Origin of the sequence: Marinobacterium sp. MBR-109 (genome assembly GCF_040547565.1) — a bacterium.
Lineage (GTDB): Bacteria > Pseudomonadota > Gammaproteobacteria > Pseudomonadales > Balneatricaceae > Marinobacterium.
This window is the reverse complement of sequence record NZ_JBEPPZ010000007.1, coordinates 1-57671: the sequence shown is the minus strand read 5'-3', so window position 1 is coordinate 57671 and position 57671 is coordinate 1. Positions and strand designations below refer to the sequence as shown.

Sequence of the window (57671 nt, the reverse complement as noted above, 5' to 3'; positions counted from 1 at the left end):
CGCTGCCTCAAGGTTTCATCCAGCGGATATTACGCGTGGGTATCGCGTCCGCGCTCTGCTCGTGACATATCAAACCAGCGCTTGCTGACGCGTATTCGTGAGATACATACTGATAACGGCGGGATAATTGGCGCTCCGCGTATGCATGAAGATCTGGTTGCTGAGGGGCAACATGTCAGCCTGAACCGTGTTGCTCGCTTGATGGCGGCCCAGGGCATTCAAGGATGGCCACGGAAAAAGCGTCGTGGTGCACGAGCATCATCGATGCGCCCAGTGGGTATTCGGAACCATCTTGAACGGGATTTTTCGGCAGCAGAGCCAAACACCAAGTGGGTGACCGATATTACCGAAATCGCCACACAAGAAGGCAAGCTCTATCTGTGCGTGGTAGTGGACCTGTTCAGCAAGCTGATTGTTGGATGGTCAATGCATCACCGCCAGGATCGCCATATGGTGGTAAGGGCTGTCAAGATGGCTGTGTGGCAACGCCGAGGCTCAGCATCGGTGATATTGCACTCCGATCGCGGTTCTCAGTTTACCAGTGGCGACTTTCAGCGCTGCTTGGTCAAAAATAAGTTGGTAAGCAGCATGAGTGCGGTTGGTCACTGTGGTGATAATGCGGCTTGTGAAGGCTTCTTCGGGGTGCTCAAACGGGAGCGCATTTATCATCGCCAATACCGAACACTGGACGAGGCCCGCAGTGATATTTTCGATTACATCGAGCGGTTTCATAATCCGCGAATGCGGCGTAGAGTCGCCACTCAGGATTTAAAGTTTTCCGCCGTTTTAAAACCGTCCGTGGAAACGGGGTAGAACCCGTGATGGAGAGGATCTGGAAGCGCGCTACAATATGGCGGTTGGATCCGCTATGGCAATGATGAGTGTTAATATGTCAGGTGGATTATATGCACATAGTGTATCATATATCCTCGGTATGCATAAACCGACTCCACATGGGCTAGGATGTGCGCTCGGCTTACCATACTTGATGTATTTCAATATATCTTTCGCGGCGACCAAATTGGCCAAAATTGCCCGAATTATGGGGGAATCTACCACCCAATTAACAGATGAGTCAGCAGCATTGAAAGCTGTCAGTTCAGTAGCTAGGCTCATGCTCGATATAAAAATTCCGCTAACGCTAAAACAATATGGCATTGATGAAAATGATTTAGAAGCCATGGCATTGGATACTATTAAGCTTTTTCCTCGACCTTTCAACCCCCGCACTATGGGAAATGATGAATCAATAGAATACTGGCGGACGATGTATGAGGGATTAGAGATTTTCGAGTAAGACTGTAAAGTATTTTTCGCAGTAACTTAGAGCCTGTAAAAACTTCTTGTTAACTGGAGCCGTCCGGCTAAAAAATATTTTCGCAGCTTAGTGACCGACCAAGAATAAGTGCCCATTTATTATTTTTAAATGGGCACTTATTATGGCAACTGACATAACCCGCAAGCGAGTTAGTCTTCACAGCTGAGAATCCTTGCTCAGCGTTAGATTTTTCCATCGCCATAGCCGCTATAGAATAGCTATGACAACCAGTTTCCCCCTTACCTTAGTCCTGACACTCTGTCTTCATTCTGTCAGAAAATCTGAAGTTTCTAGTCCACGAACATTATCACGAATAAACCCCTTTCCAAGGTGACGCTCTGTCTCCTCATGCAGTATTTTCGCAAAAATACTAACTTTACTCTCAATTCGCGATAATGGTCCTGCCACAGTAATTGCCATAATTCTTCCTTCTACTACCAAGGGTAAAGAAATACCGCCAAGGTCTTGAGTATATCCTGAAGAACTTGAGAACCACCCACGGCGTAACGAATCATTTATAGATTCCTCAACAGTATCTTTGTTATTTGGTGTACCTGTAGCAAAACTCTCAAATTCCACCTTATTTAGAACCGATTTTCTCTTAGCACTAGACAGTTGGCTTAGAATTGCTTGCCCTGTCGCTGTTGCGTAAAGAGGCAAGCACTTTCCGACATCTGCCACGTATCTTATTTCGTATGAAGAGGGGACAACCTCAATTATTACTGCATTCATTCCTGACATGGAACCGACAAAAACAGTTTCAGATGTTCGCTTTGCAACCTCACGAACAATATTAAGGACTCCCTTAGGTAGAGGTGCTGCAGATGATATTATTTCAATCAAACTAAGCCATTTTGATGCCGGATAGAAACTGCCCTTATTTTCCGGCTCAAACAAATAGCCTCTAGATGCCAGTGTTGATATGATATTAAAAGTACTAGACCTAGGCCAATCAAAATGTTTCGAAATCTCTGAAACACTTGCTGGCTTTTGTCTAACAGAAAAGTACTCAAGCAAATCCAAAACGTTTGAAGCTTGTTTTACTATCATCACTAAACCTTCATAAGAGCTTGATATCCGAAACTTATAAAAGATCGGGCAGTATCGTTATTTTCTTATATTTTATAACATCAATCGCTTGTCATGGTATCCGAGGACTGGTCAAATGTCTCAATCAAAATATTTCTCAGCTCACTTGCAGCTGCAGACAGTTGGTAACGACTACGCGTTAGCACCCCTACCGAGCGTGATATGCTGGGTTCACAAAGAGTGACACACCGGGAACCTAGTTCCTCCATCTGTTGGCGGCAAAGAGAGGGTACTGCCCCTACACCAAGGCCTGTTGCAACCATACGCCCTACAGTAACGAGCTGATGAGCATCCAATATCACTCTAGGCACCAACCCTTGAAGGGCCAATTGATTTTCCATCATCAAACGAATTCCAGAAGGGCGCTGCAAAGCGATGAAGTCGTACTGCAGTAGCTGTGACCACGTTATGTCGTCAAAGCTACTCAGGGGATGACCCGGTGGCAATACACCTATGAATGAATCATCAAAAAGTGGCCTGAATGTTAATTCGTTACTTGGCCCAGGATCAAAAGTAATCCCCATTTCGATTCGCCCTTCACGCACCATCTCCACTACTCGCTCTGCAATAACATCATGAACTTCCACCCGGATATTTGAATAACGCGCCCGGTAGGTGAGCAATCCATGTGGAAGGAGAGTCCCGGCGAAAGAAGGCATTGCTGCCAACGCCACCTTCCCCCGCTGCAAAGAGAAGCGCTGTTGCAACTCTTCTTCCGCGTTATCCCATTCAGCTAACAAGCGCTGTCCGAGCTCATACAACTTGTGCCCTTCAGGGGTAAGCGATACGGTTCGAGTGGTTCTGGTGAGCAACGCTCCTCCCAACCCCTCCTCTAACTTCTTGATTGCCAAACTCAAAGCAGGTTGTGACAGGTGTACCAGAACGCCAGCCTCAACAAAATTCAGGGTCCGTGCCACAGCTAAAAAGGCACGTAATTGCTTTACCGTCATTATTAATTTTCCAAATAAATAAATCTAAAAAATAAATTTAATAAATATATAAAACTACTGCAAACTTCCTCTTAAACAGACACCTCGGTGCAGATGCTGCACCCAATAACAAGAAGGAAATCAAAGATGGCTGGCCTGGATAAGGTTGTTGAAAGCTACGATGAAGCGATGGCAGGTCTCGACAATGGTATGACTGTCATTGCCGGTGGCTTTGGCCTGTGTGGTATTCCCGAAAACCTGATTACTCAAATCAAACGCATGCAGGTACGGGATTTGACTGTCATATCCAATGACTGCGGCATCGACGGCTTTGGCCTTGGTATCCTGCTTGAAGACAAGCAGATCCACAAGATGATCGCCTCTTACGTTGGAGATAACTCGCTATTCGAGAAACAGTTTCTCGAGGGGGAACTTGAAGTAGAGTTCACCCCCCAAGGCACTCTAGCAGAAAAGATACGTGCCGGAGGTGCTGGAATCCCCGCCTTCTACACCGCCACCGGCTATGGAACACCAGTAGCCAAGGACAAAGAAGTGCGAGAGTTCAATGGTGTCCCCTATATTTTAGAACAATCCATCCGCGGCGACTTTGCCATCGTCAAAGGATGGAAGGCCGACCGTTACGGCAATGTTATTTACCACCACACCGCACAAAACTTCAATCCTATGGTAGCCACGGCCGGTAAGGTCACGGTGGTTGAGGTCGAGGAAATCGTCGAACCCGGCGAATTGGATCCGACTCAGATCCACACCCCTGGCATTTACGTCGATCGTATTATTCAAGGTCGATTCGAAAAGCGGATTGAAAAACGTACTGTCCGCTGCGCCTGATAACAGTAACGTAGATTATGGAGACCACTATGGCTCTTTCACGCGAACAGATCGCAATGCGTATGGCCCGCGAGCTTAAAGACGGTTACTACGTAAACCTCGGCATCGGTATTCCAACCCTGGTAGCAAACTATGTCCCCCATGGGATTGAAGTAATGCTGCAATCAGAAAATGGTCTACTCGGAATGGGCCCTTTCCCAACCGAGGATGAGTTGGATGCCGATCTGATCAACGCGGGCAAGCAGACCGTGACCACGGTGCCAGGCGCCTCAATATTCTCATCCGCCGAATCCTTCGCCATGATCCGCGGAGGCCACGTCAACCTGACCATACTCGGCGCGTTGGAAGTAGATGTCGAGGGAAACATCGCTTCTTGGATGATTCCCGGCAAGCTGGTGAAAGGGATGGGGGGTGCCATGGATCTGGTCGCGGGTGCTGACAATATCATCGTTACCATGACCCACGCGTCCAAGACTGGAAAGTCCAAATTGCTTGAGCGCTGCACCCTCCCCCTGACTGGCGCAAATTGCATAAACAAGGTGCTGACAGACCTCGCTTGGATGGAAATTAAAGATGGTTCATTCATCCTGAAAGAACGAGCCCCAGGAGTATCGATCGACGAAATTATAGCTAAGACTTCTGGCCGCCTGGTCGTACCGAGCCATGTCCCTGAAATGACTTTCTGAGCTCCGCTCTAATCCTGTTCTTTGCTCAGACCCAACCAGCAGGATTGCTGGTTGGTTTTTTTGAAGATAGGGTCACTACTTACTGCAGTAATCTATAGCAACGGAATAGCCCATCCCTTAACGCAATATAACGTATCCGTCCGGTGATCACACCTTGTCAGGCATCATCTTCTACCGGTTTCCATTTGTGAGGTAACAGCTTATGGGTCGCATGGCTTTCTGAGTAGGTAGCCGAGCCAGCACGTCTTTGAGATACGCATAGGGTTCATATCCGTTCAGCTTCGCTGACTGGATCAGGCTTATGATGGCGGCCGAACTACGGCTACTGCGTAACGAGCCCGCGAATAGAGTCAGCCAGGGGGCATGAACTGGCTATAGTTTCCCGGACACACTGAGGCAGGCAAGATCGCCTGCAAATGAAAAGGTGAGACATGAACTGAGCGAGAGATGACCGGTTACCACCAATGTCCGCAATGTGCGCAAACCAGAACTTCCCAAAGGAAGAGCTGCTGACCGCTGCACCGTCAACACCACCGACAATGCAGCGACCGGCCACCACCTGGTGGCCCGCCTCTCCTTCAACAGCCTCAATACCCAACACAAGTATCAATGACGCCCTGCAGTGAACCACCCGCACACCAGCGGCGCAGATTGTCCAGAAACGCCTGGCTCATGCGCTCATGGCTACGCGGGCCATTCCAGGCGATATGCGGACTGAGCTGTACACTCGGGTGCTGATACAGCCAGTGTTCATCGGGCAAGGGTTCAGGGCTGACCACATCCAGCGAGGCACGCGCGATCTGGCCGCTATCCAGCTGCTCCTTGAGGGCGTCGTGGTCGATCAGGGCAGCGCGTGAGATGTTGATCAGATGACTGCCGGGTTTCAGCCTCGAAAAGCGTTCGGCATTCATCAACCCGACGGTTTCCGCGGTGGACGGAAGTGCAAGCACCAGATGATCCGCGAGGGGGGATCATTTCATCCAGACTGGCCACCGATTCGACACCCGACATGCCCGATATCCGGTGTGTGCGCATGGTGATCCAGCAAGCAGCTCAGTGTTTGACTGCCTCCCGGCGTAGCCAACACCACATCGACCCGCCCCAACTGATCCAGCGGATCGGTTGGGGACAGCGTCAGGATGTCAGCCTCCGGTACGATTTCACGAATCCGTTCACCCAGTGCCGGAAAATCGAACATCATAACGATGCGCATGGGTCACTCCTCCAGCAAGACACGCCCCAGCTGCACATCACCCTGAATGGTGGTGCGGTTGATGCGTCGGCGCACGCCAACCGGAGTGCCGGTGGCGCAGTGCATGGCACGCCAGTTGTCCCACAGCACCATGTCACCCGGCTGCCACTGGTGGAAATAGTGGAACTGCGGATCGCGGGTGTGTGCCACCAGGCGCTCCAGCAGTTCGATGGACTCGTCATTGGAAAGACCGGCCTTGTAGGGCGTTACTACGCGATCCAAAAACTGCTCGACAATGCCCAGCACCTTAATGCCGGTGATCGGATGGGTCATGGCCGCCGGATAGACCGACTCCGGAAAGTCCGGGAACCTGACGTCCGAGGGTTTCTTCGGGCTGTGAGGCCCCGGCTCGTAGCCTTCCAGATCCACGTAGCGCATGTGGCGGCGCTGCATGCTGAAGGCATAGGCCACTTCAAGCTTGTCGAGCAATGCCTTGGTGTCGGCATCCAGTGCATCATAGGCTTTGGCCAGATCACCAAAGCCGGTCAGGCCGCCCTCGCCTGCCACTTCGACTGCTGTCAGTACGGCGCCATGGTTGGGTTTGCCGGTGTAGTGCAGATCCAGATGCCAGTCGAGCCGGCCAACAATTGTCTCGCCCTTGTAGAAAGCGGTCATCGACTTGTCCTTGTCGCCGCCGCTCTCCAGCTCGAACAGCTCAGGGTAATCGTCAGACAGCGTTGCCTTGAGCGGGTGCAGCTCCAGCTCGCCGAAGATTCGGCTGAAGGCGATCTGCCGTTCGGGGGTAATCGCCTGATTGCGAAACACCAGTACCCCATGCTCATACCAAAGCGCACGCAGCTGTTGCTGCAGCTCATCATCCCAGGGCTGAGTGATATCAAAGCCCTGTATCTCAACGCCGATGTTATCCAGCGGTTTAACGGTCAGTGTCATGCATGCGTCCTCCCCTCAGTTCAGTACATTCGGGTCGCGACGCAGCTCACGGCGCGCCATCGCTTCCCACAGGAAAGGAAAGCCGTTCGGGTCCGGCAGGCTGACCTGTTGGATCACGTCCTCGACCAGGGGCTCGGCACCGCCCGCCAGACGCACTTCATAGGCACGGCGACAGCGCCACTCCAGCGTTGCCGCACGCAGATGCGCCTGGCGCAGATCGCGACCGACCACCAGCGCACCGTGATGGGCCAGCAGCGCCCACTTGGCATCACCCAGTGCTTCGACCGCCGTCAGACTGGTGGCCTTGTTTTCAAAGGTACCCAGATATTCGTTGTAAATCGGCAGCTCGGAGCCGCAGTAAGCACCGGCCTGATCATAGATCGGCGGGGTTTCCTGCAGGTTGGCCCAGATACCACTCCACTTGGGATGGTTATGAATAACCACGTTGATGTCGGAGCGGGCCTCGTGCAATTGCAGATGCAGGCCGATGGCGGGGGTGGTGTTCCAGTTGCTGTCGAGAATATTGCCCTGATCGTCCAGGGTCACAATATCGCTGGCCGTAACCTCATCCCAGGTCAGCTCCCAGGGGTTGGTGAGGATGGTGCCATCAGATTGACGCACGGTAATATGCCCGGCGACATGGTCATCCCAGCCCTCTGCATAGAGCATGCGGCACATCAGCGCCACCTGCGCCTTGGGTGTCAGCTCGGGCAGCAGTGCCCGTTCGCCCGGTCGCGGCGCAAATTTTTCAAACATGTCGACATTGAGGTGATCGGTCTTCAACACAGCGTTAATCCTTATTTTGTTGCGTGTCGAATGATGATAATCACCCCTTACTGGAGGGCATTGTAAAATCCGGCCAATCAACAGGCCCAAGTGGACAGATTGAGAGGCTTAAAACAGACGCCCACGAAATTCGCTCGGGGTCATGCCGGTCCACTTTTTGAATGCCTTGAGAAAGCCGGAATGATCGGAGTAGCCCAGCTGTACGGCAATTTGCGTAATGGGCAGGGTGGGATCACTCAATGCACGGCGTGCGTGGATTTCACGGACACGATCAACAATTTGCTGGTAGTTCCAACCTTCTGATTGCAATTTGCGCCTCAGGGTACGCGGGCTGCAACAGAGCACTTTGGCCGCCTCAACCATATCGGGCGGGTTGGCAGGATCTTCGACAATCAGCGGCCAAAGCCGCCAGGCCACATTGCCCCCCTGTCGACGGATGCTCTGCTCTTCACACATCGCTTCATACAGTCGCACGCTGTGTGGACTGGCATTGGGCAGGGGTTGATCGAGAAGCGCCGCGTCGAAAAACAGCTGGATCACCGGTGCATCGAACTGCAGTTGGCACTGAAAAATGGGGTGGTAGTCATCTGCATGGGGTGGTGCCGGATAGTCACAGCGCAGCCGGGTCACCGGCAAGGGCTGCCCCAGCACCCAGCGTGCCGTTGTGATGATATTGCTGAGCAGGTCCTCAACCGCCAGCAGCCTCAGGCCGCCCAGTTCCTCTTTTACATTGACCTGAAAGCAGCCCTGCCCCTCAATCTCGCTGAAGGTGGTAATGATCGACTGACCGGAAAAACGCCCCGGATAGCTCTGGTATTTCAGCCCCCGTTCAATCGCCTCGCGCAGGGTCGTGCAGCTCATCATCAGATACGCCAGCTGGTCGTAGGTTGCCAGTGAGCGCTGATACCCCAGTTTCAAGCCAAGCCCCGTGTCGCCCGTCAGGCGCAGGGCATCGGCCAACAGTGCACGATGCGTCACGTTGCTGATTGATACCTCCAGAGACGTGAGCTGATTGAGGTTGTGTGCTGCACTCAGGGCCTGTGTATCAACGCCCTTGCCCGACAGAAAGTCGAGGAGCCAGATGATATAGCGGGCATCAGTATTCATGGATAGGGCTCAACGGGTCGGTCAAATAAAAACGCATCCACTGGGACATAATGATGCACTTCTCATCATCACGAATGCAGGTTGCCGCCTCATCGTCCACCAGGACTAAACAGAATTGGAAAATATGTACGGAATTGAGCCGCTGCCAAGGAAGTCTATGCAGCATCAAGGTATGGAGGGCGGGCCCATGACTGTAAAGGCCCGCCGCTTGGCTTAGTTGCCGCGATAGGTTGAGAACCCGTATGGGCTCAGCAACAACGGAATGTGGTAATGCTCAACAGCACCATCGACATTGAAAATGACCGGAATTTCGGGGAAGAAGGTCTCGGTATCATGTTTATCGAACCAGTTACCGGTTTCGAAAGTGACTCGGTAGGTGCCGGTTACCAATGACTGACCTTCCGGGAACAGCGCCGTGATACGTCCCTGCTCATTGGTCACACCGCTGTTGAGTGATTTCCAGCTGTCACCTTCCTTTTGCTCCAGAGTAACGGTTACATCCGGAGAAGGAAGGCCGTTTTCAAGATTGAGGACATGTACGCTCAGCGGGTTGCCGGCAGCCAAAGCCAGAGAGGACACGCCGGACAGGACGACACCCGCACACAGTGATTTGAACTTGTTCATCTGTTTTCTCCTGTTCATTATTTATACAAATAAATGGGTTAAAGCGTTTTGGGCAGCACTTTATCGATGGCCGTCAGAGCACAGCTTTCATCAATCTCGGCGCCACCGGCTCCGGCAACGCCAATCGCGCCAATGACCTGGCCTTCAACTTTAAGCGGCACACCACCGCCCAGAAGCAAAAGCTCATCCAGAGAGTCAAGGTTCTCGGCATCTGGCGTATTGCGAGCAAAATCCGACAATGCTCTGCTGGAGTTCTTGGTTGACAGCGATGTGAATGCTTTGCGTTGCGCGGCAAGGGTGTTATGAGGCCCGACATTATCGTCACGCTGCACTGCAACGAGGTTTCCACCTCGATCCACGACTGCGACAACCGCCGTACGATCCTGCTCATGACATGCCTCCAAAGTGGCTTCGATGAGCTGATTGGCCAGTGGCAAGGTGATGTCGGCACGCTGGGCAATACCCTCGCTTGCAAGTGCACTGCTGCATACAACGAGCCCTAGGGCTGCGGTACTGATGGTCTTGGCAAACATGCTCAGTCTCCATTGATGGGTTGCGTTAGCGAACGAGGCACACTATGCCGCAGCCACACTGTCAGACCGATTGCCGGATAATTACGAATTTGTAATGGCACAGATTACCGGTTCCGCATACTCTGCGCGCAGGAGGACTGACGATGCGTATTCTGGTGGTAGAAGATGAGCCAAAAACGGCGGACTATTTGAGCAAAGGGCTGAGCGAGTCCGGTTACAGGGTGGAAACCGCCATGAACGGCTTTGACGGTCAGCACCTGATTCAGGAAGAGGAGTTCGACCTGATCATTCTGGACGTCATGCTGCCCGGGCTGGATGGCTGGCAGCTGTTGCAAATAATCCGGCGTACCTCGCAGGTGCCCGTGCTCTTTCTAACGGCCCGTGATGCTGTCGATGACCGGGTGAAGGGGCTTGAGCTGGGTGCTGACGATTATCTGGTCAAGCCGTTCTCTTTTGCTGAATTGTTGGCACGGGTACGGACCCTCCTGCGGCGTGCACCAGCCCGTGAATCCTCAATGTTTGAGGTAGCCGACCTGCAGCTTGATCTGCTGCGCCGACGTGTCAGCCGCAATGGGGAGCGAATTAATCTGACCAACAAGGAATTCGCGCTGTTGCATCTTCTGGTCAGCCGCGAGGGGGAGGTACTGTCCCGTACTTACATCGCGTCTCACGTGTGGCAGATGAACTTTGACAGTGACACCAATGTAGTCGATGTTGCCATTCGTCGCCTGCGCGCCAAAGTGGATGATCCCTTCCCGGTCAAGCTGATCCAGACCGTGCGCGGCATGGGCTATGTCCTGGAAGAACCGGCATGAGCATCTGGCCCCGCTCGCTCAGCCTGCGACTGTCTCTGCTGTTCGCTTCCATCAGTACACTGGTGCTGGGCGGGATTGGGTTCTACCTCTATCTGTCCCTGCACAAGGAAATCGCCTGGCGGGATGATCAGGCCCTGTTGGGCCGACTCGAACGTATGCACGCTCTGTTGGATGACAGCGCCAGTATTGCTGCACTTCGAGAGCGCCCCCAATTGTACGGCAACATGCTGGGCAACCGGCAAAGCCTGCTATGGATCCTTGATGCCGATGGGCACACGCTGATCGAAATAAACCCGGTTGAGATGTCGATTCCACATCTACCTGCAACCGAAACCATTCGCTTCACGCAACTGGATGGCGATATGCCCGCTCGACTCGCCTGGCTCAATGTGAGTCAAGGTGAACGCTCGGTCACGTTGGTAGCCGGCAAGCTGCTGGATGAACGCAACCAGATGTTGAGTGCCTACCGATTCAAGCTGGCGATTGCCCTCGCGGTCGGTGCTGTATTGGCCTTTATTCTGGGGTGGCTGGCTAGCCAACGCGGTCTTCGCCCGGTCCGCCACCTCGCCAGTCGTGCAGCACGCATCGATACCCAGCACTTGCATTTGAGGCTGGAGGAACAGCAACAAGTCAGTGAGCTGCACGCGCTGACGGTCGCGTTGAACCTGATGCTGGCACGTTTGGAGAACGGATTCTCACAGCTGTCACGGTTTTGCGAGGACCTGGCGCATGAAATGCGCACCCCGCTGAGTAACCTGATGGGGCAAACACAGCACACCCTGAGCAGGCCCCGCACGCGGAATGAGTACGAGAGTCTGCTGGTTTCCAACCAGGAAGAGTATGAACGTCTTGCCCGTATGATCGACAACATGTTGTTTCTGGCGCGAACGGAACAACCGAAAACCTCGCTCACTGTCGAGCGCCTGAGTGTGAGCGATTTGGTAGAGCAATTGAGCGAATACTTCGAAGGTATGGCCGAAGATCGGGATCTGCATCTGGTTAACGAGACCATACATGAGGTGCATGCCGATCGTGACCTGTTGCGCCGGGCGCTGGCCAATCTGATTGCCAATGCACTGCGTTATGCCGCCTCCGGCAGTTCCATTGTCATCAGTAGCCATGCGTGTGAGGACTGCGTCGAAATTCGAGTCCATAATCAGGGGCCTGCGATCAACGCTGAACACCTTCCCCATTTGTTTGAGCGCTTCTACCGCTGCGACCCTTCTCGCACAGAAGCCGGTGACTCCGGTGGCCTGGGGCTCGCCATTGTCAGATCAATTACGCTGTTACACGGTGGAAGTGTGGATGTGCAGAGTGACGACACAGGTACGTGCTTTATTATCAGTCTGCCCCACTGAAGATGTTCAGTGAGGCAGCCTGGTGACGTGAAAGACCGTGCTGGACCGCTTGGCGCAATTTCGCGCCTTGGCAGCGATATATAGACGCATATTCACCACAGATCTGGTCAACGCTGTTTCTCAGCGCCGACTTTGAACAGCAGCGCATAAAACAGCGGCAGCACCACCAGGGTCAACGCCGTGGCGAACAGCAGACCAAACATCACGGTGACCGCCATGCTCTTGAAGAACGGATCGACCAGCAGAGGCGCCACGCCAAGAATCGTGGTCAACGCGCCCAGTACCACCGGCCGGGCACGCCCGAGGCAGGCATCGATGATGGCGCCATAGGCCTGCTGCCCTTCGGCAATGCGGCTATCCGCTTCATCCACCAGCACGATCGCGTTTTTCACCATCATCCCGATCAGGCTCAAAAAGCCCAGAATCGCCATGAACTCGAACGGCGTGCGGAACAGAATCAGACCAAAGACCACACCGATGATGGCCAAAGGTGCCGTCATCCAGATCACCAGCGGCTGCCTGAACGCATTGAACATGAACACCACCGCCAGAATCATGGCCGCAAAGCCATAAGGCGCCGACACCGCAATACCGGCATTGGCCTCGCGTGACGAGTCATATTCGCCGTACCATTTCAGCTTGTATCCCGGTGGCAGCGGCATCGACTCCAGCACCGGGCGAATGCCGTTGAACACCTCACTGGTCGCCAGACCGGGGGCCGGGTCCGCCTGCACCATCAGCGTGGGTTCTCGATTCAGGCGGCGAATGATCGCATCCTGCCAGACCAGATCGACCGACTCGATCAACTGCCCCAGAGTCACCGACTGCCTGGCCACCGGACTGAACACTTCGGTGCTCTGAATCACGCTGACCTGATCCCGTTCGGCCGCCGGAGCCCGCACCACCAACGGAATCAGCTCATCCCGTTCACGGTAGACCCCCAGCGTGCGCCCACTGAGGGTCTGCGCCAGAGCAGCATTGACATCGGCACTGGTCAGCCCCAACCGCTGCAGCAGATCCTGACGCCATTTCGGCTGTGCCACCGGCACCTGCTGACGCCAGTCATCCTGAATCGCGATCAAACTCGGATCAGCCTGCATCAACTGCTTGGCCTCTTCAGCGATGCGCCGCAGTACCGCCGGATCAGGCCCGGTAAAGGCCGCTTCAATTTTCTTGCCGACACCTCGACCCAGCATGAACTTCCATACCTTCACCGACGCATCGGGCAGCAGCGCTGTCAGCTCCTGCTGCAGGGTTTCACGCAGCTCGGCAATACGCCCATAGTCATCCACGTTGACCAGCAGCTGCGCAAACGCGGGGTTGCGCTGTTCCGGCGCGTAGGTGAGTATGAAGCGGAGTCCGCCACCGCCGATAAAGCCGGTGGTATGCAGCACACCTTCCTTGGCCGACACGACCTGCTCTGCCCTCGCCAGGGCTTCGGCCGTACGATTGATATCACTCCCCTGGGGCAAGTACAGGTCAACGGCAAACTGGGGGCGCTCGGAATCAGGCATGAAACCCGGCGGTACCAGCCGTGTGGACCAGATAGCCGTAGCCAAAGCCAGCAACAGCATCACCAGCGTCAGGCCGCGGTGGGCCAGTACCCAGTGCAGCAGCCTTTCATAGCCACGTGAAATGCGGCCTCGCGTCTGACCGGCAGTGCCCGCCGGTGCACGCAAAAACTGATGGCAGAGCATGGGGGTTACGGTGATCGCAAACAGCCAGCTCAACAACATGGAATACAGAATGACCCAGAACAGCGAACCGGCATATTCACCCATATCACTGGGAGACAGCCCGATGGCGCTGAAGGCCAGAATCCCGACCAAAGTGCCGCCCAACAGCGGCCAAATGGTACTGCGCACCACAGCAGATACCGCCTGATCACGATCTTCGCCACGCTGCAACCGCACCAGCACACCGTCACTGACCACGATTGCATTATCAACCAGCATCCCCAGCGCGATGATCAGGGCACCCAGCGAGATGCGCTGCATGGCGATGTCATCCAGCAACATTACGATCAGCGTGCCCGCAACAGTCAACAGCAGCACGAAGCCGATGATCAGGCCGACCCTCAACCCCATGAACAACAGCAGCACTACGAATACGATCAGCACCGCCGCTGCCAGGTTGGCAGCAAAGGAGGTTATCGCCGTTTGGACCGATTCCGACTGCAGCGAGATCGGGTGAAGCTCCATCCCCACCGGACGCAGGTTTTCCAGCTCGGCCAGACGCTGACTGACCGCACGTCCCATCTCCACCACATTGCCGCCCTGCACATTGGAGACGCCCAGGCCGATGGCGCGCTGACCATCAAAGGTCATCAGCATACCGGGGGGATCGGCATAGCCGCGGGTCACCTGAGCGATGTCGGACAAGCGCAGAATGGTGTTGCCAGCCCCCAGACCGATCTGCAGATTTTTCAGATCATCGAAGCTGCTCACACTGCGCTCGGGAATCACCGGCACACGCAGTCCGTCTGCCGGTACTTCACCCGCAACCGTAATCAGGTTCTGCTGCTGCAGCACCTGAAAAACCTGCTGCACGCCAAGGCCGAAATGCGCCAGTCTCTCGCGGGAAAACTCGATGAAAATCTGCTCCTGACGCGCCCCCAGCAGGGCGGTACGGGCAACGCCCGGCACCAGCGCCAACTCTTTTGACAGCTGATCGGCATAATTAAACAGTTCGCGGTCAGTGTAACCCTCCGCCGTGATGGCATAGAACTGGGCATACACATCAGCATAGTCATCGTTGACGATGATATTACCGGCACCGGGCGGCAGTGTGCGCTGCGCATCCGCAACCTTGCGGCGCAGCTTGTCCCACACCTGCTGCAGTTCCGCCTGGGTACGGGCAAACTCCATTTTGATCTCGACGCTGACCTCGGAGTGTCCCTGCCTCGAAACCGACTTGATCTTTTTCACCTCCTGCAGCACCTGCACCGCCGCCTCAACCCGATCGGTCACTTCTTCGGCCACTTCCTGTGCGCTGGCACCGGGATAGGAGGTGATCAGTACCGCCTGGCGAATAATGAATTCGGGATCTTCAAAGCGCGGCAGTTTGTCATAGCTCAGGTAGCCACCGAGCAGGATCATGAAGATCACCACCCACAGGCTGGTCCGTTTGGCGACGGAGTACCGGGCAATATCCATCAGCGCGCCTCTCCGTTGGTTTCAAGCGGGCGCACCGGCATGCCGTCTTTCAATCCGCTCAGACCCGCCGTAATGATCTGATCACCGGGCTGCAGCCCCTCGGTCACCATGACTCTGTTGCCCTGCAGGGAGCCAACCGCGACGGGCTGCATTCGGGCCCGGCTGTCCGCATCCAGCTTCCAGACATATTGCTGACCCTGATTATTGGAAATGATGGCCCCAAGCGGAACACTCACCCACAAGCTGTCACTGGTGGCCGCCTCGGAAAAGACCCGTGCCGACATGCCCGGCAGGATGCGTGCATCACCTTTATCGCCCAGTCCCAAAATAACCTGATAGGTCTGCGTTACAGGATCGGCTTCGGTGGAGTAAAACTTCAGGCTTAGAGGAAAGGTTTGATCCAGCCCGGGAATTTCGGCAAACACTTCAGGACTGGTGGATGAGTGCAGAACAACACGGTCAGGCACCTGGATAACAACCTCCAGTTCGTCCAGATTCTGTACAATCAGCACCGGCTGATTGGCACCAACACGACCGAACTCCTCCACCAATTTGCGACCGACAATACCGTCAAAGGGTGCCCTGAGTACTGTTTCTTCCAGCACCAGCTCGGCATTGCGCAACCGGTTGGCCATCAGACTGCGCTGGGTTTCCAGTTTCTCCAGATCGCGTCGGGAGATCGCCTGGCTGCGCTCGAAGATGGCAAGCCCGCGACGATAATCCGCATCCGCGGTGGCGTATTCAGCTCGGGCAGACGACAGTGCGGTTCTGAACTCGCGATCATCCAGCCGCGCCAGTTCATCTCCCTGCTTCACTCTATCCCCTTCGTCGACCAGAACCTTGTCGACCCGACCGGCCACTTTGAACGCCATCTCAGCGCGCTGAGCCGCGCGGACAGTACCGGCAAGATCAAGTCCGGAGATGGACGCCCGCTGCAGCGTCTCGATCTTCGCCGGGCGCACCACCTCTTGCTGCACATTGCTGTCCTGCCCGTCGGCCTGAGGCTCACAGGCCGACAGCAGCAGCGCACCGGCCAGCAGTAACAGAATCGAGTGTAATTTCCCTGACGGCGTACGAAGCGTAGTCATCTGACCCTATCTCCCTGAGTGTTCGGCAATCGCCCAATACAAAGATCATAGCGACAATTGGGTAATAATTGGCACTGGTTATACAAAATTTCAGCATGAGTAGAGCAGATTCGACCACTTGAAGTGATGGTCAGCGGCTCTGCGAACGATATACGGCAATGTAATATCGGCGACAGTCACACTCGTAAACGAAAAAAGCCGCCCAACTCACGAAGGGCGGCAAAACAAGCACACAGCATGAACCAAACAGCAATCAGCGATACAGAATGACCAGATCGTTGATGACCGAGGGTCGGTCATTACCCACAACGTGAATATTGACCTCAAGCGTCAGCGCAGTGCCCTTACGGGACTGCTGCACCGACTTCACCCGCGCCCGGGCGTGGATCTCGGATCCGGCCGGAACGGGCGACGGGAAACGCAGACGGTCAGAGCCGTAATTGACCATGGTCTGGAATCCCGTAATTTCAAACGGCAGCGCAAAGTTCAGGCGCGACTGCAGCACCTGTACCAGCGAGCCATGGGCGATAGTAGTACCGAACGGACTGTCCTTGGCGGCACGTTCCGGATCGGTGTGAATCCAGTAGTTGTCGCCGGACAGCTCGGCAAAGGTGTTGATCAGCGCCTGATCCACCAGCAGGGTGTTGCTCCAGTCGGTGTACTCATCGCTGACCAATGCCTGCAGGGCCACCGGGTTATCCACAGCCACCTGTACCTGCCCCTTGTCGTTGCGCGGCAGGCTGTCCAGCGGATTCACATACGGCAGGCTATCCAGATCTTTTTCCGCCGCAGTGAAGCGCAGCAGGGTATTGCCCTTGGCATCAACCTGATCCAGCACCGGCTTGAGTGCCATGCCAACCTTGATCTCGTCTTCGGCCAGTCCCACCAGTGTGGTGTTGATGCGTACGCCCTGCTCCAGCTCGACCACCGCCAGTGCCTGCGGCATCTCGTCGGCAAACTCCGGCAGCGTCGGGATGCGGGTCAGGGTATAGGTATACAGCGTGCCCTTGCCGGACACCGGCTTCCACTCAAGATCATGGGAAAGACAGTGGGTACAGTGACGGCGCGGGTAGAACACCCAGCCGTTACAGGCGTTACATTGCTGGATACGGATCTCGCCTTCGTTCAGGCCCTGCCAGAAGGGCTTGGAGATCTCGGTCATCTCTGGCATCGGTTTCAGACTCATGACTTACCCCCCCTGCAGAATCAATGCACCCTGTTCACTCATCACGCCGCCGGTTCCGGAGACGAACACCTGATCGCAACGCTTGAGCTGACGTGCATCGGCACGCCCGGCGATCTGGGTGTAGGCTTCGATCACCTGCGAGAAGCCACCGGCACTGCCGGCCTGACCGAAGCTGAGCTGACCGCCGTGGGTGTTCAGCGGGAAGTTGCCCTTGAAGGTCAGGTCGTTCTCCTTGATGAAGCGCATCCCCTCCCCTTTGGGACAGAAGCCGGCATCTTCCAGCGACAGCAGTACGGTGATGGTGTAGCAGTCGTAGATCTGGGCCGCGTCCATATCCTGCGGCTTGACGCCCGCCATCTCGAAGGCGCGCTTGGCCGCAGCCGCCACCGGGGTCACGGTCATATCGTTGGCATAGGACGGTGATTTGAACGACAGGCGCTCGCCAAAGCCCTTCACGAAGGCCGGGCGGTGTTTGGTCTTGGCCGCCAGCTCTTTGGAGGTGACGATCACGGCGGCACCACCGGCCACCGGCATCACGATCTCCAGCACGTGCAGCGGATCGGCCACCATTTTGCTGCCCAGCACATCCTCAACCGTCAGCGGCTTGCCGAAGAACATGGCATCCGGGTTGGACAGTGCATTGGTGCGCTGATCGACACAGATCTTGGCCATCGCCGTCTGATCGTAGCCGTACTGCGCCGCATAACGCTGGGCGATCATGGCGTACCCGGTGTTCTGGCCCATGTGACCGTAAGGCAGGTCGAATTCCGCCTCCGGGGCACCATAGGCGGTGCTGTGGCCACCAAAGCGCATGGCGCGTGCCATCCAGGCCGGATCTTCGCTTGGGCCGAACGGTGCCAGGCGCATCGGAATGACGCAGAGCACCGCTTCACACAGGCCCATCTCGATGGCGGCTGCGGCACGCCATACCATGCCCACCGGTGTACACCCCCCCAGATCGACCACTTCGGCAAAGTTCAGCTCGATGCCGAGGTACTCGGCCGCCATGGCCGGTACGAAGACGGACGCCTCGTGAAACTGGGGCCCGTTGATCACCAGACCGTCCAGATCGCTGGCCTTGAGACCGGCATCTTCCAGTGCCTGGGCCGCCAGATCGGCCACCTGTTCCAGATGGAACATCTGCGGCGCCGTGGCATATTTTTCAGGCTTGTACTGCGCCGCGCCCACTATCGCGGCATCTCCTCTCAATCCCATTGTCATCTCCCGACGCCTTATTGATATTCAAACGGTGGCAGCCCGACCTCGGCCAGTACGTCGGCCGAATAGGGTCTGTAGGTTCCGGTCCGGTCATCGCGCACAAACAGCGGATCGGTACAGTGCTCGGGCGCGTAGCCCTGACGCTGCAGGTCCACCTTGCGCAGCTTGAAGGTGGTGGTCATGTCGGCCGCGGCACTGACCCGCACGAACAGTGGCGCCGCGTAGTTCGGCACCCGTTCAACGGTCAGATCGTAGAACGCCTGCGGATCAAACGACTCGCCTTCCTGCATCACGATCGCGGCCATACCGGCACGGCCTTCATGCTGCGGCACCTGTACGCCGTAGATGTTGATCAGCTCCGCCCCCTTGAAGTCGCCCAGCGCACTGGCCACTTCCTGAGTGGAGACGTTCTCGCTCTTCCAGCGGAAGGTATCACCGACACGGTCGACAAAATAGAAATAGCCATCTTCGTCAAACCGCAGCAGGTCGCCGGAACGCCACCAGCTGTCCCCCTCGCTGAACACGCCGCGCAGAATCTTCTGCTCGGTGGCATCCTTTGAGGTATAGCCCTCGAAACGACCGCCACCGATCTCCGGATGATTGATGATCATCCCGACGCCCTCGCCCACTTCGTTGGGCTCGCAGAGGATACAGAAGCCGTTTTCGTCACGCAGATGAACATCGTTTTCCAGATCGTAACGGATCAGGCGGAAATTGGTCTTGTTCCAGTCCGGTACACGGCCACAGGAGCCGATATGGTTATCTACATTGATCAGGTTGGTGTTGGCTTCGGTGGAGCCCCAGCCTTCATAGATATCCATTTCGCCAAACCGATCGACCCAGCGCTGCCAGGTCTCGGCCGTCAGGCCTGCACCCATCATGCAGCGCAACCTGTGGTTGCCTGCATGGGTATCCTGATTGAGCAGATAGCGGCAGATTTCGCCGATGTACTGGCATACGGTAACACCGTTGCCACTCACATCCTGCCAGAAGCGGCTGACGCTGAACTTGCGCCGCACCACGATGCTGGAGCCTGCCTTCAGTGCGGTTGATGTGACCGAGGTGGCCGCCGCGCCGTGATACAGCGGCAGGCAGCAGTAGAAAACGTCGTCCGGTGTGGCGTCGATGGTCACTTCCATCACATCACCAGAACAAAGCCAGCGCATGTGGCTGTAGATGGCGGCCTTGGGCAGTCCGGTGGTCCCGGAGGTAAAGATCAACAGGGTCGGTGTCTCGGCGGTGATCCCTTCGCGGTAGCGACGATCCACCCGCTCAGATGACGCCTGCTCCAGTGCTGTAACGAACTCACTGCCAATCCCCTGCAGGTCTGCTGCCGTTGCAGGTTTTTCCACATCCGGCAGCAGCCACAGCGGCGTGTTGATCTCGGGGGTTTGGGCGAAATTGTGCGCGCACTCTTCGCCCACGATGGCCGCCTTGGCCTGAGTCGATTCCAGTGCATGCTGCAGTGGTCGGCCATTGATCTGGTTGTTGATAAAGGCCACCACCACACCGATTTTGGTCAAACCAAACCAGGTGGTAAAAAACTCCGGGCGGTTTTCCATTGCCATCGCACAGACATCACCGGGCTTGAGGCCACAGGCCAGCGCAGCGTGCGCAACCTGGTTGGCGCGGGCATCCAGCTCGGCGTAGCTCAGGCGAGTGTCACCGTAGATGATGAATGGATGGTCACCCAACCTGTCGGCCTGCTGCTCGATTCGATCGGCAAGGGTGTAATGATCCAGGGGCTTGATCAGCGCAGCCGCCTGGGAGCGGCGATCCAGCTTGCGCTGGGTTTCCTCGCGCGGGACCGCGGCTGTTGACGGCGCAGATTGGTTGGCTCTCATGCGCATCTTCCTTTTTTGTTATGTTGCGGGCCGCTGCTTCAGCGTACCCGGATTTTCGGCGCGGGTGTATCGCCGCGCATGGTCTGCAGGAACTGGTCTACAGGTGCCGGAGCTGCCACTTCGGGCAGCACATCTTCGGCCGGTCGCCGGCTCCAGAACTGCTGCCAGGACGGGAACAGACCATGAAAGGTGCCCTCGTAGGGTTCACGACCCGGCCAGCGCATTTTCATGTCGCCGATGGGCGGCTTGTTCAGATCGGTGGCGTACCAGTAACACGGCAGGCGACGGCGGAAATACCACTGGCCATCGATGCGTTCGTAGTCATCCCAGTAGAGCATCTGCATGATCACCCACTCGGGACCGGTCTCGTGCTCGTTCTTCGAATACACCACACCGATGGCGTGATCGGCGTCGACGAACTCGATGATGTGCTGTCCGAGGTGATGTGAGGTACCGGTGAACTGATCGCGCAGGGTGGAGTCCACCCAGGCCTTGAGGTATTGACGCCCCACCTTCTCGCGTCCGACGCGGATATCCGATGCAAACAGGTTCACGTGCGCATCCAGATCCCGCATGTCCAGCGACAGTGAATAGCGCCCTGCCAGCTGCCGAATGGCTTCGGTGGACTCAAGGCGATCGATTCGCTGTTCCAGTGTCATCTCAGCCATAACCACCTCAGATGAAGACCATGCCGCCATTGACGGCGATGTTCTGTCCGGTGATGAAGCCGGCATCGTCACTGGCCAGGAAGGACGCCACCTTGGCTACATCATCCGGCTCGGCCATGCGGCCCAGCGGAATGGCACTGATCATTTGCTGCATCCACTCTTCGGGGATGCCCTGCATCATCGGAGTATTGGTCGCACCGGGGACCAGAGTGTTAACGCGGATACCGTTCGGCGCCAGCTCACGCGCAATGCTGCGCGTCAGGCCCATGACACCGGCCTTCGATGCCACGTAATGACTGGGGCCCTCACCGGAAACGGCCGCCGAGCTGGAAACGTTGATGATCGCGCCGCCACCGTTTTCGAGCATCAGGCGTGCGCCTTCGCGACAGCACAGGAAGGTGCCTTTCAGATTGACGCCGATGACGCGATCCCAGTTTTCATCCGGCGTATCGAGAAAGGCATCAACGGAGCCGGTACCGGCGTTGTTGATGACCACATCCAGACGGCCAAAGACTTCCTTGACCTGCTGCATCGCGCCCTTGACGGATTCGCTGTTGGCGATATCACAGGCGATGGCGATCACTTCACCTTCACAGGATGCGGCGGTATCGGCAGCCGCGTCCTGGTTGATATCGATCGCGGCCACTTTGGCACCTTCGGCAGCGAAGCGTTGTACGATCGCCCGCCCCATGCCCTGACCGGCGCCGGTTACGAATACCACCTTGTCTTGATGTTTCATCACACGTCCTCCCGTGCGCCCTTGGGCACATCGCTTTCAGGTTCTTGTTGTGTGATGCATCTTTGACCAGCGGCGCAAGCTGAACATCGTCCATCAAGACTAAGTGGCACCCGCACTGGCGCTGGTCTGAACGGACGATGCAGACAGGAAGGGTCAATTGGAGGATAAGCGAGACCCGATCTGTCCGCGGCACTGTTACAGTGCCGCTCATAATTCATAATAAGGAGAACACAATGGATCATCAGGACCTGCCATTGCCCGTTGGTCAGTACGCCCAACTCGAAAACGGTTTGACGCTGCACTATCTGGACGTGGGCGAAGGCCCTGTCGTGCTCTGGCTGCACGGCAGCGGCCCCGGCGCCAGCGGCTACAGCAACTTCAAGACCAACTATCCGGTATTTGCCGAAGCCGGTTTTCGCAATATCGTGCTGGACCTGCCCGGTTTTGGCCGCTCCAGCAAGCCGGAAGATGTGAATTACGATCTGGCGTTTTTCGTCGAATGTCTGAATCAGTTCCTTCAGGCAACCGGCATCGAGCGTTGTACTCTGCTGGGCAATTCGCTGGGCGGAGCCATTGCCCTCGGGCAGGCACTGGCGCATCCTGCCACGGTTGAGCGTCTGGTCCTGATGGCACCGGGCGGTGTGGAAGAGCGTGAAACCTACTTCCAGATGGAAGGCATCGTGCGCATGGTCGAAGTCTTTGGCCAGGGCCCCATGGGTGTGGAAGAGATGCGTCAAGTGATGCAGCTGCAGCTGTTCGATGCCTCCCAGCTGGATGAAGAACTGCTGAAAGAACGCGCCGCCGTTGCCGTCACTCAGCCGGCCAACCTGTTCTCAACCATGATGGTCCCCAACATGACCGAGCGCCTGGGCGAGCTAACCTGTCCGATTCTGGGCTTCTGGGGCAGCAATGATCGTTTCAACCCGGTCGAGGGCGTGTTCAAGTTCCTCGACAAGGCACCCGAGGCGCGCTTCCTGATGCTGAACCGTTGCGGTCACTGGGTTCAGGTGGAACACACCGACCTGTTCAACCGCACCTGTATCGATTTCCTGCAACAGGGTTGATGCCATGACAGCTGCGACTTCATACTCTGAGCAGACGCGAGGGTGATACCTATGGCCGCTTATCAACATCTTTTCCAACCGGGCAAGATCGGTTCACTTGAGCTGAAAAACCGGATTCTCATGGCCCCGATGGGGTCCAACTTCGCCGAGTCCGATGGACGCTGTGGCGAGCGCATTCAGGCGTTTTACGAAGCCCGCGCCAAGGGCGGTGCCGGGCTGCTGACCATGGGGGTCGGCTCCATAGCCTATCCCGCCGGTACTGCCGAACCCTATCAGGTGGGCATCTCCTCGGATGATTTCATTCCGGGCCTGAAGCAGCTCACCGACCGGGTCCATCGACACGGCGCCAAAATCGCCATCCAGCTGCAGCATGCCGGCAAGACCTCGGTGCGCGATCTGGCCGAAGGCCGTGAGCTGTGGGTGCCTTCCATGCCGCCCACCGCCAACACCGATATGTTCGCCGCCCTCACTCAGTCCGAACTGGGCCGTTTCATCAGCTCCTCCAAGGGACGCGATAAAAAGGGCGTGCGTATTCGGGTGATGGACAAGGCGGACATTCAGCAGATGGTGACCTGGTTCGCCGATGCCGCCGAACGCGCACAAAAAGCGGGCTTTGATGGCGTCGAGATCCACGCCGGTCATACCTACATCATTTCCGGCTTTCTCTCGCCTTACTACAACACGCGCGATGACGAGTACGGCGGCCCGCTGAAGAACCGCGCCCGCCTGCTGCTTGAAGTGATTCATGCCGTGCGTGAGCGTGTCGGCCGTGATTACCCGGTCTGGATGCGTATGGATGCCATCGAGCTGGATCTGCCCGGCGGCATCAGCCTTGAAGATGCCACCCTGACCGCCCGGATGGCACAGGACGCCGGTATCGACCTGATCAGCGTATCGGCCTATGCCAACCTGAGCACCGGTAATGCGTTCACCAAGGCACCGATTCCCCAGGAACGCGCCATGTTCCTCGACTGGGCTGCCCATATTCGCAAACAGGTGGATATTCCCGTTACAGCGGCAGGTCGGCTTGATCCCGATGTGGCCGACAAGGCCGTAGCCGATGGCAAGTGCGACTTTATCGCCATGGGACGCAAGTTGCTGGCCGATCCGGATCTGCCCAACAAGCTGCAGGAAAATCGTGCGGCCGATGTGCGCCCCTGCATTTATTGCTACGCCTGCGTCAGCCAGATTTTCGTCAATGAACGGGTCAAGTGTGCGGTCAATCCGCAGACCGGGCATGAGTCAGAACTGCAGTTGATCGCCAGCGACAGCCCGAAAAAGGTGCTGGTGGTGGGCGGCGGTCCGGCCGGGCTTGAAGCCGCACGCGTCGCTGCCCTGCGCGGTCATCAGGTCACCCTGGTCGAGCGCAGTGGCCGTCTGGGCGGCACCCTGTTCTTTGCCGCGCTGGCCTACCCGGAAAACGGCGCCCTGCTGGATTACCTGATCAAGCAGGTCCGTGATCTGCCGATCGACATCCGCCTCAATACCCACGCGGATGAAGCGCTGGTCAGTGCACTCAAGCCCGACCAGGTCATCGTTGCCGTAGGGGCACGCCGCAATGCACCGGATATCCCCGGCGCCGATCAGAAGCATGTCTGGTCCGGTGACGAACTGCGCAAGCTGATGACCGGTGAAGGGGGCGATATCGCCAAGCGCAAACTCAACGTCACCCAGCGCATGATGATGAAGTCGGGCTCGCTGGTGGGTGTGACCAACAGCACCGAAGCGATGCAGAGCCTGTCCAAACTCTGGATGCCGCTGGGCAAGAACGTCACCATCATCGGCGGTGGACTGGTCGGCCTTGAGCTGGCCGAGTTTCTGGTTGAGCGTGGCCGTAACGTCCATGTACTGGAACCGGGCCCGGACCTGGGTGCTGAACTTTCCATCGTCCGTCGCTGGAAGGTGCTGCACAATCTGGAAAGCCACGATGTGCGCATGGAGAAAAACACCCAGGTCCACACCATCGGCAAAAAGAGCGTCAACTACTCCGATGCCGAGGGCAACTGCCATGAACTGGCAGCAGACTCCGTGGTGCTGGCAGTCGGTGCCGATACCAACAACTGCCTCAGCCGATGCCTTGAAAAGCAGGGTATCGAGGTGGTGAACATCGGAGATGGCGCGGAAGTAGCCTATATCGAAGGCGCGCTCAAGTCCGGAATGAAAGCGGCTATCGAAGCCTGATTGTCAGGCGCTTCGCAAGGGAGTCAACAAGGCTCCCTTCTATCACCCTCTTTTTTTCATGAGTAATACTATTGGTTGCTTGCCTCAAGCCACTGGCGGCCTTTGTCGGTCAGGCGGTATTTCTGCAAGCGACTGTTGGGTTTATCAGGGATAGTCATCTCAATCAGGCCCTCGGCCAGGGCCGGTTTAAGGTGGCGCTCACGGAAGGATTTTCGGTCCGAGAGCCTCAGCGCGTTTTGTATTGCCTCCCGGCTCATCTCGCCCCGTATTGCCGCCAGCAACTCGCCGACTTGGGGGCTGAGTTGAGGGGTTACTTGGGGGGGCAAAGTGGTCAAAGTGTCCTGAATCATCCGCAGCATGAAAGCGATGAACGGAGCGGCATCCGCTTTTTGGGTGCTTTCCCGAATGGCTTGATAATACTCGGCCTGGTGCTCAAAGATCAGGCTTTCCACCGGGATGTCAGCAAACAAAGAGTTCCAGCGGGCAAGAATCAGGCTTTGCCACAAACGCCCCATACGGCCGTTGCCGTCCGCAAAGGGGTGGATGAATTCAAACTCGTAGTGAAAGACCGAACTGGCAATAAGTGGATGGGCATCGGTGGCACTCAGCCAACCAAACAGATCTTTCATCAGATGCGGAACCCGGTCGGCAGGCGGCGCCATGTGAACCACCTGTTCACCGGCCATTACTCCAACGCCACCATGACGATACAACCCCGCTTCATCGATAAGACCGGACATAAGTATCCGGTGCGCTTCCAACAGTTCCTTTTCTGCCTTGGGCTTCCAAGAGTCGAACCGGTCGTACGCAGCAAGAGCATTTTTAACCTCCTGCACCTCGCGGGGTGGAGCAATGACCCGCTTGCCATCAAGAATCGCGGTGATTTGTGCTTCACTCAGGGTATTACCCTCGATGGCCAACGAACCATGGACAGTACGGATACGATTGATACGTCTCAGCCGCAAAGCTTTCGCATGATCGTTGAGCACGGTCAGCCGACCGATAGCCTCGCTGATGGCGGCAACCCGGTTCAGAATCTCCGGGGTAATAGTGTAGGGTGGTTGGTATGTGGATTTCGTCATGCTGTCCTCACAGTAACTGTGCATCACTCCCCATCGATGGGCAGGAGCAGCGCCGATAAAGACTTGGGCCATACCGTAGAGTCTGGTTCGCCCACCCTGAAATAGCTTGCCGGCTCACCGATGATAAAACAGGAATCCAATACTGCAAAACCACGCTTGCACGCCGCTATCACACCCTGAACGTCATCACCAGTCGGCTCAGGCGCTGCTCCAGCTCGGCCATTCCTGCCGTCGTATCGGCCAGAGTGCCGGCATTGTGATCCGCCTTGTCGGCCAGTCCCGCGACCGCTTTCACGCTGACCTCAATCTCGTTGGCCACAGCCGTCTGCTGCTCGGCGGCACCGGCGATCTGGGTGTTCATTTCGCTGATCGTCGCAACCGAAGCGGTGATCTGCTGCAGTGACCGCGTTGCGCCCGCTGCGCGCTCGGTGGTGGCAGCGCTCTGCTCACGGCTGTTACCCATGACCTTGACCGCCTCACGCGAGCCGGCCTGCAGGCGTTCGATCATGCGTTGAATCTCTTCAGTGCTCTGCTGGGTACGGCTGGCCAGGGTGCGGACCTCATCTGCCACCACCGAGAAGCCGCGTCCCTGATCACCGGCACGGGCCGCTTCAATCGCCGCATTCAAAGCCAACAGGTTGGTTTGCTCCGCGATGTCGGAAATGACCGAAACCACGCTGCCGATGGCATCGGCATCCTTGCCAAGGCGCATGATCACATCGGCTGAACGCTCCACGTCCTCGGACAGGTGGGTAATCGAATCGATGGTCTGTGCCACAACGCGATCGCCCTCCCGCGCATCCGTATCCGCCTGACGCGCCGCATCCGCAGCCTGGGTCGCACTGGACGCTACTTCCTGTACTGCCGCCACCATCTCCTGAATGGCGGCAACGGTGCGTGAGGTATCTTCACGCTGTTGACGGCTGTCGGCCTGCGTCTGGCTGACCACTTCGGTCATCGACTCGGTTGAGCGGCTCAAGGACGCTACAGCGCTTTGCACTTCACGTACCAGCTGGTGGATCTTGTCCACAAAACCGTTAAAGCCGCGCGCCACATCACCCACCTCGTCACGGCTTTGAACATCCAGCCGTCGGGTCAGGTCGCCCTCGCCTTCGGCAATATCCAGCAACGCCTGTGCGGTATGCTGCAGGGGTGCCAGCATGCGCCGCGACAGCAGCAGATTGACCGCACTGACCAGCAGCGCCAAGGTAAGCCCCGCGCCCGTAATCCATAACATGGTTTGAGTGATGGTATGCGCGATACTGGCTTCACGCCGTGCCACCTCGGCATCAATGTCATCGATGAAAAAGCCCGTGGCGATTACCCAGCCCCAGACTTCGATTTCGCGGGCATAGGTCAGCCGTGGCGAGGGTTCGGCCCCGGCCTCTCGGGGCCAGCGAAACTGCACAAAACCGCCCCCGTCCATCGCTGTGTCGATAATCTCACGAACAAACGGCTTGCCGTCGGGATCGGTGAGATCCAGCACCGATTTGCCGATCATGTCGGCGTTGCCGGAGTGAAAGACGATATTGCCATCCAGGTCATAGCCATAGATGAAGCCGCTTTCGCCAAAGGTCATACCGTTCAGAACCTCTGTGGCCTGAGCGATTTTCTCCTCGTAACGCATATCCAGCCGGTGCTGCAAAGGACGAACGGCACCCATCGCCATATCAATATAACTCTGCAGTTCCTGCTGACGAGCGGTAAGCATCTCGGAGCGAATCGTGGAGACCTCTTCCTGCTCCAGACGCTTCAGCTGCCACTGCACCACCAGCATCACGGCCAGCACCACAATGATCATGGGCACGATGGAGATGGAGAGAAATTTTGTTCTTATTTTCATGAGGGTCCCTCAAAAACACTATCTGAGGCCTGCACACTTGATGGCGATGATCGTGTGGGCGCGTTGTCTTCAGGTGTAAAGGAAAGGTGGTTGGTTCAGTCACCAATACTGGACTGACAGGCAGGGAGCGGACGCTCCCTGCCGACAGGATCAGGCCACCTCAAGCAGAGGGGCGGCCCGATTGAGGTGATAATCGGCATCACCCAGCAGCGCCTGCAGCACGCGAATGCGCTTGAAGTAGAGGCCCACGTCCAGCTCATCGGTGACACCGATGCCGCCATGCATCTGCACTGCTTCACCGCTCACTTTGTCCGCCATCTGGCCGACCTTCCACTTGGCCAGGCTGACCAGCTGACTGGCCTGAGCATCACCGGTATCCAGTGCCTCCAGCGCCGCCATCAGGCTGGAGCGAGCCAGCTCAATATCCACGTGCATCCAGGCGGCGCGGTGCTGCAGCGCCTGGAACGAGCCGATGGGCACATCGAACTGCACACGGGTACGCAGGTAGTCCAGTGTGGTCTGGAACAGGCTTTCACAGGCGCCCTGCAGCTCGGCGGCGATGCAGGCACGGCCACGGTCCAGTGCACGAATCAGCACCACAGACCCCTGATCCAGCTCACCGATCAGCGCATCCGGAGCGAGTTGTACCTTATCCAGCCCCAGACGCGCGGTGTTGCGTGAGTCGATCAGGTTCTGGCGTGTGAGAGTTACGCCCTCGGCACCCGCCGGAACGATAAACAGACTGATGGCGTTCGCCGCATCACCGGTCCGGGCGGCGACAATCCAGCCATCGGCTCCCAAACCGTCGACGACCAGCACCTTTTGGCCGTTCAGCTCGAAGCCGTTGTCATTACGACTGGCAGACAGTGAGATCTGTTCCGGGTTGTGACGCGCACCCTCGTCCACCGCCAGCGCAAGACGCTTGCTGCCGCTCATCAGCTCACCCAGCCAGCTTTCCTGCTGGGCTTCACTGCCACCCAATTCCAGCACCGAACCACAGAGCACGATGGAGGACAGCAGCGGGGAGGCGCTCAGATGGCGGCCGGCAGACTCAAATACAGTGCCCATGCCGGTATAACCAAACTCCAGACCGCCCAGGCTTTCCGGGAAAGGAATGGCAGTCCAGCCCAGCTCGGTCATCTCCTGCCAAAGCGCCGGTTCAAAGCCCAGCTCGTCACCGCGATCACGCAGCGCACGCAGGGCCGAAACCGGACTGCGCTCAGCAAAGAATTCCTGCGCCGTATCCAGCAGCATGCGCTGCTCTTCGTTATAAATCAGGCTCATTTGGCGCCTCCTTTGGGAGCATCGGGCAGATCCAGTACGCGCTTGGCGATCACGTTCAGCTGCACTTCGGATGAACCACCGGCAATGGTCTGGGTATAGCTGAGCAGCCATGCCTTGCTGATCGCCAGTTCCTGTTCACTGAACTCGTCACCGTCCCAGCCCAGCGCGCGATAGCCCATGGCATCGACCAGCAGCTCGAACTTCTGCTTTTCCTGCTCGCTGTGGACCAGTTTCATGATCGCGGCGATACCGCTCACGTCCTGCCCGGCACGCGCCTGCTGGCCCATACGCTGTACGGTCAGGTTAAATGCGTGCTCGTCCAACGCACAGGCCTGGGCTCTCGCACGCAGGGCGATGTCAGACGGACTGTCACTGTCGGATTGAGGCAGGTAGTCACCCATAATGCTCATCAGATCGAAGTGGGTCGGCAAACTGAATTCGCCGAACTTGGACATGGCACTGCGCTCATGCTGCAGCAGACGCTTGGCCAGAGTCCAGCCGCCGTTCAGCGGGCCGATCAGGTTTTCTTTCGGTACCTTCACGTTGTCGAAGAAGACTTCACAGAAGGTGGACTTGCCACTGATCAGATCGATCGGGCGCGCATCAACGCCCTCGGCGTGCATGTCCAGCACTACCAGACTGATCCCTTCCTGCTTCTTGGCACTGCTGTTGTCGGTGCGCACCAGACAATACATCCAGTCGGACTTGTCGCCGTAGGAGGTCCAGATCTTGCTGCCGTTGACGAGATAGTGATCACCGGCATCCACCGCCGAGGTACGAATATTGGCCAGATCGGAACCGGCGTTGGGCTCGCTGAACCCCTGACACCAGCGCACTTCGCCACGGGTCATCGGGGTCAGCAGGCGCTTTTTCTGCTCTTCGGTGCCGAACTCCAGCAGTACCGGACCCAGCATCCAGATGCCGAGGTTAATCTGCGGCGGACGACACTTGAGCCGTTTCAGCTCCTGCTGCAGGACCGCATCCTGTTCCGGTGTCAGACCGCCACCGCCATAGGCTTCGGGCCAGTCCGGGCAGAACCAGTTTTTGTCGCGCATGCGCTCGAACCAGAGACGCTGGTCTTCACTGCCGAACTCCACTTGGGAGCCGCCCCAGACCAGATCACCACTGGCCGCTGCACCGCGAAGCGACTCGGGGCAGTTGGCCTCAAGCCAGGCGCGGGTTTCTGCACGAAAAGTATCAATTGCACTCATTATTGTTCTCTCCTCGTGCCGGCTTAGCGGCCACGCTGCATGCCGAGACCAAACTGGGCAATCAGCTCGCGCTGGATCTCATTGGTGCCGCCACCAAATGTCAGGGTGACGGAAGCACGCACTTCATACTCCAGTTCACCCATCAGCAGTGACGCCGCAGAACCTTCCCGGATCATACCGTTGGCACCCACGATATCGACCAGTCGGCGCAGAATTTCAACCGCAGACTCAGAGCCATACACCTTGGTGGTAGAGGCCAGCGCCACATCCATCTGACCGGCTTCAAGGTCAGCCGCGATACGGAAGTTGATCAGCCGCATCGCTTCAAGGCGTGAATAACACTCGGCCAGCGCAGAACGTACCCATGCCTGATCCATGGCACAGCAACCATTTTCATCCCGGCGCTTGGCCCAAAGATAAACGCGGCGGAACAACCCGACCACTTTATCTGACCAGGACCCCAACCCCAGACGCTCATGGTTCAACTGAGAAGTGATCAGCTTCCAGCCGCCGTTCAGTTCGCCGACCAGCATCTCTTTCGGCACCCTGACGTTATCGTAGTAGGTCGCCGCCGTCGGGTTGGAGCAGGTCGGAATCACGGTATGCGAGAAGCCCTCAGTGGTGGTGTCCACGATCATGATCGAGATGCCCTTGTGACGGGGCAGTTCCGGATCGGTACGAGCCGCCAGCCAGACGAAGTCGGCAGACTCGGCCCCCGAGGTCCACAGCTTGTTGCCGTTGACGACAAAGTGGTCGTCCTCGACACGGGCGTGGGTTTTCAGCACCGCCAGATCGGAGCCGGCATCCGGTTCGGAATAACCGATGGAGAAATTGATTTCGCCTTGCGCGATGCCCGGCAGAAATTTTTCCTTCTGCAGTTCGGTACCGAACTCCATCAACGCAGGGCCAACCGTGCTGATGGTCACAAACGGCAGTGGCGCACCGACAATATTGGCTTCTTCAAAGAAGATCAACTGTTCGGTGGCGGCGTAGCCCTGGCCACCGTGCTCTTTCGGCCAGCCTACGGCCAGCCAGCCATCCTTGCCCATCTGGCGGATGGTGTCGCGGAACTCGTCACCGCCTTCCTTGCCGCGCAGGGAACTGCGCAGCTCCGGCGTCATCAGGTTGGTGAAGTAATCACGAATTTTCAGTCGCAGCGCATGCTGCTCGGCTGTCAGATCGACAAACATGTGACCTCCTTAGCTTGCGCTCAAAATCAGACCGCTGGTCGGCACGCCGGTACCGGCGGTAACCAGCACGTTTTCCACGTCATCCACCTGGTTGACCGAACTGCCGCGTACCTGACGCACGCCCTCGGCCACCCCGTTCATGCCATGGATGTAGGCCTCACCCAGCTGGCCGCCGTGGGTATTGATCGGCAGCTTGCCGCCACGGGCATGATGGCCGGCGCGGATGAAGTCCTTGGCCTCGCCTCGCTTGGCGAAACCGAACTCTTCCAGCTGCGGCAATACAAACGGGGTGAAGTGGTCGTAGATCACCGCGGTCTGGATGTCATCCGGCGTCAGGCCGGACTGACGGTACAGCTCACGTGCGACGACACCCATCTCCGGCAGTCCGGTGATGTCTTCACGGTAGTAGGAGGTCATGATCTGCTGACCATCGGCAATGCCCTGGGAACCGGCCTTGATCATCACCGGCTTCTGCTTGAGGTCCCTGGCGCGGTCGGCGCTGGTGATCACCATCGCTACGGCACCGTCGGACTCCTGACAGCAGTCGAGCAGGTGCAGCGGTTCACAGATCCAGCGCGAGTTCTGATGGTCTTCCAGCGTGATCGGCTTCTCGTAGAAGAAGGCATTCGGGTTGGTGGCCGCGAAATCGCGTACCGCCACCGCTACACGACCGAAGTCTTCAGAGGTCGCCCCGTAGGTGTGCATGTAGCGCTGGGCAAACATGCCGACCCAGGCCGCCGGGGTATGGAAACCGTGCGGCATGTACCAGCCGTAGTTCACGTTCTCGAAGATCGGGGTATCGGCAAAGCCGTAGCTGCCGGTACCGAAGCGGTACCAGGAGCGCTCGTTCATGGCACGATAGACCACCACAGTCTTGGCCACGCCTGTGGCAACGGCCATGGCCGCGTGCATGATCGGCGCACAGGCGGCGCCGCCACCGTGCGGAATCTGGGAGAAGAACTTCACGTCCTTGCAGCCCAGCAGGCGGGCAATTTCATACTCCGGCACCTTGTCCACGGAGTAGCTGCTGAAACCGTCCACTTCGGACGGATCAATACCGGCATCTTCCAGTGCGGCCAGGGTCGCTTCCATCGCCAGACGCAGTTCGGTACGGCCGGAGTTCTTGGAAAACTCGGTGGCGCCAAGGCCAACGATCGCGGCCTTGTTGCTGATGTTATCGTTCATTCTTGTCTCCTCCGGCTCAGGGCAGCGTGACCGCTACCGTGCCTGTGACGTGGTTGCCCATGGAATTTTTGCCCTTGAGCGTCACTTCCACACTGCGGCTGTCGGTCTCAACAGCGGTTATTTCGCCCTGGAACTTCATGCTGTCGCCCGGGTAGTTCGGCGCGCCCAAACGGATCTTCAGGTCCTGGAAGCGGGCCTCTGGGCCACACCACTGCTCGACAAAGCGCTGCACCAGACCGCTGGTGGTCAGGATATTCATGAACACATGCGGCGAGCCCAGCTCCTGAGCCGCATCCTTGTCGTGATGACCCGGAAAGTAGTCCCGGGTTGCGATGGCACCACCGGTGATCAGCGCCACGGTGATGGGAATCTCCAGCGGCGGCAACTGATCACCGAGGCTGACATCTTCAAATCGCATTGTTTTCTTCGAGGTCATATTTCCATCCCAAGGTATCGTGAGTTGCCAACCAGTCACCGAGACGCTCAAGCGTGGCCCGGCTGCCGCCCAGACCCAGACTCAGGGCGCGGCTCCAGTAGAGAAAACGGTGAATCGGATAGGTCAGATCGACGCCGATACCGCCATGTACATGCTGAGCGGTGTGGCCGATCTTGTGTCCGGCCTCGCAGGCCAGCCAGGCGGTGGCCATTGCCTCGGACGGTGCCGGCAGACCCGCATCGATGCGATAGCACAGCTGCCAAAGAGCGGATCTGAGGGTTTCAAGCGCCACCTTGCAGTCAGCCATGCTCATCTGCACGGCCTGGAACTGGCCAATGGTGCGACCGAACTGAACACGCTCGTTGACGTACTCCACGGTACGGCGGATCTGCTCGTCGCTGACACCCAACTGCAGTGCGGCCTGAGCGGCGATGGCACGGGTTTCCAGCCAGTCCGTTGCAGCCAGAGGCAACACCGCTGCGGCAGACAACTTGACGTTATCGCACCGAATATCGGCCACGCTCTCGCCCTGAGTCAGCACGCCGGCTACCCGATCAACGCCGGCCGTATCGAATTCAACACAGACCACGCGAGCGCCCTCGGCGGTATCCACCAGCACCAGTGCAGCGGCGGCCTCCCCGGTACCCGAGACAGCATGAGCAGTACCGTTCAACACCCAGCCGCCATCGACCTGTTCCGCTTTCAGCGCCAAACCGGTGGCACGGCTGCGATCACCGGCACTCAGGGTCAGCACCTTCTCGGCACCGGCGGCGGCTTCCAGCAGACCCGCGAACTCATCGGCGGCAAACTGGGCCAGCGTGGCGGCCGCAACCTGATGACGCCAGAGCGGCACCAGTCCAAGACCACGCCCCTGAGCTTCCAGCACCAGCATCAGCTCGCTCATGCCCAAACCACTGCCACCCGCGTCTTCCGGGATGTACAGGGAGTGCAGGCCGGTTTCGACACAGGTCTGCCAGAGGTCTTGCATGATAGTGGCATCGCTTTCATCGAAGTCGCGCATGCGCTCGTCGGTGCAGAAATCGGTGAAAAGGCCTCCCGCCATTTCGGCGATGGCGCGCTGATCTTCAGTCAGTGTAAAGTCCATACATTCTCCTCAGGCGGTTGCCGGCCGGAACAGCGGCAGCGTGAGTTCATCGTCAAAGGTCTGGAACTCGACCTCCACGCGCTGACCGATCTCAAGGTCTGCCGGGTTAGCGCCGACCAGACCGGCCGGAATGCGAACGCCTTCATCCAGCTGAATCAGGCCGATCGGGTTGGGGTAATCAAACGGCGGCACTTCCGGGTAATGCATCACGACGAACGAGTACAGTTCGCCCTTGCCTGCACTGAGCTGGTAATCCAACTCGAAACTCTGGCAGTGACTGCACACCGGCGCAGGCGGATGCTGCAGCCTGTTGCAGCTCTTGCAGTGCTGGATGCGCAGCTCACCTGCTTCACAGCCTTCCCAGAAGAAACGGGTGTCATCACTGATACCCGGCTTGGGACGCTTGATCTTGGGTACAGCGGACTCGTTCTTTTCAACCGGTTTGGGCTGCTGCGCCGGCTTGAACTTGATCACGCGGAACAGCAACTCACCCACTTTCTCGTCGCCTTCCGGCTTTTCGGAGAAGAAGGACATCACTTGCGTCACGAAGAATCCGGTGCCCAGCGCCGTGGCTTTCTCTTCACTGACTTCCTTGATCAGCGTGGTGTAGTAGAGCTTTTCGCCCATGCGCACGTAGCGGTCAAAGGTCAGCTCCGAGTTCACCGCCACCACTGCCGGATAGCCCTGGGCTTCGATCAGGCCCAGTACTTCATAGGGGTTTTCATCGGTCGAGCCCGGCGGGTAGTTGTTCATGTGCAGCCCCTCCAGGCACCAGGCCTGCAGCATCGCCGGGGGCGCTACGATTTCACCAAACTCGGTGGTCGCGGCATAGTCAGGGTCGGTATAGAGCGGGTTATTCACCCCCATGACCTCGCACCATTGCCGAACCATCGCCGGGTTCACTTCGTCCCATGCATAGATGCGGCCATATTCCCGCCCCACCATGGAACGTACTTCCGATAACCATTCGTAATCAGCCAAGATACGTCTCCTTTACGATATGGGGCCACCCGTCGCGGGCGGCGCCGGGTTGTTTCAGTTACTGGCCTTGCCGGCCTGAAGAAATGCGGGTTTCTCGCCACCGCCGTTGAGCAGCAGATTGCTGCCGCTGGTGTAGGAGGCGATGGAAGAGGCCATATAAAGACAGGCATTGCCAATATCGTCCGGCGTCGCAAGACGACCGGCCGGAATAGTGGCCGCTACCGCCGCGATGCCAGCTTCGTCACCGTAGTGCAGGTGAGACTGTTCGGTCTGTACCAGCCCCGGACTGACCGCCGACACGCGCACTTTGGGCGCCCATTCCACCGCCAGCGAGGATGCCAGCGAGAGAATCCCCGCCTTGGCGGCACCGTAAGCGGCAGTGCCAGGTGAAGCACGCAGTGCACTGATGCTGCCAATAAAAATGATGTTGCCGCCCTGCTCCTGCTGCTGCATCTGACGATTGGCGAGCTGTGCCAGGTTCAGGGGCGCAATCAGGTTCAGACGCAAAATGCCTTCATGGAAGCGAGGTGACACATCCGCTGCCAGCGCATGGGGTGCACCACCCGCGTTGTTGATCAGCACGTCCAGACGGCCATATTCGTTGGCAATGGCCTGCACCAGCGCGTCTGACGCTTCGTAATCGCGCACATCCAGCGGCATGAACACGGACTCACGGCCGTTTTCAGTTGGCAATTGTTCGGGAGCGTTGCGACCACATACAATGACCGTGGCACCCGCTGCTAGAAACGAACGCGCAATACCGGCACCAATCCCCTTGGTTCCGCCGGTTACCAGGACCACCTGGCCGCTGTAATCAAAGTGTGCTGACTGCGTCATAAACGCCTCCTTATTCTTCTTGATGCTTGCAGTCTAATAAGGGGCTCGATCTTCACTCTTCGTCTGAACGGACGATGTTTATCTGGCGCCAGCTGACAGAATCGCCGTCAATATCCAATCTCAGTGAGGCGATGGCTGTGACTGATCAACAATCTCCCGAAGACACACTGCTGCTGGAGCACCCGGAACCGGGTATTGCCGTGCTGCGCCTGAACCGCCCGCACGCCACCAACGCCCTGAGTCTGGAACTGCAACAGCAACTCAACCGCCGATTCACTGAGCTGGCCGCTGACGACAGTATTCGCTGCATTGTGTTAACGGGTGGGGAGAAAGTGTTTGCCGCCGGAGGCGACATCACCGGCCTGATCGATGCCGATCCCATCGAAATCTACAAGCGTCATACCGAACGGGTCTGGGCTCCGATTCAGCACTGCCCCAAACCGATCGTGGCGGCCATTTGCGGCTATGCCTTTGGCGGTGGCTGTGAATTGGCGATGCATGCCGACATTCTGATCGCCGGTGAAGGCGCCAGCTTCTGCCAGCCCGAAATTCGTATCGGCATCATGCCGGGCATCGGCGGCACCCAGCGACTGGTACGTGCCGTCGGCAAGGCCAAGGCGATGAGCATGGCACTGACCGGCCGTCCGATCAGCGCACATGAAGCCTGGGTGAGCGGTCTGGTGAGTGAAGTGTGCCCGGACGATCAGGTGATGGACACTGCACTCAAAACCGCACGCAGCATCGCACGCATGCCGCCGCTGGCGGTTGAGCAGATCAAGGAGTGCATTCTGCACGGCATGGATGCGTCACTGGAAAGCGCTCTGTCACTGGAGCGAAAGGCCAACGCCATGTTGTTCGCTTCACGGGATCAGCAGGAAGGGATGCAGGCGTTTCTGGAGAAACGTCACCCGAACTTTACCGGTGAATAAACCCGCCAGGATGCACCGTAGTAGCAACACTGCACGCGTTACCACCAATAAAATCAATAAGGAGACGTGACATATGGAACCGCTGTTTTCACTGAGGGGCAAAAACGCTCTGGTTACCGGTGCCGGTCGTGGTATGGGGTTAGGCGTTGCCCGCGCGTTGGCCCGTCAGGGTGCCCGCGTGGCGATCAACGATTTCTACCAGGATCGTGCCGATGCCGCCGCCGAGCAGCTGCGCAGCGAAGGCTTCGATGTGATCGGTGTCGCCGCTGACATTACCGATCCGGCCCAGCTGAAACAGATGGTTACCGCCGTCAACCAAGCCTTTGGCAGCGTAGACATTTTTGTTGCCAACGCCGGTGTTCCCACTGGTGGCATGGGCTATGGCAAGTTTCTGGAGTCCGATCCGGCTCAGTGGCAGCAGTTTCTGGACCTGAACCTGAATGCCCTGCTGCATGCCGCTCAGGCCGTTATGCCCGGCATGCTGGAACGCGCCTGGGGCCGCTTTATCTGCATCACATCTGAATCCTGGCGCGCCGGGGTGCCCATGGGCATCGCCGCCTACGCCGCGTCGAAAGCAGGTGCCGTTGGCTTTATCCGCCAGTTGGCCGCTGAAACCGGTCGCCAGGGCGTCACGGTTAATGGCCTCTCCCTTGGCACCATGAACAACTGGGAAGGTTCGGAAAAGATTGCCGCCAAAAGCTGCATGGTTCCCCGCGCCGGATCGCCTGAAGACGTGGGTGCCGGGGTTGCTTACCTGGCATCGACCGAAGCCAGCTGGGTAACCGGTCAGATCTATCCTCTGAATGGCGGCAGCCTTACCGCCTGATTGTTATTCCTGTCGAGCACTCTCACCATCTCGCATGGTCTTGGCTCCCGGTGGTCGCACAACCCCGGGGGTCTTTTTTATATAAGTTCCGCACTGGCAATCTGCTGATTCAGCGCAATATCATTAGGTGGATTCTCAATGCAGCGGGTGCCACCCGGATGGTAGATGTAGGGCACACAGCCGTTGCAGTGGGTGCAGCCGCTCTTGTTGACGATACCCTGCTGAAACTTGCGCACCAGCTCCGGGTCGTGCAGCAGCGGACGCGCCATCACCACGGCTTCAAAGCCTTCAGTCATCGCCTTTTCCACATCGTCCATGGATGAAACGCCACCCAGATAGCCCAGCGGAATATCCAGTGCCGCGCGAATCTTGCGGGAATAGTCGAGGAAATACATGGGGCGGAACTTCACCTGAGGTACGCCCTTCTGTGACAACTTGATCATGGTGAGCGTGAGTTTCTGATCGGCCAGCACCTTGCTCATCTCGTCCAGATTCATATTGCTGCCGAACATGAACCAGCCGGATTCGATATTGCGCCCGCCAGAAAGCACCAACATATCGGCACCCGCGGCCTGCAGGATACGTCCGGTAACGATGGCATCTTCAACGCTGGATCCACGGCGAACGCCGTCGGCCACATTGATCTTGGCGAGAATGGCCAGATCCTGTCCAACCGCATCTTTTACCGCCTTGAGTACACGGGCGGGAAAACGCGCCCGATTTTCGGGACTGCCGCCATATTCATCCTTGCGCTTATTGGACAGGGGCGAGATGAACTGGTTGAGCAGGTAGCCGTGGCCCATATGCAGCTCCACCGCATCAAAACCGGCGTCACGACAGATTCTGGCAGCGGCGGCAAACTCGTCGACCACCTGAGCCATATCCTGCTCTTTCATCGCCCGCTGCAGAAAATTGCCGCATAGCAGTCCCGCCTTGTTAATCCCGGACGAGGCACTGATGGTGCGCCCCTTGACCTTGATGGAGGTGACAAAGGAGCCACCATGGGTGAGCTGCATGGAGATTTTGCCGCCTTCGGCATGAACCGCATCGGTCAGCACCTTGAGATCGGGTATGATCTCCTCGCGCAGCCAGATCTGATTCGGCAACGTTCGCCCACGTTCGGATACGGCGCCGTAGGCAACGGTGGTCAGCGCAACCCCGCCCCGGGCCATGTCACGGTGATGCTTGACCATGGCTCGGGTCGGCGTACCGTTCAGGCTCATTGCCTCATTGGCACCGGCCCGGACAAACCGGTTGCGAAGAGTAATCGGCCCCAGCTGGAAGGGTGTGAATGCCTGCTGTCGATGATCGGACATGAACGTCTCCTGCTTAACGCCACTTGGGCTCGCGCGGCATTTCCAGCCCGCGTTCGGCGATGATATTGCGCTGAATCTGGTTGCTGCCACCGTAGATCGTGTCCGAGCGTACAAACAGGAACAGCGACTGCAGTCGTGTCAATTCGTAGGGTGCCGCTTCCAGTAACTGCCCCATCTGACCGCACACATCGATCGCCAGCTCACCCAGACTTCGGTGCCAGGTGGACCAGAACAGTTTGTAGATCAAACCTTCCCGCTGCAGGCTGCCGTCGCTGCCGCTCTGACCGGAGAGCATCCGCAGGCTGTTGTAGCGCATGATTTTCAGCTCGGCGTGGGCCTTGGCGATGCGCTGGCGAATCACCGGGTCGCGATCCTTGCCGTTTTCTTTGGCCACACGGATCACTTCGTCCAGCTCATTCTGGAACTGCATCTGTTGGCCCAACGTCGAAACGCCCCGCTCAAAGCCCAGCAGCCCCATGGCCACCTTCCAGCCGTCACCGGGCTCTCCGACAATATCACCGGCATCACAAACGGCATCGTCGAAGAACACTTCGTTGAACTCGGAGGTGCCGGTAATCTGCTCGATGGGACGCACTTCAACACCCGGCTGATCCATCTTCACCAGAAAGAACCCCAACCCCTTGTGCGCCACCGAGTCGGGATCGGTACGTGCGATCACGAAGCAGTAGTCGGACTCGTGCGCCAGTGAGGTCCAGACCTTCTGGCCTTTGATCACCCACTGATTGCGCTCGGCATCGAAGCGGGCCCTGGTCTTCACATTGGCCAGGTCGGAACCGGCACTCGGCTCGGAATAGCCCTGACACCAGAGCTCGGTCCCGCTCAGAATACCGGGCAGGTATTTGGCCTGCTGTTCAGGGGTGCCGAAGGCAATAATGGTGGGACCGGCCAGCCCCTCGCCAATATGCCCCACACGGCCCGGTGCCCCGGCGCGGGCGTATTCTTCAAAGAAGATCACCTGCTGCTCAATGCTGCAGCCACGACCACCGTGTTGCTGTGGCCAGCCAACGCAGGTCCAGCCACCTTCGGCCAGCTTCTGCTCCCAGCGCTTGCGCTCTTCAGGGAAGCTGTGTTCGTCACCAGGCCCACCACGGAATTTCAGTTTTGCAAACGCGCCGGTCAGATTGGCGGCCAGCCAGTCAGCCACTTCGGTGCGGAAGCGTTCGTCTTCGGCGCTGAAGCTGAGTTTCATGCGGCAGCTCCTTTTGTTTGGTTGGAATGGGCGGACTGATCGTTATCCAGCAACAGGCCGGCGAGGGATTCGAGGTGTTCGCTGGCAGCGCCCAGCATCAGCTCGCTGGCCTTGGCACGTTTGAAGTAGAGGTGCACATCATACTCCCAGGTAAAACCGACCCCGCCGTGCATCTGCAGGGCTTCACCGGCATTACGGAAACAGGCATCCGAGCAGTAGGACTTGGCAATCGCCGCCGCTTCCGGCAGCTCGGCTGCAAGTTCGCCTCCCTGCCAGGCTTCATCGGCAATACAGGCGGCGTAATAACAGGCGGAACGGGCTACTTCGGTGCGCAGCATCATATCGGCGGCCTTATGTTTGATCGCCTGAAAGCTGGCGATGGGGCGGCCGAACTGCTCACGCTCATTGGTATACTGCACTGCAAGATCCTGCACCTGCTGGGCTGCACCCACCTGCTCGGCAGCCAGGGCAACCGTTGCCAGTTGCAACACCTGCTCCAGCACGGCACCGGCCTGACCCGCCTCGCCCAAACATGCGTCAACAGACAGCTCCAGTCGATCCAGCTGGATGCGCCCCAGATGACGCGTCTGGTCCAGTGTCGGAGTCCAGTAACGCTTGATACCTTCGGCAGCAGCGTCCACAACAAACAGGCTGATGCCTTCACGTCCGATCGAGCCAGGCGTGCGCCCAGCCAGAACCAGAATCTCGGCGCTGTGACCATCAACCACCAACTGATAATCACCTGATAGACAGTAACCCTGTTCGTTCGCCTGAAAGGTTGCGGTAACGGCATCACAGCCGGGAGCTTCCTGTCCGATCCAGCCCAGTGTTGCGGTCGCGCCACCGAGAATACGTTCCAGCCAGGGACTGGCCTGCTCCTCGGCAGCCGCCAGTTGCAAAGCCGGAACGGTCTGACACACGGTGGAGAAATAGGGTGCGCACACCAGATGACGTCCCATCTGCTCCATGACCGCGATCAGTTCCACATAGCCCAGTCCCATGCCGCCGAGGGATTCGGGAAGGGTGATCGCCTGCAGGTAAAGGTCTTCGCAGATCTGTCGCCAGAGCGACAGGTCATAACCACGCTCGGTGGCCATCGCCTCTCGCACGGCTGCGGAGGTAGAGCGGTCGGCGAAAAAGCCGGCGGCCGTTTCGCGGATCATCTGCTGTTCTTCAGTAAAGCGGAACTCCATGGTTCGTCGCTCCCTGTTGGTTGGAATGGGGGTTGAAAAGCAGGCACCCAATGGGTGCCCGCCTGAGGGTCAGAGACCTGCGCGACGAGCCGCTTGTGGTCCGAAGTCCCGATCAGTCAAAGTGCCACGATTGAGCGTGTAGGCCTTTGGCTGCTCGTTAACCAGGTTGAATGCCAGATAGCTCCCAGCCTGCAGATCGTGGTAAAAACCAACGCCTGCCTGCCAGGTCTGAGCCTCATAGGCGTAGAAGTAGTTCACCATTGATGTGCGCCACAGGCCGCCACGGGCATCGTAGTTATCGGCCATCACCATGAACCAGGTATCGGCATCGATATACATGTGACGCTTGCCGTAGATATGGCGATAGTCGCCCTTAAGGTTGGCTTCCAGTACCCAGACGCGCTGCAGCTCGTATCGCATGTGCTCGGGGTTGGCATGGCCAGGAGTCAACAGATCACTGTACTTGATCTCGTTGGAGTGCAGACGGTAGGCGTTGTACGGAATGTACATCTCCTGCTGACCGACAATCTTCCAGTCATACCGCTTGGGGGAGCCGTTGAAAATACGCACCTCGTCCACGGTAATGGAGCCCCCGGTACCGGGGAACGACATGTCAAAGCCGTATTCCGGTGATTGGCGCACGCGACGGGTACCCGGGTCATAACGCCAGCTCTGGCGCGGCTGTTTGGTATGGTTCCAGAACTCCATACCGGTATTGATCTCGCCACGGTCACGTTCGGGCAGAATGGTCTCGTTCAGATAGAAAGAGGACTGCCCTTCAGTCGGACCGCTGGTATCCGGTTTCAGGTGCGGTGCCAGGTTGCGTGATTTGACCCGTCCCCAGTTGATATTGCCGTTTTCAAGCACGTATGCATTATCGGATATCAACTCCTCGGTCCAGGGGCGGTAGGTAAAGATGGACGAAGTCCACAGCAGCTCCAGACCGGTTTTCGGGAAGGGGAACAGAATGCCCCCTGTTGTTGCCTCGACACCTTCTCCCTCATCCACCAACTTGGCGTTCTGCGCATTCTGGCGGGTCACGTCACAAACGCTGTCAGGGAAACGAAAATCGCGGCGTGATTCATAGATAGGCATCTGGAAGCTGTTCGGATACTTCTCAAACAGCGCCTTTTGACCGGCCGAGAGCCTGTCAGCATACTGATCCATGTTCTGGGCCGTAATCACAAACAGCGGCGTGTCCTGTGGATAAGGATCAACCGGATGATTGCCGGTACCCTCGAAATTGACATGATCGGGCACGCCCTGCCACTTGCCGCTCCATTCGGGGATCGTACCTTCGGCATTGCCTGCCTTGAGTGCGCCCACACAGGTACGCGTGGTGTCTAGCTCCGCCATCTCTTCGGCAGTGGCGGCTAGCACATTACCTGTCATCAGGAAAGTCTGCAGCGCGACACCCGCTGCCAGCATTGAATACTTCAGTTTCATATCATCATCCCTGCCAGTTAGAAGGTGTATTTGGCGCTGAGCGAGACGTAGTCACGGTCAGCCATGGTACGGCCCTTGTCGAGGTTGGCCGAGCTGAGGTAATTCACCCAGGTCAGACCCACCTGCATGTTGCCCAGATACTTGAAGTCGGCACCCAGCGTCAGGCGCTTCTCGTCACGGCCAAGTCCGGCACTGGCCATGCCGCTGCCATCGATATTCTGAGTCCAGATCGCCTTGGTGGTCAGATCCCAGCCACTGAATAGATTGGGGTAATCCATGAACACGGCTGCAGCGAGGACGGCGTTGTCTCGGGTCTGGCTGTAACTGTTGTAGGTTCCGGCCTGTCCCGGCAGCCCCCCGGTCACCACCAGGTCCTCGACATTGTGAATACGCTCATGCACGACTTCGGCCATCACCGTGGTCTGATGCGCCAGGGCACTCGGGCCGATGATGTAAACGCCGTTCAGGTTGGTCTGAAGGTAACTGCCTCGTGCGGGAGCACCATTATCGAGATAGACCGGAGCACCATCGCGGTAGCTGATATCACCGCCCAGCTGTACATCGCCCACCTTGGAGCTGATGCTGACGCCTGTCAGCTTGATATCGTCAAAGTAGCCCAGCTGGTAACAGGGATTGCCACCAACGCCGGCAGTACAGCCATTGAAGCCATCGAAGGATGAGTAGCGCGTGTCACCGGTGAAATCGGTGAACAATGCCCCTACACGGTCATGGTAGCGATAGTGGAACAGGCCGATCTCGGTGCTGTTACCCAGCAGGTAACGCGCACCCAGGCCCCACTGACCACTGTCACTCGGTTCAATCTCACCGGCATAGTTGATTACACCTGCGTTCGGCAGGCTTGTAATCGGCCCTGCTCCGAAGCGGATAAACTGTGCACCCGGACCAAAGGTGTCGCTGCCAAAGAAATCACCCACCGGGTTCAGACGCGTCTTTTCCCAGTCGTACTGATAGAAGGCATTTAGAGTGAGGTTATCGGTCAGCGTCAGACTGGCCGAGAGCTGTCCCACCGGCAGATACCCTTCCTTGGCCTCGGTTCCCGGTACGTTGAACACCGCAGCATCCACCGGCAGCTGACCCTGGCTGATATTGGGGAAGAACAGACTTTCACCCCAGGCAACAATGTGACGCCCCGCTTTTACGGATAGATATTTATCCTCACCGATCACGAAGTTGCCATAGACAAAGGCATCCAGCAGACGAGGATCGTAACCACTCATCTCGCGGGTCTTGTCCGTGAACTGATTCACCGCCCCGACCTTGTTGATGGTATCCAGCGAGTTGTTGTCGTTACTGCTACGATACACGTCATCGTAGAACACACTGCCTCGCAGCAGAGCACCCACGTTGTCATGGCGCAGGCGGATTTCACCCAGCGCATTGACGCGATTGTTCACCAGGCTGCCGCGATCGAAGTTCCGCGTCGCATCATCATTGTTTGGGTCATTGAGATAGACATCAGACGGTGATGAGGTGCGTACAGACGCGGTATAGGAAAGCGTCAGCGACGCATCCAGTGTTGTGTTGTCGCCCAGATAGACGGTTTCAAATGCATTGGCCTGACTGACAGCGAGCGCCAGCGCCAGCGGGACAAATCGCCGGCAAACGGCAGGAGTCCGTTTGGTAATCATACGTGCCCTCCAATGAGCATGATTTTTGTTGTTATCACATGGCCACAATCCGGCCACTCCAACATGCTCGGGGAGCCAAGGCCTTCTCTCATCGTTCAGACAGACTAGAGACCCGAGCAGTCACATTCAGCGCTGACGCACATCAAGGCTGTGCGGAAATGTTTTTTTCACGGGCAAGAGGCTGGGCCTGGATGGTCTGGTATCGGAACTGATCCGCCTCAGCGTTCTGCGCCAGCCACAGCAGCACGGCGGCGGGCAGCTCAGGCGGTGCCGAGCCGTTGCGCAACGCAATCAGACCCTGGTCACCGATGGTGGCCTTGAGCGTTTCCGTGGTCACCACACCCGGATTGACGGTGAAGGCACGAATACCCTGATCGCCCAGTTCACGATTGAGAATGCCGGACAAACGCGAGACCGCAGCCTTGCCCGCACCATAGGCATAACCCCAGCCACCTTTGCCGGCAGGGACAGGCGGATCGCTTTCACCGGCACCGGAGGTCATATTGATGATGGTTGCGCCCCCCTGTTCCAGCATTCGAGGCATCAATCGGCGGGTCAGCAGGAAGGGCGCCAGAATGTAGCCCTGGGCTACACGCTGCAGGGTTTCGGCTTCAAGGGACATGAACGGCAGGTTGAGGTCACTGCCTTGATAGACCGCGTTGTTGATCAGCACATCAACACGGCCAAAATGATCAAGCACCTGGTCGGCTGCGGTAGTGACCGACCCGGAATCCAGCAGATCCATGCGAAACACCTTGACCTCGACACCGTATTCACGCGCTTCGGCAGCCGTTGCGTTCAGGCTGCCACTCAGGGCGCTGCCATCGGCATGACGCACGGCGTGAGTAAAGGTTTCCCCTTCTTCAAGGGTGCGGGCGCTCAGTGCCAGATCGTAACCGGCACGGGCAAAGGCGATGGCGGTGGCGCGACCGATGCCACGGCTGGCACCGGTGATGAAAGCGACCTGTCTCATGACTGCAGCTCCTCTGATTTTTCTTCAGAGTGCTACAGCCCTTGCAGGATCACATACCCCAACAGGACGAGGCCGGTGATCAGTCTTCCTGATCACCCTGGCCAAGTGCCGCAACGCTGTTGAGGAAGATGCGGACCAGTTCGGTCTGACGCCGCACACCGGTCTTGGAGAAGATCGCACGCAGGTGGGCACGCGCGGTATTGCGACGGATATTGAGTGCTTCTGCCGCTTCCTCCAGCGACAGACCATTGGCCAGCTGGATCGACAGCGCCGTTTCAGCCGGTGTCAGTCCAAACAGTTTTTTGGCAATCTCGTTGCTGGCCTGTGACTTGCCCACCGCATCACGGATATAGACCACCGCTGCCGGCTGCCCCTTGCCCTCGGCCCAGGCGGTTGAAGGGATCGCTTCGATCACGACCCCCAGACTTACCTCACCCGATGGCCGGGTAATCGACATTGCTTCAGGCAACGCATGCTGTCCGTCACCTCGCTGGGACTCGAAAGCCTCCTTGATCAACCTGCGCAGCTCACGGTTATCACTGGGATAGCTGGCTTCGAGTCTGCCACCGACAATCTTGAGTCCGTCACCGGATTCGAGAATCTCCTTAGCAAACACGTTTTGATCCAGCACCTGGCCATTTTCGTCGATCAGGACAGTCGCAATGGAAAGCCGACTGATCGCCTTGGAATAGAGCGAACCCAGTGTCTGGCTGCGATCAAGCAGGTTGCGGATATTGAGTGCCCGACGCAGATGGGGCAGCAGAAAGCTGCACAACTCTTTGTCATCGGCGGAGAACGGCTCGGCGGCCTCCGGGCGGGTTATGCGAAAGCGCAGCGTACCGGAATCAGGCGTCGATATATCCACCGCCATCACATGGTAGACATCATTGGGAGCACACCAGTGAACTCGATAGGGACAGGCTTGCCACTCTTCAGGCGTCATCAGCTCTTCTTCAGTGAATACCCTGTCTGGCGGCTGGTTCACGAAGGGCGTCAGGTTGTGACGATAGGGGAAAAACACGACCTTGCCTGAGTCCTGAAGCTCTCCAACCGAAACCATCAGCCCCAGGTCGTCTTCGTCCTGGCTGTCCGGCATTTTCAGAATCAGAGTAACAAAGTTGGCTGAAAACAGCGCACGCAGCTGCTCCAGCGCATCCCCCCAGAGAGTGTTGTCCAGAGCGGCTTCATAGAGTGAGGACAGCAGTAGGTCGAACTGCTCCACGTCCAGTCGGTTCATGTTGGGTTTTCCCCTATTATAGTAATTATGTGGCGCAGGCCCGCCCTTTTGGAAAAGCGCACAACAGGGGAGCGGGCCTGGTTTACGGCTTTTGTCAGCCCAGTTGCTGCGTTAGTTCAGGCACTGCATCAAAAAGATCAGCTTCAAGTCCGTAATCGGCGACCTGGAAAATAGGGGCATCAGGATCCTTGTTGATAGCCACGATAACTTTTGAATCGCTCATGCCGGCAAGGTGCTGAATGGCACCGGAGATGCCGACCGCCACATACAACTGCGGTGCAACAATTTTACCGGTCTGGCCAACCTGATAGTCGTTGGGCACAAACCCCGCGTCAACGGCTGCACGTGAGGCGCCAAGGGCAGCACCCAGCTTGTCGGCCAGAGGTTCGAGCACCTGACGATAGTTATCGCCATTGCCCAGCCCGCGGCCGCCCGAGACTACAACATCCGCCGCACCCAGCTCGGGACGGTCGGATTTGCTCAGTTCACGCCCTACCAGAGCCGACACACCCGCACTGGCAGTCGCAGCCAACGCAGTCACTTCGGCACTGCCCCCCTGGGTGGCGGCATCAAAGGCAGTGGGGCGAACGGTCAACACTTGAATCGGCTCGGCCGACTCAACAGACAGCATGACGTTGCCAGCATATATGGGACGTACATAGCTGCCAACCGCTTTAATTTCAATAACATCGGAAACCTGTGCTACATCCAGCAAGGCGGCAACACGCGGTGTAAGGTTTTTGCCAAAGCTGGAACTGGGTGACACCACCGCCTGATAACCGTGCTGTTGCACCGTTTCAACTACCAACAAGGCAAGCTCCTCGGCCAACTGAGCGGCATAATGATCCGCATCAGCCAGCAGTACGCGTGTGACGCCTGCAACAGCAGCCGCCTGTTGCGCTACTGCGGCACAGCCCTGGCCGGCCACCAGAATATCAATCTCGCCACCCAGGCGTGTCGCCGCATTTACGACATTGAGGGTGACCGCGTTCAGCTGCCGGTTGTCATGTTCTGCAATTACAAGAGTCTTCATCATCATCACCTTCAGATCACACGGGCTTCCTGGCGCAGCTTTTCAATCAGCTCAGCCACATTTCCAACCTTGATACCGCCTTTGCGGGCTGCCGGCGGCGCGAAGTTCACCGCCTTCAGGCGCGGGGCCACATCAATTCCCAGGTCGGCGACCGGCTTCGAATCCAGCGGCTTTTTCTTGGCTTTCATGATGTTGGGCAAAGAGGCGTAGCGCGGCTCGTTCAGACGCAGATCACTGGTTACCACCGCCGGCAGGTTCAGCTGCAGGGTTTCCAGACCGCCATCGATTTCACGGGTGACCTTGATGGCACCACCTTCAGGCGTTACCTCGGATGCGAATGCGCCCTGAGGCCAGCCCAACAGTGCCGCCAGCATCTGGCCGGTCTGGTTGGAGTCATCATCGATCGCCTGCTTGCCACAGATCACCAGTTGCGGTTGCTCATCCGCGACCACCTGCTTGAGGCACTTAGCCACCGCCAGCGGCTCCAGATCGACATCGGACTCAATGTGAATGGCACGATCGGCACCCACGGCCAATGCCGTACGCAGCACTTCCTGACTGGCTTTGGGGCCGATACTGACCACAACCACTTCGGTTGCCGTGCCCGCTTCTTTCAGACGCACAGCCTCTTCCACGGCAATCTCGTCAAAGGGGTTGATCGCCATTTTCACGTTATTCAGATCCACGCCGGTGCCATCGGACTTCACCCGTACCTTGACGTTGTAGTCGATGACGCGTTTAACCGGTACAAGAACTTTCATCATGTATTCCTCGAATTACTCAGCCGCTGTGGGGTAGTCGGTATAACCGGCCGCCCCCGCTGTATAGATGGTTTTGCGATCAAAGCGGGACAGCGCCAACCCCTTGCGGATACGAGTGACCAGATCCGGATTGGCAATGAAGTGGCGAGCAAAGGAGACGGCATCCCCCTGCCCCTCACTGATGGCAGCGGCGGCTGTTTCCGGCGCAAAACCATCATTCAGAATCAGGCTGCCGCCGAAGTGCTCACGCGCCAGCGCAAAGGCGTCAATCTCGGACACGGGTGAACGCATGATGTGCACGAAGGCCACACCAATGCGTGTCGCTGCCTGCATCAGTGCCACATGGCTGGCAACGCTGTCCTCGTCTGAAGTGTCGTTGTAGGTATTGCCCGGATTGATGCGAAAACCGACCCGATCTGCACCGATGGCATCACTCATTGCCTGCAGACACTCGGCGGCAAAGCACACCCGATTTTCCAGGCTGCCGCCATAACGATCGGTGCGGCGGTTGGTGCCGGTGCAGAGAAACTGCATCGGCAGGTAACCGCTGGTACAGTGCAGTTCGACACCATCAAACCCCGCTTCGCGGGCATTGATTGCGGCCTGCCGGTGTTCTTCGACAAGCGCAACCACCTCTTCGGTGGTCAGCTCACGTGGAGTATCGTAGGGCTGCATGCCTGCCGCATCGGTAAACACCTCGCCCTGCGCCTGCAAGGCGGAAGGTGCAACCGTCTCAACTCCTGCTGGCTTGATGCGACAACTGCCGATACGACCGGCGTGCATGATCTGCAGAATGATCTTGCCGTCACGTTCGTGTACGGCGTCGGTCACCTTACGCCAGGCGGCAATCTGCTCGGCGGTCTCAATGCCCGGCTGGCGACAGTAGGCCTGCCCGGTCACACTGGGCCAGGTACCCTCGGCCACAATCAGCCCAGCTTCTGCGCGGGCGGCATAGTGCTCCACCATCAGATCATTGGGCAGGCCATCCGCATCGGCACGGTTACGCGTCATCGGCGCCATCACAATGTGATTATTCAGCTCGATGGCACCGATCCGGACAGGCGAGAACAGCGGCTCTGTACCTACCAAGGTATCCTGTTTAGCTGCTTGCATACGATTTACCTCAATCCAGTGCCGTCACCAGCACGGCGGAGCGGCCACCATCCACCGGCAGCGTTGCACCGGTAATGTAGGAAGCCTGATCACTGGCCAGAAACAGGATGGCGTTGGCCAACTCTTCAGGCTGACCGACACGTCCCATGGGGATCAGCTTTTCGGTGCTTTTGCGAGCATTTTCATCCGCCAGCATCCCTTCGGTAGCGGGCGTTTCCACCACTGCCGGGATCACCACGTTGACACGCACACCATAGGGCGCGCCTTCTGCTGCGGCGGCACGAGAAAAGTTGGTCACGGCGGCCTTGGACGCGGAGTAACCGGACATCCAGGGGGTACCCAGCTCGCCGCAGATGGATGAAAGGTTCACGATGGAACCGCCATGCGCCTTCATCAGCTGCAGCGCGGTACGCGTGCCCCAGAAGGTGCCATCCACCGAGGTGGTGAAGTTGGCATGCCACTGCTCGGTGGTCATCTCATCGATACTGCCCCAGGTGAACGCCATGGCGTTGTTCACCAGTACATCCAGCCGACCGTGTTTTTCGGCCGTGGCGCGCAGCGCACCTACAAAGCCCTCTTCGTTGCTGACATCTACCTGTACCGCTTCGGCCTCGCCGCCGCCGGCACGGATACGATCAACAACCGCTTCAAGCGGCTCCATTCGGCGACCGCAGATCACCACACGCGCACCTTCCTGCGCAAAACGTTCTGCCGTGGCGGCACCGATGCCACTGCCACCACCGGTAATAAATGCGACTTTGCCCTGTAGACAGCCCTGCATAATGTGTCTCCTGAGTTGTTGTTATCCAGAGAACAGACTCGCTGCCACGTGCCGCGCACATGACAGACAGGCACTTACACCTGCGCAGTCAGTATTTTCAGAGTAAGAGAGTGAACGACGGCTGCCATCGTCCAATAAGACTAAACCGAAAAGACCGGCAAAAGCCGGTCTTAACGCATTGAATTAGATAGGGATTGGTGATCAGGTATATTTAAGGCTAACCTTGGCCGTACGCGGCACCGCCTGACAGGTCAGAGTAAGCCCGCGCGACAGATCGCGTTCATCCAGTACATCATTGTGCAATAGTTTTACCTCACCTTCGGTCACTTCACACATGCAGGACGCACACATTCCGGCCATGCAGGAATAGGGCAAATCAATACCCGCCTTTTCGGCCGCATCCAAAATGGTCTCATCACCCTGGCATTGAAGCTCGTAGTGCTGACCATCCAGCTCGATGCTGATTTGTGCCTGATCGACCTCCGCCGATTCGGTCAATACCGCCTGCTGCTCCTCGTTTCTCGACTCTTCGGATGGCAGCGAAACAAAGCGCTCCACATGGATATTTTCGGCAGGCAGATTCAAATCCTGCAACGCCTGCTCGGCGGCATCCATATACGGGCCGGGGCCACAGATAAAGGCTTGCGCATTTTCATAACCACGCGACAGCCGCTTGAGCAAACTGACAGTGGGACGCCCCTGAACGCTGTCCAACAGATGGATAACATCCAGGCGATCGGCATACTGCTCCAGAAGCTCTTTCAGCGCCTCACGGAAGATGATCGATCCTTCATCCCGGTTGGCATAAACCAGTCGAACCTGACCACGACCGCGCAGCAGCACCGAGCGCAGAATCGAAAATACCGGCGTGATGCCACTGCCACCGGCAAACAGCAGGAACTCGCCATCCAGCGACTGAGGCACAAAAACCCCGGCCGGCTGCATCACTTCGATGGCATCACCGACCTGCACATGATCACAGATCCAGTTGGAACCACGCCCCTCTACCACCCGTTTCACGGTCACCCTCAGCTGGGCATCCACCGTGGGCGCACTCGACATTGAGTAGCAGCGCAGCAGATGCTCTCCCTGCCAGGGCAGGCGCAGGGTCAGAAACTGACCCGGCCGATAGCAAAACCGCTCAACCAACTCCGCCGGTACCGCAAACTGCAGCGATACCGCATCCGAGGTCTCCTGCACTACCTGATCCACACGCAGCGAGTGATAGCGGGACGTACTCATGGCACTTCTCCTTTTAGATGTATGGGTCCATGTTCGGCAGACCCAGCATCACGGCCCCACTGGCGCGGGCATAGGCATCGGCATTGTTGGCAATGTGACCACGCGCCTGATGGATATCACGGAAGATCCGCTCGATCGGGTTGCTGCGATACAGCCCCGAAGCGGCACAGGCGCGCAGCAGTTCACTGACACGATCCGCACACAGCTTGGGCACCAGCGATGCCTGCGCACGCTGCATCAGGCGCTCTTCAACCGGCATTTTGTCACCGGTTTTGGCGCAATGAACGATGCGGGCGTAGTTGCGGAACATCACCAGCTTGAGCTGATCGACAGCGATCATCGCCTCGGCAACCGCCAGCTGAGCATTGGGGTCTTCAGCCGTCTTGGCACCATGTTTGCCGACATGCGCACCCGCACGGGTACGGAACTCATCGATCGCCGCCTCGGTTGCACCCAGACAGGCGGAAGAGACCGCACGCTGGAATACCTGCGTAAACGGGATTTTATAGGTCCAGCCCGGATTGGTTTCACGACCGGGACAACCGGCATCAGAATGATTGTTGGTACGATGCGTGCGGTGCTCAGGTACGAAGGCGTCTTCGACAATGATGTCATGACTGCCGGTCGCTCTCAGGCCCAGTACATCCCAGTTTTTCTCCACGCGGAAATCACTGCGCGGCAGCAGGAAGGTCGTATGCTCCAGCTCATCGGGATTGTCCTTCTTCGGCAGCAACCCGCCGAGGAAGATCCACTCACAGTGATCAACACCACTGGAGAAACCCCAGCGGCCTGAGAAGCGATAACCCCCATCCACTTTCTCCGCCTTGCCAACCGGCATGTAGGTGGAGGCAATCAGAGTACCGTCATTGCCGTTGGCCCACACATCCTGTTGCGCCTGTTCCGGGAACAGCGGCAACTGCCAGTTGTGCACACCGATAACGCCATAGATCCAGGCCGTGGACATACAGCCTTTGGCAAGCGCCATCTGTACGCGGTAGAACACGCGCGGATCCAGCTCGTAGCCGCCCCAGCGCTTGGGCTGAAGTACACGGAACAGGCCCGCCTCCGCCATTTCCTTGACCGTTTCACGGGGGACCATGCCTGCCTCATCGGCCGCTTTTGCCCGTGCCTGCAGACGAGGCATCATTTCCTCGGCCGCCTGGACGAGGCGAACAGCCTCGGGGGTCATATAATCTTCGTCATGTGCCGCTGCAATAAAGTTGTTCGTTAACACGCCCATCGCACGAGTCTCCTCGATTATTATTTTGGATTTACCGGGCATGACCGGCTGCTCCGACCATCTCCTTCAGGGTGCAGATTCACACAGACCCTCCCCAAGACTCATCGTCAATTTGGACTAACGCACAGCTCTCGTTACTAGCCCATTCGGACGATGCCCCCGATTCGCGCTCAGGAATAATGGCAAACGTACTCTTCGAGCTACAGGCCATCAGTACAACAACAAAACCTTGCCTGAAGGCTTAAAAACAAAGGAGTTTAGCCATGCGCGTAACCCTGGGCATCGCTGTTTCACTGATCGTTGCAGCGGCAGGAATGTTCGCGTTTTCTCACCGGGACACCCCTTCATTGGGCTCACGCCAGATTCCGGTAGATAACATGAACCTGACCAGCATCACTCAAACCGATGCAGGACTTGTCACTGCTGGAGAGCTGGGCCATATCCTGGTTTCATCGGATGAAGGCAATAGCTGGACACAGGCAGCCCTGTCGGATCAGCGCCATGCGTTGATCACCCGTCTGCACTTCAAGGACAGTCTGAACGGACTGGCAATCGGCCATGAAGGCTGGATTCTGAAAACACGGGATGGGGGACGCACCTGGCAGGAAGTGGCTTTTAACCCCGGCAGCGAACCTCTGCTCGGCATTCACCTGCTGCCTTCCGGCGACTGGGTGGCCTTTGGTGCGTTTGGTCAGTCCCGTATCTCTCGCGATGATGGCATCAGCTGGTCTGAGCTGCCGTCACCCGAGGGCACCGACTGGCATCTGAATAACATCATTGCATCCGAAGATCGTCGTACTTGGCTGATCGTCGGCGAGTCGGGAACCCTGTTTCGCTCCACTGACGGCGGCACGAACTGGGAAAGCATTCCTGAGTTCTATAACGGGTCACTGTATGGCGGCCTAAGCCTGGGGGACGATACCTGGGTGGTGTACGGCATGCGCGGAAATATTTTCCGCAGTGATGATAATGGTCTGAGCTGGACCTCAGTCGGTGGTGAGCTGCCAGTGTCGATTTTCACCCACCAGTCGCTGGATAACGGAGACCTTTTGCTGGCGGGCCAGGGCGGTGCTCTTCTGCTCAGTCATGACCAAGGCCGCAGCTTTCGCTTTCTGCACAAAAGCGGCCGCATGACCGTGACCGACATTACCCTTCTTGAGTCGGGCAATTTGCTGATGAGCAGTGACAGCGGTCTGCTGCCACCCCTTTCGCTCGCTCAACTTAAACAGCCGTCTGGAGCCTGATCATGCCACATCAACACTCTTCTGCCGTGCAAAAATTTGTTGACACGTCCGCCCGTCTTCTGATCATCGCCCGAAAGCCGCTGGGTATCCTGTTCCTGCTGATTACCGTTCTGCTCGGTTTATCAGCCATTCAGACCCGCTTTGATCCCGGCTTCAACAAGCTGATTCCGCTTAAGCATGACTTCATGCAGGCCTTTCTGGAGCATTCTGCCGAGTTTACCGGTGCCAACCGTGTCATGATCAGCCTGGAGTGGACCGGTGAAGGTGATATCTATAACGCCGAATTCATGGACAAGCTGCAACAGGCGACCGATGAGGTTTTCTTCACCCCCGGCATAAACCGCACTACCGTACGTTCACTGTTCACACCTGAAGTCCGCTATATCGAGGTCACGGAATACGGCTTCACTGGTGGGGTGGTTATCCCGTCCCGTTTTACCGCTGATGCAGAGGGTTTGGCACAGGTGCGTTCCAACGTGCAGAAATCAGGTCAGGTCGGCAACCTGGTCGCCAACGACCTGAAATCCGCGATGGTACAAGCCGAACTGCTGGAGATTGACCCTGAAACCGGCGAGAAAACCGATTATGCAGCCGTGGCACGCCATCTGGAGAAAATTCGCGCCGAGCTGAGTGATGACAGCATCAATATCCAGATCATCGGCTTCTCGAAGGTGATGGGCGACGTCATGGACGGGTTGATGACAGTGGTCCTGTTCTTTGCCGTGGCATTTGTGATCACATTTGCCCTGCTGTGGATCTATTCCCGTTCACTGAGGCTGACACTGCTGGCCATTGTGGTGGCGCTGCTGCCGGTTATCTGGCTGTTGGGCATTTTGCCGCTGATCGGTTATGGCATCGATCCCATGTCCGTACTGGTCCCGTTCCTGATCTTCTCCATCGGTGTCTCTCACGCGGTACAGATGACCAACGCGTGGAAACTGGACGTACTCTCGGGCATGAGCGCCATCGAAGCGGCCGAAAGCTCGATCCGCAAGCTGGCCATACCGGGTACAGTGGCACTGCTGGCCAACGCGCTCGGGTTTATGGTGATTATGGTGATCGATATCCCGATCGTACATGAGCTGGGGCTTACCGCTTGCCTGGGCGTGGCGCTTATGATCATCACCAACAAGATGTTCATGCCGATCATCCTGTCGCACCTGCGACTGGAGAAGATGGCACTGAAAGACAACAGCAGCGGCGAGCGTCACCCGGTCTGGTGGGCCATCTCTGCGCTGTCACAGCCGCGCCCTGCCCTGCTCAGTATCAGTGTCATGCTGATCCTGCTGGCAGTGGGTACGTGGCAGTCCCGCTCGCTGCTGACCGGGGATATCGGCTCCGGCGTGCCGGAACTGCGTGCCGAATCACGCTACAACCAGGATAACGACACCATCATCAGCAACTACTCCATCGGCATGGATGTGCTTTCCGTGTACGTGGAAACCGATCGCGCCTCGGAAGCCTGCCTTGACTGGGACGTGATGAACGCTGTGGATCGGTTTGATTTCCACATGCGCGGTGTGCCCGGGGTCGAATCCGTCAGTACCGTGGCGGGCATGGCCAAGCTCTATGTGTCCGGCAACAACGAGGGCAATCCGCTGTGGCGCACCCTTCAGCGCTCCGAAATGGCCCTGCGCTCGGGCAGCCAGGCCGCCAACCCGGAACTGGGGCTGAACAACGAGTTGTGTAAAACCATCAACATGATGGTGTACCTGAAGAATCACCAGAACGACACGCTCAAGCATGTCATTGGCGAGATTCAGAGCTTCATCAACAGCGTGGCAGTGGAAGGTGTCACCTTCCGCCTGGCCGGTGGTAACGCCGGTGTTGCCGCGGCCACCAACGAAGCGGTGGAAACCGCCGAGGTGCAGATGATCGCGTCCATCTTCGCGGCCATTACCCTGCTGTGCTGGATCACCTTCCGCTCCTGGCGCGGTGTGCTCTGCGTGATCGTGCCGCTGATGCTGGTGACCATCCTGTGTAACGCCCTGATGGCCTTGCTGGGCATCGGCCTGAAAGTGGCGACGCTGCCAGTGATCGCCCTGGGTGTGGGCGTCGGCGTGGACTACGGCATCTACATCTACGAGCAGATGCAGCACTCGCTGAAACGCGGCATCGACCTGCGCACGTCCTTCTACGAAGCGATGCGCCAGCGCGGCACCGCCGCGGTGTTCACCGCCGTGACCATGACTATTGGCGTGGGTACCTGGGCATTCTCGGCGCTCAAGTTCCAGGCCGACATGGGCATCCTGCTTGCGTTCATGTTCATGGTGAACGTGCTCGGCGCCATCTTCCTGCTGCCGGCACTGGCCTGCTGGCTGAATGTTCAGCCGAGCAAGGTAGCGGCCAGCAATGCCGACCGCATGGCTGAGCCATCCCCTGCCACAACCGCTACCACTAAACGCTCCAACCTGAACACACGCCAACAGGCCGTTGTGACTTCAGACTGATCGACCCGATGGCGGAGGACTACCTCCGCCATCGCCTTTCCTGCGCACCATCCATCAAGTCCATTTCAAGCAGTACAAGTTCATTAGGCAAGACAAAGCCTGACATGTGCGCTTTTTACTGACACATTCTGCTGGTACGGTATCTACCATCACACAGGCGGTAGGTGTACACAGTTTGGCCTCCCGAGTTCGACAGTTATCCACTGAAAATCGTCTCTTTTACACACCGCAGCCCAGTATTTATGCGGGTTTCCGCTTTTTAGACGCCTAAAGCTTTGTAGTGGCACGTATGTGGATATCTTTTCAGTTTAAAAGGTCATAAAGAGATGATAAAGTCATGGCATGTACGTCAAAGTCACCAAGTCCGGCCCTCGCAAGTATGTGCAGCTCGTTGAAGCCTATCGAGACGAGAACGGCCGCCCAAAACAACGCACGATTGCGACCCTCGGCCGTCTCGACAAGCTCGGTGATGAGCTGGAGTCCGTGGTCGAAGG

At 57.7% G+C, this 57671-nt stretch carries 51 protein-coding genes and 2 pseudogenes (1 of these 53 running past the window's edge); 13 read left to right on the top strand and 40 right to left on the bottom strand.

The window, feature by feature from the left end; all coding sequences use genetic code 11:
- Both ABIE60_RS10425 and ABIE60_RS10420 read left to right on the top strand, forming a co-directional pair.
- Positions 1–813, top strand: a protein-coding gene (locus ABIE60_RS10425; RefSeq protein WP_354469343.1) for an IS3 family transposase (it extends 341 nt beyond the left edge of the window). Within the gene, positions 1–813 belong to an annotated coding region that runs on past the window's edge; the region does not span the whole gene.
- A gap of 16 nt (positions 814–829) precedes the next feature.
- Positions 830–1297 (top strand): annotated as a pseudogene (locus ABIE60_RS10420) (dehydroquinate synthase/iron-containing alcohol dehydrogenase family protein); the annotation flags it as partial.
- 285 nt (positions 1298–1582) lie between these two features.
- Here the strand turns inward: ABIE60_RS10420 and ABIE60_RS10415 are convergent.
- Complete coding sequence (locus ABIE60_RS10415) at positions 1583–2368, bottom strand: IclR family transcriptional regulator (protein WP_354469342.1); 786 nt, start codon at positions 2366–2368, stop codon at positions 1583–1585.
- 80 nt (positions 2369–2448) lie between these two features.
- Positions 2449–3357 (bottom strand): LysR family transcriptional regulator, encoded by a 909-nt coding sequence (locus ABIE60_RS10410; RefSeq protein WP_354469341.1) that lies wholly within the window; start codon positions 3355–3357, stop codon positions 2449–2451.
- A 126-nt stretch (positions 3358–3483) separates the two neighbouring features.
- On the opposite strand from ABIE60_RS10410, the gene ABIE60_RS10405 reads away from it, so the two are divergent.
- Both ABIE60_RS10405 and ABIE60_RS10400 read left to right on the top strand, forming a co-directional pair.
- A complete protein-coding gene (locus ABIE60_RS10405) occupies positions 3484–4185 on the top strand; it encodes a CoA transferase subunit A (protein WP_354469340.1) in 702 nt (233 codons plus the stop codon).
- Positions 4186–4214: 29 nt separating this feature from the next.
- On the top strand, positions 4215–4871 hold the full coding sequence (locus tag ABIE60_RS10400; protein WP_354469339.1) for a CoA transferase subunit B: 657 nt from the start codon (positions 4215–4217) through the stop codon (positions 4869–4871).
- Between the two features lie 157 nt (positions 4872–5028).
- Here ABIE60_RS10400 and ABIE60_RS10395 read toward each other — a convergent pair.
- The 8 genes and pseudogenes from ABIE60_RS10395 to ABIE60_RS10360 all read right to left on the bottom strand — a co-directional run.
- A pseudogene (locus tag ABIE60_RS10395) lies at positions 5029–5219 on the bottom strand (transposase domain-containing protein); the annotation flags it as partial.
- Between the two features lie 239 nt (positions 5220–5458).
- Entirely contained in the window at positions 5459–5821 is a 363-nt protein-coding gene (locus ABIE60_RS10390) for an NAD(P)-dependent oxidoreductase (RefSeq protein ID WP_354469338.1), read from the bottom strand.
- 26 nt (positions 5822–5847) lie between these two features.
- Positions 5848–6084 (bottom strand): hypothetical protein, encoded by a 237-nt coding sequence (locus ABIE60_RS10385; RefSeq protein ID WP_354469337.1) that lies wholly within the window; start codon positions 6082–6084, stop codon positions 5848–5850.
- Between the two features lie 3 nt (positions 6085–6087).
- Positions 6088–7014, bottom strand: coding sequence for a TauD/TfdA dioxygenase family protein (locus ABIE60_RS10380; RefSeq protein ID WP_354469336.1), 927 nt, complete (start codon positions 7012–7014; stop codon positions 6088–6090).
- A gap of 15 nt (positions 7015–7029) precedes the next feature.
- The gene (locus ABIE60_RS10375) at positions 7030–7800 is read right to left on the bottom strand and encodes a class II aldolase/adducin family protein (RefSeq protein ID WP_354469335.1); all 771 of its coding nucleotides are present in this window, start codon (positions 7798–7800) and stop codon (positions 7030–7032) included.
- A gap of 108 nt (positions 7801–7908) precedes the next feature.
- Entirely contained in the window at positions 7909–8907 is a 999-nt protein-coding gene (locus ABIE60_RS10370; protein WP_354469334.1) for an AraC family transcriptional regulator, read from the bottom strand.
- 213 nt (positions 8908–9120) lie between these two features.
- Complete coding sequence (gene uraH, locus ABIE60_RS10365; RefSeq protein WP_354469333.1) at positions 9121–9531, bottom strand: hydroxyisourate hydrolase; 411 nt, start codon at positions 9529–9531, stop codon at positions 9121–9123.
- A 38-nt stretch (positions 9532–9569) separates the two neighbouring features.
- Positions 9570–10064, bottom strand: a complete 495-nt coding sequence (locus tag ABIE60_RS10360) for a GlcG/HbpS family heme-binding protein (RefSeq protein WP_354469332.1) — start codon at positions 10062–10064, stop codon at positions 9570–9572.
- Between the two features lie 143 nt (positions 10065–10207).
- Here ABIE60_RS10360 and ABIE60_RS10355 point away from each other — a divergent pair, with 143 nt between their 5' ends.
- Positions 10208–10879: a heavy metal response regulator transcription factor gene (locus tag ABIE60_RS10355; protein ID WP_354469331.1), complete on the top strand. Its 672-nt coding sequence runs from the start codon at positions 10208–10210 to the stop codon at positions 10877–10879.
- Entirely contained in the window at positions 10876–12237 is a 1362-nt protein-coding gene (locus tag ABIE60_RS10350) for a heavy metal sensor histidine kinase (RefSeq protein WP_354469330.1), read from the top strand. The genes ABIE60_RS10355 and ABIE60_RS10350 overlap by 4 nt, the downstream gene beginning before the upstream one ends.
- Before the next feature lie 107 nt (positions 12238–12344).
- On the opposite strand, the gene ABIE60_RS10345 is transcribed toward ABIE60_RS10350, so the two are convergent.
- The 7 genes from ABIE60_RS10345 to ABIE60_RS10315 form a co-directional block, all read right to left on the bottom strand.
- Positions 12345–15392, bottom strand: coding sequence for an efflux RND transporter permease subunit (locus ABIE60_RS10345; RefSeq protein ID WP_354469329.1), 3048 nt, complete (start codon positions 15390–15392; stop codon positions 12345–12347).
- Entirely contained in the window at positions 15392–16480 is a 1089-nt protein-coding gene (locus tag ABIE60_RS10340) for an efflux RND transporter periplasmic adaptor subunit (RefSeq protein ID WP_354469328.1), read from the bottom strand. The genes ABIE60_RS10345 and ABIE60_RS10340 overlap by 1 nt, the downstream gene beginning before the upstream one ends.
- Positions 16481–16733: 253 nt before the next feature.
- Positions 16734–17666 (bottom strand): bifunctional OB-fold nucleic acid binding domain-containing protein/MaoC family dehydratase, encoded by a 933-nt coding sequence (locus tag ABIE60_RS10335; RefSeq protein WP_354469327.1) that lies wholly within the window; start codon positions 17664–17666, stop codon positions 16734–16736.
- A gap of 3 nt (positions 17667–17669) precedes the next feature.
- Entirely contained in the window at positions 17670–18881 is a 1212-nt protein-coding gene (locus ABIE60_RS10330; protein ID WP_354469326.1) for a thiolase family protein, read from the bottom strand.
- A 17-nt stretch (positions 18882–18898) separates the two neighbouring features.
- Complete coding sequence (locus ABIE60_RS10325; protein ID WP_354469325.1) at positions 18899–20728, bottom strand: long-chain-acyl-CoA synthetase; 1830 nt, start codon at positions 20726–20728, stop codon at positions 18899–18901.
- Positions 20729–20766: 38 nt separating this feature from the next.
- Positions 20767–21396, bottom strand: coding sequence for a nuclear transport factor 2 family protein (locus tag ABIE60_RS10320; RefSeq protein WP_354469324.1), 630 nt, complete (start codon positions 21394–21396; stop codon positions 20767–20769).
- 7 nt (positions 21397–21403) lie between these two features.
- Entirely contained in the window at positions 21404–22135 is a 732-nt protein-coding gene (locus ABIE60_RS10315) for an SDR family NAD(P)-dependent oxidoreductase (RefSeq protein WP_354469323.1), read from the bottom strand.
- A 233-nt stretch (positions 22136–22368) separates the two neighbouring features.
- On the opposite strand from ABIE60_RS10315, the gene ABIE60_RS10310 reads away from it, so the two are divergent.
- Together ABIE60_RS10310 and ABIE60_RS10305 are read left to right on the top strand one after the other, a co-directional pair.
- Positions 22369–23199, top strand: a complete 831-nt coding sequence (locus ABIE60_RS10310; RefSeq protein WP_354469322.1) for an alpha/beta fold hydrolase — start codon at positions 22369–22371, stop codon at positions 23197–23199.
- A gap of 51 nt (positions 23200–23250) precedes the next feature.
- Positions 23251–25380 carry an oxidoreductase gene (locus tag ABIE60_RS10305; protein WP_354469321.1) on the top strand — a complete coding sequence of 710 codons (2130 nt, stop codon included), beginning with the start codon at positions 23251–23253 and terminating at the stop codon, positions 25378–25380.
- Between the two features lie 68 nt (positions 25381–25448).
- On the opposite strand, the gene ABIE60_RS10300 is transcribed toward ABIE60_RS10305, so the two are convergent.
- The 10 genes from ABIE60_RS10300 to ABIE60_RS10255 form a co-directional block, all read right to left on the bottom strand.
- Positions 25449–26462, bottom strand: coding sequence for a Fic family protein (locus ABIE60_RS10300; protein ID WP_354469320.1), 1014 nt, complete (start codon positions 26460–26462; stop codon positions 25449–25451).
- Between the two features lie 169 nt (positions 26463–26631).
- Positions 26632–28305 carry a methyl-accepting chemotaxis protein gene (locus tag ABIE60_RS10295; protein ID WP_354469319.1) on the bottom strand — a complete coding sequence of 558 codons (1674 nt, stop codon included), beginning with the start codon at positions 28303–28305 and terminating at the stop codon, positions 26632–26634.
- Positions 28306–28455: 150 nt separating this feature from the next.
- On the bottom strand, positions 28456–29589 hold the full coding sequence (locus ABIE60_RS10290; RefSeq protein ID WP_354469318.1) for an acyl-CoA dehydrogenase family protein: 1134 nt from the start codon (positions 29587–29589) through the stop codon (positions 28456–28458).
- A complete protein-coding gene (locus ABIE60_RS10285) occupies positions 29586–30800 on the bottom strand; it encodes an acyl-CoA dehydrogenase family protein (protein WP_354469317.1) in 1215 nt (404 codons plus the stop codon). Before ABIE60_RS10285 ends, ABIE60_RS10290 begins: the two co-directional genes overlap by 4 nt.
- 23 nt (positions 30801–30823) lie before the next feature.
- Positions 30824–31990 (bottom strand): acyl-CoA dehydrogenase family protein, encoded by a 1167-nt coding sequence (locus tag ABIE60_RS10280; protein ID WP_354469316.1) that lies wholly within the window; start codon positions 31988–31990, stop codon positions 30824–30826.
- 9 nt (positions 31991–31999) lie between these two features.
- Positions 32000–33175 (bottom strand): lipid-transfer protein, encoded by a 1176-nt coding sequence (locus ABIE60_RS10275; protein WP_354469315.1) that lies wholly within the window; start codon positions 33173–33175, stop codon positions 32000–32002.
- Between the two features lie 16 nt (positions 33176–33191).
- Positions 33192–33593, bottom strand: coding sequence for a MaoC family dehydratase (locus ABIE60_RS10270; protein ID WP_354469314.1), 402 nt, complete (start codon positions 33591–33593; stop codon positions 33192–33194).
- Positions 33583–34716: an acyl-CoA dehydrogenase family protein gene (locus ABIE60_RS10265; protein WP_354469313.1), complete on the bottom strand. Its 1134-nt coding sequence runs from the start codon at positions 34714–34716 to the stop codon at positions 33583–33585. The genes ABIE60_RS10270 and ABIE60_RS10265 overlap by 11 nt, the downstream gene beginning before the upstream one ends.
- Positions 34717–34725: 9 nt before the next feature.
- Positions 34726–35697, bottom strand: a complete 972-nt coding sequence (locus ABIE60_RS10260; protein ID WP_354469312.1) for an OB-fold domain-containing protein — start codon at positions 35695–35697, stop codon at positions 34726–34728.
- Between the two features lie 54 nt (positions 35698–35751).
- The gene (locus ABIE60_RS10255; RefSeq protein ID WP_354469311.1) at positions 35752–36534 is read right to left on the bottom strand and encodes an SDR family oxidoreductase; all 783 of its coding nucleotides are present in this window, start codon (positions 36532–36534) and stop codon (positions 35752–35754) included.
- A gap of 137 nt (positions 36535–36671) precedes the next feature.
- On the opposite strand from ABIE60_RS10255, the gene ABIE60_RS10250 reads away from it, so the two are divergent.
- The gene (locus ABIE60_RS10250; protein WP_354469310.1) at positions 36672–37463 is read left to right on the top strand and encodes an enoyl-CoA hydratase; all 792 of its coding nucleotides are present in this window, start codon (positions 36672–36674) and stop codon (positions 37461–37463) included.
- Positions 37464–37536: 73 nt separating this feature from the next.
- A complete protein-coding gene (locus ABIE60_RS10245) occupies positions 37537–38289 on the top strand; it encodes an SDR family NAD(P)-dependent oxidoreductase (protein WP_354469309.1) in 753 nt (250 codons plus the stop codon).
- A gap of 77 nt (positions 38290–38366) precedes the next feature.
- On the opposite strand, the gene ABIE60_RS10240 is transcribed toward ABIE60_RS10245, so the two are convergent.
- The 13 genes from ABIE60_RS10240 to ABIE60_RS10180 form a co-directional block, all read right to left on the bottom strand.
- Positions 38367–39605 (bottom strand): NADH:flavin oxidoreductase, encoded by a 1239-nt coding sequence (locus ABIE60_RS10240; RefSeq protein WP_354469308.1) that lies wholly within the window; start codon positions 39603–39605, stop codon positions 38367–38369.
- A gap of 13 nt (positions 39606–39618) precedes the next feature.
- Entirely contained in the window at positions 39619–40815 is a 1197-nt protein-coding gene (locus ABIE60_RS10235) for an acyl-CoA dehydrogenase family protein (protein WP_354469307.1), read from the bottom strand.
- Positions 40812–42008 carry an acyl-CoA dehydrogenase family protein gene (locus ABIE60_RS10230; protein ID WP_354469306.1) on the bottom strand — a complete coding sequence of 399 codons (1197 nt, stop codon included), beginning with the start codon at positions 42006–42008 and terminating at the stop codon, positions 40812–40814. The genes ABIE60_RS10235 and ABIE60_RS10230 overlap by 4 nt, the downstream gene beginning before the upstream one ends.
- 69 nt (positions 42009–42077) lie before the next feature.
- Positions 42078–43454 carry a DUF1329 domain-containing protein gene (locus tag ABIE60_RS10225; RefSeq protein ID WP_354469305.1) on the bottom strand — a complete coding sequence of 459 codons (1377 nt, stop codon included), beginning with the start codon at positions 43452–43454 and terminating at the stop codon, positions 42078–42080.
- A 17-nt stretch (positions 43455–43471) separates the two neighbouring features.
- Positions 43472–45103 carry a DUF1302 domain-containing protein gene (locus ABIE60_RS10220; RefSeq protein ID WP_354469304.1) on the bottom strand — a complete coding sequence of 544 codons (1632 nt, stop codon included), beginning with the start codon at positions 45101–45103 and terminating at the stop codon, positions 43472–43474.
- 142 nt (positions 45104–45245) lie between these two features.
- Positions 45246–46076, bottom strand: a complete 831-nt coding sequence (locus ABIE60_RS10215) for an SDR family NAD(P)-dependent oxidoreductase (RefSeq protein WP_354469303.1) — start codon at positions 46074–46076, stop codon at positions 45246–45248.
- A gap of 79 nt (positions 46077–46155) precedes the next feature.
- Positions 46156–47313 carry a helix-turn-helix transcriptional regulator gene (locus ABIE60_RS10210; RefSeq protein WP_354469302.1) on the bottom strand — a complete coding sequence of 386 codons (1158 nt, stop codon included), beginning with the start codon at positions 47311–47313 and terminating at the stop codon, positions 46156–46158.
- Between the two features lie 94 nt (positions 47314–47407).
- Positions 47408–48346 carry an electron transfer flavoprotein subunit alpha/FixB family protein gene (locus tag ABIE60_RS10205; protein WP_354469301.1) on the bottom strand — a complete coding sequence of 313 codons (939 nt, stop codon included), beginning with the start codon at positions 48344–48346 and terminating at the stop codon, positions 47408–47410.
- Positions 48347–48357: 11 nt separating this feature from the next.
- On the bottom strand, positions 48358–49107 hold the full coding sequence (locus ABIE60_RS10200) for an electron transfer flavoprotein subunit beta/FixA family protein (RefSeq protein WP_354469300.1): 750 nt from the start codon (positions 49105–49107) through the stop codon (positions 48358–48360).
- A gap of 15 nt (positions 49108–49122) precedes the next feature.
- Complete coding sequence (locus ABIE60_RS10195; RefSeq protein ID WP_354469299.1) at positions 49123–50220, bottom strand: alkene reductase; 1098 nt, start codon at positions 50218–50220, stop codon at positions 49123–49125.
- 10 nt (positions 50221–50230) lie between these two features.
- The gene (locus tag ABIE60_RS10190) at positions 50231–51001 is read right to left on the bottom strand and encodes an SDR family NAD(P)-dependent oxidoreductase (RefSeq protein ID WP_354469298.1); all 771 of its coding nucleotides are present in this window, start codon (positions 50999–51001) and stop codon (positions 50231–50233) included.
- A gap of 201 nt (positions 51002–51202) precedes the next feature.
- Positions 51203–52243 carry a 2Fe-2S iron-sulfur cluster-binding protein gene (locus tag ABIE60_RS10185; RefSeq protein WP_354469297.1) on the bottom strand — a complete coding sequence of 347 codons (1041 nt, stop codon included), beginning with the start codon at positions 52241–52243 and terminating at the stop codon, positions 51203–51205.
- Positions 52244–52256: 13 nt separating this feature from the next.
- On the bottom strand, positions 52257–53483 hold the full coding sequence (locus ABIE60_RS10180; protein ID WP_354469296.1) for an acyl-CoA dehydrogenase family protein: 1227 nt from the start codon (positions 53481–53483) through the stop codon (positions 52257–52259).
- Between the two features lie 263 nt (positions 53484–53746).
- Here ABIE60_RS10180 and ABIE60_RS10175 point away from each other — a divergent pair, with 263 nt between their 5' ends.
- The 3 genes from ABIE60_RS10175 to ABIE60_RS16555 all read left to right on the top strand — a co-directional run.
- Positions 53747–54727, top strand: coding sequence for a WD40/YVTN/BNR-like repeat-containing protein (locus ABIE60_RS10175; protein WP_354469295.1), 981 nt, complete (start codon positions 53747–53749; stop codon positions 54725–54727).
- A 2-nt stretch (positions 54728–54729) separates the two neighbouring features.
- Entirely contained in the window at positions 54730–57177 is a 2448-nt protein-coding gene (locus tag ABIE60_RS10170) for an efflux RND transporter permease subunit (protein WP_354469294.1), read from the top strand.
- 342 nt (positions 57178–57519) lie between these two features.
- Positions 57520–57671, top strand: a 152-nt coding sequence (locus ABIE60_RS16555) for an IS1634 family transposase N-terminal domain-related protein (RefSeq protein WP_502914951.1), incomplete at its 3' end; no start/stop codon positions are given.

Bases quoted from the DNA above. Each gene is read 5' to 3' on its own strand.
- ABIE60_RS10290 (WP_354469318.1), bottom strand. From the start codon at position 29,589: ATGAGCCTGATTTATAACGAAGAGCAGCGCATGCTGCTGGATACGGCG.
- ABIE60_RS10380 (WP_354469336.1), bottom strand. From the start codon at position 7,014: ATGACACTGACCGTTAAACCGCTGGATAACATCGGCGTTGAGATACAG.
- ABIE60_RS10275 (WP_354469315.1), bottom strand. From the start codon at position 33,175: ATGAACGATAACATCAGCAACAAGGCCGCGATCGTTGGCCTTGGCGCC.
- ABIE60_RS10225 (WP_354469305.1), bottom strand. From the start codon at position 43,454: ATGAAACTGAAGTATTCAATGCTGGCAGCGGGTGTCGCGCTGCAGACT.
- ABIE60_RS10405 (WP_354469340.1), top strand. From the start codon at position 3,484: ATGGCTGGCCTGGATAAGGTTGTTGAAAGCTACGATGAAGCGATGGCA.
- ABIE60_RS10370 (WP_354469334.1), bottom strand. From the start codon at position 8,907: ATGAATACTGATGCCCGCTATATCATCTGGCTCCTCGACTTTCTGTCG.
- ABIE60_RS10385 (WP_354469337.1), bottom strand. From the start codon at position 6,084: ATGCGCATCGTTATGATGTTCGATTTTCCGGCACTGGGTGAACGGATT.
- ABIE60_RS10270 (WP_354469314.1), bottom strand. From the start codon at position 33,593: ATGCGATTTGAAGATGTCAGCCTCGGTGATCAGTTGCCGCCGCTGGAG.
- ABIE60_RS10210 (WP_354469302.1), bottom strand. From the start codon at position 47,313: ATGAACCGACTGGACGTGGAGCAGTTCGACCTACTGCTGTCCTCACTC.
- ABIE60_RS10175 (WP_354469295.1), top strand. From the start codon at position 53,747: ATGCGCGTAACCCTGGGCATCGCTGTTTCACTGATCGTTGCAGCGGCA.
- ABIE60_RS10185 (WP_354469297.1), bottom strand. From the start codon at position 52,243: ATGAGTACGTCCCGCTATCACTCGCTGCGTGTGGATCAGGTAGTGCAG.
- ABIE60_RS10350 (WP_354469330.1), top strand. From the start codon at position 10,876: ATGAGCATCTGGCCCCGCTCGCTCAGCCTGCGACTGTCTCTGCTGTTC.
- ABIE60_RS10360 (WP_354469332.1), bottom strand. From the start codon at position 10,064: ATGTTTGCCAAGACCATCAGTACCGCAGCCCTAGGGCTCGTTGTATGC.
- ABIE60_RS10205 (WP_354469301.1), bottom strand. From the start codon at position 48,346: ATGAAGACTCTTGTAATTGCAGAACATGACAACCGGCAGCTGAACGCG.
- ABIE60_RS10285 (WP_354469317.1), bottom strand. From the start codon at position 30,800: ATGAGTGCAATTGATACTTTTCGTGCAGAAACCCGCGCCTGGCTTGAG.
- ABIE60_RS10305 (WP_354469321.1), top strand. From the start codon at position 23,251: ATGGCCGCTTATCAACATCTTTTCCAACCGGGCAAGATCGGTTCACTT.
- ABIE60_RS10170 (WP_354469294.1), top strand. From the start codon at position 54,730: ATGCCACATCAACACTCTTCTGCCGTGCAAAAATTTGTTGACACGTCC.
- ABIE60_RS10235 (WP_354469307.1), bottom strand. From the start codon at position 40,815: ATGAAACTCAGCTTCAGCGCCGAAGACGAACGCTTCCGCACCGAAGTG.
- ABIE60_RS10230 (WP_354469306.1), bottom strand. From the start codon at position 42,008: ATGGAGTTCCGCTTTACTGAAGAACAGCAGATGATCCGCGAAACGGCC.
- ABIE60_RS10195 (WP_354469299.1), bottom strand. From the start codon at position 50,220: ATGCAAGCAGCTAAACAGGATACCTTGGTAGGTACAGAGCCGCTGTTC.
- ABIE60_RS10300 (WP_354469320.1), bottom strand. From the start codon at position 26,462: ATGACGAAATCCACATACCAACCACCCTACACTATTACCCCGGAGATT.
- ABIE60_RS10200 (WP_354469300.1), bottom strand. From the start codon at position 49,107: ATGAAAGTTCTTGTACCGGTTAAACGCGTCATCGACTACAACGTCAAG.
- ABIE60_RS10310 (WP_354469322.1), top strand. From the start codon at position 22,369: ATGGATCATCAGGACCTGCCATTGCCCGTTGGTCAGTACGCCCAACTC.
- ABIE60_RS10400 (WP_354469339.1), top strand. From the start codon at position 4,215: ATGGCTCTTTCACGCGAACAGATCGCAATGCGTATGGCCCGCGAGCTT.
- ABIE60_RS10345 (WP_354469329.1), bottom strand. From the start codon at position 15,392: ATGGATATTGCCCGGTACTCCGTCGCCAAACGGACCAGCCTGTGGGTG.
- ABIE60_RS10410 (WP_354469341.1), bottom strand. From the start codon at position 3,357: ATGACGGTAAAGCAATTACGTGCCTTTTTAGCTGTGGCACGGACCCTG.
- ABIE60_RS10415 (WP_354469342.1), bottom strand. From the start codon at position 2,368: ATGATAGTAAAACAAGCTTCAAACGTTTTGGATTTGCTTGAGTACTTT.
- ABIE60_RS10330 (WP_354469326.1), bottom strand. From the start codon at position 18,881: ATGGGATTGAGAGGAGATGCCGCGATAGTGGGCGCGGCGCAGTACAAG.
- ABIE60_RS10335 (WP_354469327.1), bottom strand. From the start codon at position 17,666: ATGAGTCTGAAACCGATGCCAGAGATGACCGAGATCTCCAAGCCCTTC.
- ABIE60_RS10215 (WP_354469303.1), bottom strand. From the start codon at position 46,076: ATGAGACAGGTCGCTTTCATCACCGGTGCCAGCCGTGGCATCGGTCGC.
- ABIE60_RS10255 (WP_354469311.1), bottom strand. From the start codon at position 36,534: ATGACGCAGTCAGCACACTTTGATTACAGCGGCCAGGTGGTCCTGGTA.
- ABIE60_RS10355 (WP_354469331.1), top strand. From the start codon at position 10,208: ATGCGTATTCTGGTGGTAGAAGATGAGCCAAAAACGGCGGACTATTTG.
- ABIE60_RS10220 (WP_354469304.1), bottom strand. From the start codon at position 45,103: ATGATTACCAAACGGACTCCTGCCGTTTGCCGGCGATTTGTCCCGCTG.
- ABIE60_RS10280 (WP_354469316.1), bottom strand. From the start codon at position 31,990: ATGTTTGTCGATCTGACAGCCGAGCAGCATGCGCTGCGACTGAAAATT.
- uraH (WP_354469333.1), bottom strand. From the start codon at position 9,531: ATGAACAAGTTCAAATCACTGTGTGCGGGTGTCGTCCTGTCCGGCGTG.
- ABIE60_RS10265 (WP_354469313.1), bottom strand. From the start codon at position 34,716: ATGGACTTTACACTGACTGAAGATCAGCGCGCCATCGCCGAAATGGCG.
- ABIE60_RS10325 (WP_354469325.1), bottom strand. From the start codon at position 20,728: ATGAGAGCCAACCAATCTGCGCCGTCAACAGCCGCGGTCCCGCGCGAG.
- ABIE60_RS10320 (WP_354469324.1), bottom strand. From the start codon at position 21,396: ATGGCTGAGATGACACTGGAACAGCGAATCGATCGCCTTGAGTCCACC.
- ABIE60_RS10340 (WP_354469328.1), bottom strand. From the start codon at position 16,480: ATGACTACGCTTCGTACGCCGTCAGGGAAATTACACTCGATTCTGTTA.
- ABIE60_RS10190 (WP_354469298.1), bottom strand. From the start codon at position 51,001: ATGCAGGGCTGTCTACAGGGCAAAGTCGCATTTATTACCGGTGGTGGC.
- ABIE60_RS10245 (WP_354469309.1), top strand. From the start codon at position 37,537: ATGGAACCGCTGTTTTCACTGAGGGGCAAAAACGCTCTGGTTACCGGT.
- ABIE60_RS10295 (WP_354469319.1), bottom strand. From the start codon at position 28,305: ATGAAAATAAGAACAAAATTTCTCTCCATCTCCATCGTGCCCATGATC.
- ABIE60_RS10315 (WP_354469323.1), bottom strand. From the start codon at position 22,135: ATGAAACATCAAGACAAGGTGGTATTCGTAACCGGCGCCGGTCAGGGC.
- ABIE60_RS10240 (WP_354469308.1), bottom strand. From the start codon at position 39,605: ATGTCCGATCATCGACAGCAGGCATTCACACCCTTCCAGCTGGGGCCG.
- ABIE60_RS10180 (WP_354469296.1), bottom strand. From the start codon at position 53,483: ATGGGCGTGTTAACGAACAACTTTATTGCAGCGGCACATGACGAAGAT.